We start from the raw sequence: 56,884 nt of genomic DNA, 5'->3' as shown, positions 1-56,884 counted from the left end.
TCAGGGGTCGATTGCATACAGTATAAGGAAGGCTAGCGGTTTGGGTAACGCTGAGTAACGGATTGATCTGAAATTAGGATAGACTTCAACCAAAAGACCCTCAAGGGAAAATCTCGACACCAAGCACGAGTAAACAACATGACCGACAGACCGCGCAAAACCCTGAGCATTAAGCCAAAGACTGTACCCACTACAGAACAAACCCATACACTTAATCAAGAAACTAAGACCGTTTCACGGGGCAATAAGCGCATCATCAAACGTGAGCAGGTGCAGGCCACTGCATTAGCTAAGCCTAAGGCTAAAGTTCCCACGAAAAAACCCAATAAACCGCGTAAACCTGCACCCAAGAAGCCTTTAGTTTCACCCTCGGATATTCGGATGGACAACCTCAATGCGGCACTGAATGCATTTGCCGTATGGCGGGAACGCAAACCCTTAGCACTAGGGATTGAACGGCAAATCTTCCAACGGATTGCAGACCAGCACTTAAGCGCTTCTAAGCGGGTGGTGCAGAAGTTGCTATATCAGCATACGCACCATCGAAGCTACTTGTTGCAAGTCGGGCAAGGTGGGACGCGGTTTAACTTGGACGGTTCAGCGGATGGGGTGATTTTGCCTGAAGAACGCGAACAGGCGGGGCGCTTATTGGCGACTTGAACGCAAGCGCCTACAATCAATGAAGACCCAAGCCAGAAGGAGGCCAATCATGGGCGCAGTAACTAAGTACGAAAGCGATTATTACGCATGGACACAAGAGCAGGCGGCACTGCTGCGGGCGGGTAAATTAGATCAAGTCGATATTAGTCATCTGATTGAGGAAATGGAGAATATGGGGGCATCAGAAAGGCGTGAGTTATTGAGCCGTTTAGGTATCCTGTTAGGCCATTTATTGAAGTGGCAGCATCAACCCGAATTTAGGGGGCAGAGCTGGATTAGAACGATTCGAGAGCAGCGGCGCATGGTGGCGCTTCACTTAAAACAAAATCCTAGTCTGAAAGCTAAATTAGCAGAATTCATGCTGGATGGTTATGCCTTGGGGCGCGGTTTGGCTTCTGATGAAACTGGATTTCCAGAAACTACCTTTCCCGTCGAATGCCCGTGGGGATTGGATGAAGTCTTGGCATTAGAGTTTTGGCCTGAGTAATTGAAATAATTTCAACTTAATTCAACATTCATTGAAAATATTTCAGCGCAAAAAAGCCTCAATCGGCGTATTTTAAAAATACAAATTAATTCGGGACTCAAATCCCACATACGGCGGCAAGACCGCCCCCAGCATGGCGGTTTTTTTATGCCTGTATCATGCCCACTTCGGCGGTTTTTGTCGGGTGGTGTGCAGCATACAAGACCGCAAGCAGCGGAAATAAGCACGTCGTTTCCGTATGGACGATTTGAGACACCTGACACTTTGTGCCAACTCAAAAAAACATACGAGGTTCAACACGATGCAAGCTGCATTCAGCACAGGCGTATTCACGCCCCCACTCTCACTAATTCCTACTCCATCCGGTTTGATGGTTCTGCAACAGCAGTACCCCGTTGCATGGCTGTTTTCGGGTATCTGCCAAACTCGACGCAAAACCGACCGCTTTGTCGATGTGGCCTATATCAAGCCAACGACTTCACCGATGGGCAACCCCAACGGCTTCATGCTCGACACCGAAACCTTCAACACCCAAGAGCAAGCCTTAGCCTTTGTACTCACCTTGGTTCAATCATCAGTGAATGAAGGGGTGCAGGTATGAATAGCTCTAATCATTTGCATGAAGCCATTTTATTGTTTAGCAAAGCCACCCCTGAGCAACAAGCAGCCGCCATAGAGCTACTACGCACAGAACAAAAAGCGAAGCGCTACCCCTTGCCCGAATCCGTCAGTGATCTCGTAGAGAATCATATTCGCGGTGAAGCCTTTGAGCTGGTGGCGATCACGAAAGCTATTTTTAGCTGGTCATTGGAACAAAAAGCGTTCCCGATGGGCGGTGGTATTTTAGATATGGATTCGGGTGACATTGTGTCCTTATCCGATATGGCGATTCGACGAGCGCAGCGGATTGTAGAGCTTAGCAATGAGTTTGAATTGAAAGTGACTTCAGTGGGGGGGGGGGGGTGAAAGCATGAGCGCGCATCTTTATACCTATACCGATCAAGACGGCAATCTGGTGGCTGTGCCTTGTCTAGATTGGCTAGAAGATGGGGCTTACTGGGCAGATAGTGAGGCTGATGAGACTGGGGAGTATTTACCCTGCTCACGTTACTGCATAGGTGAAGCCGATGGAGATAGTCAAAGTGTCTGGTTGAATGATGATCTGGTGGAGGTGCAAGCATGAATCGCACCACGATTTACAATACCGACCGCCCTTTAAAGACGGTGCCTGCCTATGCTCTTGCCACGGTGTTAGGCACAAAACCTACCCCGTACTGTAATACGGGGGGTTATGAAATTTCAAAGGAAAACAGCAAGCTAGAGAAATCCGCTTTTAACAATCAAGACAGCATCACCGCTATTGACTGGCTACGCCTCACCACGAACGACCTGAAAAGCTATCGTGAAACGATGGGCGAATTAACCACGAGTTTAGAGCCGGGCGTGGTGGCTCAAGATGACCAGTGCACCGGAATCTTAGAAGAAGCGGGTATGCAAGTACACTGGACAGAGAAAGGCTTGCACGGTTATGAAACCTCAGCGTCGATCAAAATCTGGCGTGACAATGATTATTTAACTGTGGGTCATATCGCCTATTCCGAAGGCGGCCGGAACAAAGGCGGCTTGTTTGAATTAACGGGGGTCGGCTGCAAAGTCCTGCAGCTTGAATACCCTGCACTGTGGTTAGAACTCTACAACGTCCTGATGCTCGCAGAATGGCGGATCAGTCGCGTGGATATAGCCCTAGACCTCAGCGGCGATTATGCCAAGGAACACGGCTACACCGTGCCACTGCTGTTTAAACAGGCCAAAAATGAAGGCTTGTTCAAGTCCGATGCCCAACGGAATCCCCTGATGAAACAAACCTTCAATACTGCGGGTGATTGGTCGGATTTAGCTTGTGGCAATATGAGTTCAGAAGCTTATGACCCGCTCAAGGATTGCCCGGCGGGACTCACCGCCTATATTGGCAACCGCAGAGGTTCCGATGACTTCTTCCGAATTTACGAGAAAGGTAAGCAGCTCTTGGGGGCGATGGCTGAACCGGAATCTATCGACCGTGGGTGGATTCGAATTGAGCATGAAATGAGCCGCAAGGCCACGGGTCGCACGATTCCCCTCGATGTGATGCTGAGGCCGGATGAATACTTCTGTGCAGGACGCTCTCGTGTTCGCTTCATCATGGAGCAACTGCGAGCGCACCGCGACCTACAGGCGATTCAAAGCTGGCAGCGTGCACAGTTTAAGCGTGAAAAGGGGTTACTCCTATCAAAAAAGGTTCATTGGGCGCGTCACACCTACGGGCGTTTACTCAGAACTCTACAAGACAAGGGCTTCAGTGATGCCGAGATTATCGAAAAACTCTCAAGAACGTGCGGGTTGAAAGAATTTGTCTTTGACCTCGTGGAAGAAGCCACCCCTGCAGAAATGATGCTCAAGGAGGCTGCTTAATGAACCTCACTTTATCCCGTGGCTTGCCTTATGCAGTGAAATTCACAGCTTTAGCGGCGTTTACTTTTGCACTGTTGAAAGTGGCGTTCATTGCTGAGCAATTCGGTTTCTTGTCGGCCTTGGTATTCGCAGGGTTACATCTCCCCTTGTGCCTATTCAGCCTGCTATTTGTGCTGTGGTTCTTTGACCTGCACCAAGGCTTCGGTTTCTTGGCACTCTTCAGTGCTTTGCTCAACGCGGTATTGATTTAGGAGGCACACCATGACCGTCAAAGACACACAATTAGACTTGATGCACCGCAAGCTTGAACAACACCAAGCGCATGAACAGCGCGGCTTGCTGCTGTTGAAGCTTGGCTTTGTTCTTACCTTCCTACTTTACCTGCTGTTCAACCAGCACCTCTATTTAGGCGATGCCCTCAGTTGGAGCGCTTACTTCAAAGATGCGGCCTCCCTCTTTGGCTTCACCTTCACCGTGGCGATTGTCGTTTTAATGGCACTGTTTCTGAGTTGGGTCAAACACCATGCCTATCTGCACTTCGGCTTCTTTGGTTCAGTCGCCTTAGTCGTGAGTACGGTGATTGGCTTTGCCCTCTTCGCTGAGTTCTTTTCCAGCTCAGCCAATCAGGACGTAAAGGCTAGCGTCCTGTTGGAGCGCAATAGCGCCTATCAAGCGACCCTCACCCATGAAGGGAGCAGCTCGAGCACGGTGAATAGTGGCTTGATTGCCTCTATTGCGACTGCTGAGCAGAAACTCGCACGCTGTGAAGCGAATTTGAAACTCGGCAAGGAAAAGCACTGTGACGGGGATCGGGCTAAAGTCAACGCCTTGAAAAGCTCAGAACAATCCGCGAATAAAGCCCAAGCTGAGGCCAACATTGAGCGCGATAAGCTTAAATATGCGCGTCAAGATGAACTCAAAGCACAGTCCTATAATCCTGTCATCCTCACCCTTGCCCGATTCTTAGCTGGCGACGGCGATTACAAGGACTACCTCAAGACCGCCGTGGTGCTCATCACGCTGTTTGTCGCGGTCTGCTTTGAAATCCTGCACCACTTCCTGAGTAAAACTCATGGCGCATCAATGGCCGCGATTGAGGATTTAGAGCTAGCCATTGCGAAATATGAGGGTAGTCCTGAACCTGACACGGCGGCTTCCTCTGCCCCCCTTGCCCCGCTCAAGCCCTTGGGTTTGGACAGGCCGCCGATCGGCTTTGGTATGCCCCAAACAGCTCCCAGTACCGCGCAACGTGACGATCAACCTGTGTTGTTCAAGTATCAGCTGCAGGCAGAGCCGAAACCGACTGAAAGCCGCGCCCGTTTTCCGATGGGCTTCACCTTTCCTCCTGTGGCCTCCACACCCCCTTCAGCTGAGCTAAGACCCAAGCACTTAGGGGCTCACGAAGAGCAGCTCTCCTTACCTGCTTTGGGTGGTTTTAAAGCCCATATCGAGGCTGAAACCGTTAGTAGACCGTTAGCTAACGGTTCTAAAACCGGATCGGTACAAACCCCTGAAATGACCGTTAGTAGACCGTTAGCTAACGGTTCAGAAGGACTCTATGGGGCATGGGTGAGTGCGGTCAAAGCAGGTGAATGCTTACCTTCGGTCAAACCAACGTGGAGCTGGATACAAAAGCGCATAGCACCCACTGAGACGGGGACACAAACGGACGATAGAACGCGCATTAGTCACATGCAGAAAGCCTTTTTTGCTAGAGCGATGAAAGAAGGCTTGATGATACTGAATCCCCACTACACCAACGGAGGTAAGAAATACTTATGGATAGCTTAATCACTCCAAACGCGGCACCCACTACCCAAACTATTTACTACTGGCTAGATGGTTATTGGATTACGGACAAGGAGGAAGCAGACTTGATGGACAGTATTAATGCCTTTGGCAGTGTGCACCAAGTCGCAGAACTGCCCTTGGGGGCGGATATTGAGGTAGAGGTGAGTCGGTTACTGAGTTAAAAACCTTGCCCCGTCAAGGCTGGCTAGGCTGTGAGTCAGTCTTGACGCTGAAAGGGCGCGGTTCTAGCCACGGTATCCATCCATAAAACCGATTTAAAGCAGTCTAGACACCGAAGGGTAGCCTTGTAGCCACCGATCTAGCCAGCGACCAACGGGAGTCTGCAGGGGGTTAGATTCACGGCAAACTAACTAAAACACGCTCAGCCAAGATGCTTGACCGCATACAGTGCGGGAAAGCGTCTGCAAGCTAAAAGCGCTTTTCTTAGGGTGGTGTAAGCAGGGAGTGTTTTTACAAACAGGTATATGAACGGGTATATAAAAATCAATATGATTAATTAAGTTATTGTTTTATAAGGTTGGTTCGAGTCTCGCCGTCGCACCAAATTAAAATCTAGCTTAGTCTAGTGCATCCATAAAGCCTTGAATCTTAACGGATTCAGGGCTTTTTTGTGTCCACCATTTTCCATGCTTGAGCACTGGCATCCACGCAAAACAGGGACATGAAGTAGGACATGCTAAACCAACTGTTCAGTTCGGGTCTTATAATTTTAGTTGGAGCTTGAAACGCTTTTTAGGCTTCACTAAGCAGTTTGTGGGGTTTGCGCGACCGGCAAGTTCAATGACACAAGACGCTCTTCTTGATTGGGTTTTGATTGCGTGAGCTGGTTTTACAGTCAAAAATTACTTTGACGCCATAAAGGAGTTTAACTGATTATATAAAACAATAAGTTAGTTACCAAATAAGCCGTAAAGCCCCTTCCTTGAGGTAGGGGATATAAGGCTATCAGCGGAACACCGATTAAAGCGGTCTATCCTATTGCTCAATATATTGTTTAAGGACTGATAGAGGCGCACCGCCGACACTCCCAGCAAAGTAAGAAAGCGACCACAGTGAACCTGATTGTTTGCAGATCCAGTGCTCACGAATAGAGTCAAATTCTTGTTTCAATTTTCGGCTGGATACCCCTTTGAGTGAGTTAATGAGTGTGGAGCGCTGAACTTTAGGCGGGTAATTAATTAGCAAATGCACATGCTGTACGAATAGCCATAGACTCACTCTTTAATAATTCATTAAGGCTAGTTATAATAAGCCTTATGACAGAAAAGACCAATCTCAAAACGCTCAAAGTTCGCATCAAGGATAAGCACAAGCTGATTCTTGAACGGATGGCATTTGAGGTGAATCAGGTCTGGAATGCGGTGAATGAAATCACTTCGCTCTATTCTTATGTTCCCGTGCCAGAAGTGGGTTGGTTAAGAACCTATTTCTCTGCGTTTGATCTGCAAAAAGACTTGAAGCGCCTTAAAGCGGAACGCGGATTTATCCTCCATTCGACCACGGTTCAAGAAGTCATTGCGGCTCACCATAAAGCCCGTCGTCAATTCAAAACGGATAAGCTGCGCTGGCGAGTATCGGGCGGTGCACGGCGGTCCTTGGGCTGGATTCCGTTTAAGGTCGGTGCTGCCAAGTGGAAAAGCGGACAAGTCTATTTTGCGGGGCATTTCTTCAAGGTATGGGATAGCTACGGGCTGGCTCAATTTGAGTTTCGTTCGGGTTCATTTTCTCAAGATGCTCGAGGTCGCTGGTATTTCAATATCGTCGTTGAAGCCGCGCAAGCCACCTCCTCAGCCACCGGAGAAGTAGGCATTGACTTAGGTTTAAAAACCACTGCTACCTGTAGCAATGGCTTAAAGCTCGAGTCCGAACAGTTTTATCGTGAATTAGAACCTAAACTAGCGGTTGCTCAACGTGCTAACAAGAAGCAGCGTGTTAAAGCCATTCATGCCCAGATTAAAAACCGTAGACTGAACCATCTTCATCAATTCAGCACGCAAATAGTAAAAAATAATGCGTTAATTGTCATAGGCAATGTCAGTAGTTCTAAATTAGCCAAAACCAAAATGGCTAAATCCGTACTGGATGCGGGTTGGTACACCCTCAAAACACAGCTTGATTATAAATCGAAAGCGATGCAAGCCGTGTTTATAGAAGTCAATGAATCGTACACCACCCAAGCTTGTTCGTATTGTGGCTGCATAAGCTCCAATAGTCCGAAAGGTAGAGCAGGTTTGCGAATAAGAGAATGGACTTGCCCTGAGTGTGGGGCTATGCATGATAGAGATGTCAATGCAGCAAAGAACATTCTCGCGCTCGGACATGAGCGTCTCGCTGGAGGAATTCCCGCTCTTTAGGGTGGGGAGGATGTCAATTAGATAAACAAAGCTGCTGCCAAGCCCCCAAATGAGACAATAATGGAAGCCATATACCAGCGAAAAATACGCTGATAATAAGATCCTGCATTCGCCGTGTCATAGCGATTAGTGAGCAGTTTAAATAACACAAAAATCATTAAGCCAATGCCAATTAACAAGGTTATGGCCACGATGCCATCGGCTAGAGTTTGAATCGCTGCCTCTTCATCATCTGCTATCGCCCATTGTGCTAAGAAATTCATCAAAAAACCAAGTATAATCCCGATCGAAGTCACCATCGGTTGGCGAAAGTCACGAATATCATGATTCATGGATAAATCTTTAGGATCGGACATACATTAATTTTCTCTATTTAAAAAGCTGTTATTCTAAAGCACTTTGAGTAGTTGTTTAGCAGCACGTATACCACTCAAATAAGCTCCATGTACTGTGCCGGGGTATTCACTATGGGTGGCTTCACCTGCCCAGTACAAACCTCCCAGGTTACGTGCCAAAATTTGGCGGTCTCGATTAGTGCTACCTACAGCATTAAATGAATACGAGCCATAAGCAAAGGGGTCTTGTGCCCAGCGGGTAATTTGTGCGCCAACAGGCTGTGGAATCGCATTCCCAAACATGGCTTTTAAGGCCTGCATGGCCTCGGCAATTAAAGCTTGATCGCTCCAACTCTCCAGTTCGCGAGCACGATCAGCGGCATGAAAGCCTAAGAGCACAGGTGCACCGATTTTGGCAAAGCTCACCCACTCGACCCAGCGACCCGCCTCCGGTGATAAGTATTCCAGCCAGTCAATCTCTTTTGGCCAGAATACCTTGTCAAATTTTAAATAAGCTTTATTGAGCAAGCCCATACCCAAGCGCTGAATTGCCACTTGTTTAGCAGCAGGTAAAGATGGTTGGAATTGAATCGCTTTACGTTTCAGAACCCCTAAAGGTACGGTGATAATGGCATAGTCCGCTTGATAGCTTTGATCTTGAGTGGTCACGGTGACGGCAGTTTCGGTGTAGGTAATTTTAGCAACTACTTTTCCTAACTGAATATCCAAATCTTGGGCTAGGTAATTAGGAATTTGCTGATAGCCTTGTGGAAATAAAACATCCGCACCAGAAAACTCCTCGTTATCCTCAACGGTCTGGGCGGATAATTCGTGAGCTGCCCCAGAGTATTCTTGCTCGTATTGGCTATTCAAATAAAAATTTAATTGGGCTTGATAAGCTGGAGTTAAAGGTTCTGTGAGCAAACGATTGACGGCAGCTTGCACTGAAATATCGTGATCTAAATGAGCAGCTTGGTTCAGTGCTGTTGTGACCAGCCTTTCAATCGCGGCTTCATTTGCGCCTTGAACGCCTAACTGTTTGAGCCGTGCATCCATATAAAGCTTAGAACTATCGTAACGGGTGGCTACTCGTTTTGCTTGAGCAGCATTAGCGAGTTGCGTGATTGGATTCTGTTTTTGCCCATGAATCCACGAAGCACCTAAATCCATCGGAAGGTTTGGCCAAATAGGGCTGGTATGAATGCGCCCGCCAATGCGTTCACGGCCTTCAAGAATCGTAACTTTAATGCCTTGATCAGTTAAAGCACGTGCTGCAGCAAGACCAGCGATGCCAGCGCCAATGATTAAGACGCGAACAGGATTAGGGTTAGCCTTAAGTTTGGTACTCATTGCTAATGGAGCGGTGGCTAAACCAGCTAAAAAGTGGCGGCGTGAAAGACTCATTGGGTTGCCTGAGTGGCTGCGGCTAAAGGGGTAGGAGCTGCTGGTTCAGGAGCATGTGCTCCATGTACTTCAGGTTTACCGCGCATGAAAATCCAGCGCAAACCACGTCGCAAGTCGTCAATAAAGGTAAATACAACGGGTATTACCAATAAGCTGAGTACCGTTGAGGCAAGCAAACCGCCGATCACCACAATTGCCATCGGTGAGCGGAAGCTCGGATCGACCCCTAAACCGAGGGCAGTCGGTAACATCCCTGCACCCATTGCTATGGTAGTCATCACAATTGGGCGGGCGCGCTTATGACAAGCATCGACTAAAGCATCAAAGCGATTCATGCCACGCTCATGAATATCAACGATGGCGTATTCCACTAAAAGAATCGAATTTTTAGTCACGATCCCCATCAGCATGACTAAGCCGATCATCGACGGCATCGAAAAGCTACTATGGGTTAACATTAAGGCGACAAAAGCTCCACCGAGGGACAAAGGCAGTGCCATTAAAATAGTAATCGGCTGCATAAAGTCATGGAATAGCAGCACGAGGACGACATAAATAACCAAGACGCCCACCCCCATTGCGGCACCAAAGCTACCGAATAGCTCTTGCATGCTTTCAACATCACCTGAAGGTGGACGGGTAACACTCGGTGGTAAGGTCTGCAAACTGGGTAGTTTTTCTACTTCTGCAGCAACATCGCCAAGGCTGCGACCATTTAATTCCACATCAATGGTCACATTGCGCTTACGCTCTAAACGTTGAATCTGTGTCGGTCCACTACTGATGTTGACATCTGCTACGGCTGATAGCGGGACTTCACCATTTCGCCCAGGTACCCGTAATTGTTGAATTGCTTGCAGGTCCGTGCGGATTTGTTTATCCAAACGGACACGGACTGGGATTTGGCGTTGGGGTAGATTCAGTTTAGGGAGGCGACTTTCAAAATCCCCTGAGGTGGCAATTTGCACCACATTAGCCAAAGAAACGGTGCTTATCCCTAATTCAGCCGCACGGGCAAAGTTGGGAACAATATGAATCTCAGGACGTTGCAAGCTGGCATTGGAGGTGATATTGCCTACCCCCGGCAATGTACGTAGATCTTTTTCTACGATTAAGACACTCGTGCGTAGCGCACTGGCATCATCACTGGCTAAGGCGACTTGCAATTGTTCACCATTGCCCCCTAAGCCGACTTTAATCCGTGCACCGGGTAAGCTGGCAATCTGTTTACGAATTTGGTTTTCAACTTCCTGCTGAGTCATTGCGCGCTCAGTACGATGGCTTAGAATCACGGTTAACGTAGCTTTGCGCGCATCTGTGCCACCACCACCACCAAACGGTCCTTGCTGGCTAGACTCATAGCCGACAATGGAGAAAACATTTTTAATTTCTGGAATCGAGCTAATCAGTTCGCGGGCTTGCTCAGCCACTACCCGAGTTTCTTCTAAGGTACTACCAGGTTGTAGCTCCACATTAACCGCTGTTAAGCCCTCATCACCCGGTGGAATAAAGCCGGTAGGTAATAAAGGGATCAGCATAATCGAACCAATAAAAAAGGCGATGGCTAAAAACAGGGTAATAAAGCGATGGCGTAAACACCCTTTCATAACACGCAGATAATTGCGCATGATCCAGCCATCTTTTTGCTGATGCACTTTAGGAGCTTTTAGCATATAAGCGGCCATCATCGGCGTGAGCAAGCGGGCAACCACTAAGGAGAAGAAGACCGCGATAGCCGCTGTAATCCCGAAAGGTTCAAAGAACTTACCCGGTACACCCCCCATAAAAGCAGTCGGCAGAAAGACTGCAATCAAGGTAGAGGTCGTGGCAATCACCGCTAAACCAATTTCATCGGCGGCTTCCATCGCTGCTTGATACGGTGTTTTGCCCATGTGTAAATGACGCACAATGTTTTCGACTTCAACAATCGCATCATCGACTAAGACCCCAACCACTAAAGCCAAGGCTAACAAGGTCAGTAAATTTAGGCTGTAGCCCAAGTAATAAATCAGGGCAAACGTGGGCAGGATAGCTAAAGGCAGTGCTACGGCGGAAACAATGGTTGAGCGAAAATCACGTAAGAAAATCCAAACGACCAGAATGGCTAAAAAAGCCCCTTCAATCATTAAGAGCATTGAGCCTTCATAGTTCTCTTGAACTGAGGTAACTGTGTCATAGGCTTCGCTGATAGTGACTTGTGGGTGCTCAGCCGCTAGCTTTTGGACAGCTTCCCGTACTCGCTGTGCGGTGTCTACTTCACCTGCCCCTTTAGTCCGGGTGATTTGAAAGCCCACCACCTGTTTACCATTCCATAGCGCATACATAGCACGCTCAGAATAGGTATCCTCAACCTTAGCAATTTGATCAAGACGTACATAACGGCCGCCCGCTAAAGGAATGGGTAAAGAGGCTAAATCCTCTGCGGTTTCGACTGCACCTAAAGTACGAACGGATTGTACTCCACCGCCAATGTCACCGCGTCCACCCGAAGCATCTTTTTGCACTTGACCTAAAGCTTGTGAGATAGCATCAGCAGTCACCCCCAAACCGGCCATCAGGGCTGGATTCAGATTGACCTGAACTTCACGATTTACCCCGCCAATTCGTGAGCTTCTGCCAACACCAGGCACTGCCATCATGGCTTTAGACACTTCATTATCGACAAACCAAGATAAAGTCTCTTCATCCATACGCTCAGAGGAGACGGTGAAAGTAATAATCGGATTACCTGTCGTCGTTACCTTAGATACCACTGGATCACTCATACTCCCCGGTAACTCAGCACGAATTCCGTCAACCGCATTGCGTACTTCACTCAAGGCGATCTCAGTATCTTTATCAATGGTAAACTCAATGGCCGTGACGGAAGAGCCATCGGTTAAGGTGGATTGAATATGTTTGATACCGCCTAAGGAGGCTACAGCATCCTCCACTTTACGGGTGACTTCGGTCTCTAATTGGGAGGGCGAAGCGCCTTCTAAGCCCGCACTAACGGTAATCACTGGCAGTTCAATATCGGGGAACTGCTGGATCAATAAGGACTTAAAACCATGAATGCCAAGAAAGCTCAGCACCACAAATAGCAAAATAGACGGGACAGGATTACGGATCGACCATGCGGAAATATTCATGGTTTTTTCTCAGCAACAGGGGCCAGTTGCACTAAGTCACCATCATTTAAAAAAGCCCCTCCGGTTGCTACCAACTTAATCTCGGCAGGGAGTTCACTCAGAATTTCAACGCGATCCAATAACCGCCGTCCAATTTTAACTTCACGCTGCACGACACGATTATCCGCGCCGATTTCAAAGACTATATGCTTGCCATCCCGCAAAATAACCGTGGTCTGTGGTACGGTCAGGGCATCGGTTGTGCCTTGACGAATCGTACCTTGCACAAACATGCCTGCACGGGCGGTGCTACCAGTAGGCAAACTCACATACACTAAGGCACGCCGAGTATTGGCATCTAACTGTGGTGAAATTAAGCGTACTTGACCTTCAATGACTTCACCCGTATTTAAATTGACACTCGCAGTTTGTGCTTCACGAATTTGCCCTAGGTCATTACTGGAGACTTCAGCCCGCCATTCGAGTTTGTTTTGGCGAATTAAACGAAATAATTCAGCACCAGTTTGTACCACACTGCCTAAAGCTGCTGTACGCGAGCTAATCACCCCATCATCGGCTGCAACAATAGTGGTTTGGTTTAAGCGAATTTCTTGGCTTTTTAAGGCAGCTTGTTGAACTTTCAAAGCGGCATTTTGCGCCTCTAAGACCGCTTCTTGAGCTTTCACTGCTAAGCGACTCGATTCAACGGCAATTTGTTGGGATTGAACTTCAGCTTGTTTGGCCGCTAGACCCGCTTTTTGGGCAGTTACGCCTGCTTTTTGGGCCTCTAAAGCAGCTTTTTGAGAGGAAATAGTCGCTTTTTGGCTGTCGATGCCTGCCCGAGCGGTTGCTTCAGCTGTGATATATTGATCGACTTGCTGCAGGGGTAAAGCGCCACTGGTTTTTAATTGGCGCGCACGATTGGCATTCGCTTTGGCTTCTGTATAGCTAGCATTGGCTTGTACTAAACCCGCATTGGCTTGGGCTACACCCGCATCGGCTTGGCCTAAAGCTGCTTGAGCTTGGCTAATATTCGCATTGGCTTGTACCAAGCCTGCTTCGGCTTGAGTAACTCCCGATTGTGCTTGCACCACGCTGGCTTCCGATTGCTTCACCCCCGCTTGTGCTTTTAAAACTTCAGCCTTAGCTTGGTTAATGACGGCTTGTTGCTGAGCAATATCCGCCGCGACGGTTTCTTGGGAGAGTTTGACCAAAGGCTGGCCTTTTTTAACGACTTCACCCACATCAGCTAGGACTTCAGTAATCCGTAAACCACCAATCTCAGCCGCAATAATGGCTTCTTGCCAAGCGCTAATCACTCCATCGGCTTGAATGGTGGTATCCCAAGACTCTTGCTGTGGGCTAACACTAGTCACCGTTAAAGCCGGTTTAGCAGCTCCCGCACTTGGTTTGTTAGGTGCACCTGCACCTTGAGCTGTTGCCCCTTTAGTTTCGGTGGCCGGGGTGGGACTAGTCGGAGTCTGTGGAGCTGTGGTTTGTGCCTGACTGATCAGGATCGGATTGACTGCGACAGCTAGCCCAAGGAGGGTACCGATGCTGATCCGAAGTGTGCGACTGACTGATTTCATCATAATGCGTACTGGCTCAAAATTTAATTAATTTAGTCATTTCTAGGATCAAGTTTGATCAACTGTACTATCAAAATGACTAGTGGTCAGTAGGATAACGGAAGCCCCTACTGATCGGTAGCCTCCTTACAAAAATTTACACAAGCCACCACTGAGATTGGATAGTAGGTGCACTAAGTTTAGAACACGGTTGTTAGTTAAAGTCGTTCGTTGCACAGCAGCATTAGCAATTAAAAAAGGTTATACTATCAAAATTAATACATGACACTAAAACCATTGCTTTTTAGCAAGGATTTAATAGCCAAAGTTGATGGCTCACAGGTTTCACTTGCTAAACATCAAGGTAGGCCTTGGCTTAATTAGGCTAAACTTCTGCGAATAAGCCGTGCGAGAACATAAGGCTTGGGTCAGTTAAAGTGTGTACATCCGAGGAGGAAAGGATGGAGGCTGAAAAGCGTGTAGCTGATTATTCTTTATTAACGCTGCCAGTGCGTGAGTTAGTGCGCTCTGCGGTCACGGTTAATGAAGAGACGAGTATTCAAGCAACGGCTGCGCAAATGACGCTAGCCAATAGTCATACCGCCTTGGTCGTTCAAGACCAGCACTTAGTCGGCATTGTGACCGATCAAAACTTTCGGGTACGGGTCGTGGCCAGCCAACATGATCCGCAAGATCGAATCGCTAGTATCATGACTCCCCAGCCGATGACTCTGCCCCCTAATGCGCCGGCTAGTGAAGCGATGCTGATAATGGCTAACCATAATATTCGGCATATCCCAATCGTTGATCCACACAATCAAGCGATTTTAGGTGTGGTCGGTGGCACAGATTTATTACGCAGCCATAGCCATAATGCGATTTATTTAATTGGTGATATTTATCTCGCTCAAGAAGTCGAGACGCTCAAAGAGTTGAGTTTACACCGCCCTAAAGCTTTGGTTAGTATGGTCAAAAGCCTCACTAGCTATCATGTATCGCATGCCATTAGCTCGATTGGGCAAGCCATCACGCGCAGACTTTTGCAGTTAGGCGAGCAAAAGCTTGGACCTCCTCCAGTGCCTTATGCTTTTTTAGTGGCGGGTTCTTTAGCACGCTTTGAGCAAACTGCATATTCTGATCAAGATAATGGTTTAATTCTCTCTGATGCTTATCAAGAAGCTGAGCATGGTGAGTATTTTAAACAGCTGGCTGATTTTGTTTGCGATGGCCTAGATGCTTGCGGTTATGAATATTGTCAAGGTGGTATTATGGCATCTAATCCACAATGGCGGCAGCCTTTATCCGTGTGGCGTAAGTATTTCGCGAAATGGATTGAAACACCCGATCCACAAGCCTTGTTATATTCAACTATTTTCTTTGACCTGCGTTGTCTGTATGGTGAAACAGCCTTATTTGATGATTTGCATCACAGTATTTTGGCACGCACTAAAACAGGTAATTTATTTTTAACGCATATGGCGGCCAATGCTTTGAATTTCCGTCCGCCTTTGGGATTCTTTAAAGGTTTTGTGTTAGAAAAGCAGGCTAATGGCGAAAAGACCTTGGATATGAAAAAGCGTGGTGTTGTACCTGTGACAGATGTAGCACGGGTTTATACCTTAGCAGCGGGTTTACCTGTGACCAATACACGCGAGCGCTTACAAGCTTTGGGTGAGGCTAAATCGGTGGGAGCGGATCGACTGGCGAATGTCTTAGATGCTTTTGAGTTCATTAGCCTGACGCGCTTACGCCATCAAGCCCGGCAAATTGAAGCAGGGCAAGCGGCTGATAATCAAGTCGCCCCCAATGAGTTATCAGAGTTTGAGCAACGTCACTTAAAGCATGCCTTTGAAGTGGTGACTGATTTTCAAGATAACTTAGCCCAGCGTTATCAGGCGACTAGCTTACGTTAGCCTGATGGTGATTAGCCTGATGGATGAAGGGAGGAGTTTTTATGTTACGCGGGATGACCTCAGCACGCTTAGTCGCTTTGTTCTTGTTGGGGGGTGCACTCTTAAATTTCCCCTTACTGGCTTTATGGGATAAAGATCTGACGATCTTCGGTGTGCCTTTATTTCCGGCGGCCTTATTTATTATTTGGGCCGGTTTGATTGCTAGCCTCGCTTGGTTAATGGAATACGATGAACATTAGGGGGGAGCGATGATTTCTAGTAGCCTCGTTATTGCCGTTTCCTTTTTATATCTATTAGTCCTGTTTGCGGTGGCTTGGTTTGGCGATAAGCGAGCTGCAGAAGGCCGCTCAATTATCGCCAGTCCTTGGGTCTATGCTTTGTCAATGGCAGTTTACTGCACAGCTTGGACTTATTTTGGCAGTGTGGGGCGGGCTGCGAACACAGGTTTATGGTTTTTGCCAATTTATTTAGGGCCGATGCTGGCGATGATTTTAGCTTGGATCGTGCTGCGCAAAATGATTCGCATTGCAAAAACTTATCGGATTACTTCTATTGCCGATTTTATTGCCAGTCGCTATGGCAAAAGCCGTAGTTTAGCAAGTTTAGTTACCCTCATTACCATTGTCGGTATCCTGCCTTATATTGCTTTACAGTTGAAAGCAATTTCCAGTGGCTATGCGATGTTGACCACGCCTTTAGGTGAGCCGCGCCAAGAAATAGGGCTATGGTTAGGGGATAGTACTCTGTATATCGCGCTGGCTTTGGCAGGTTTTACGATTATATTTGGTACACGGCATTTAGATTCCACTGAACGCCATGAAGGGATGGTGGCTGCCATTGCTTTTGAGTCGATTGTGAAATTAGTCGCTTTTTTGGCGGTTGGGCTGTTCGTGGTCTACGGTGTGTTTAATGGTATGGGGGATTTGTTTGCCCAAGCTTTGGCAAACGACCAGCTCAAACCTTTATTGATGCTAGGGCAAGGGACTCAAGAGTTTGCTTATCCGCAGTGGTTTGCTTTGATTATTCTCGCCATGCTATCGGTAATTTTTTTACCACGTCAATTTCAAGTGATGGTGGTCGAAAATGTGGATGAGCGCCATCTTAAGCGGGCGAGTTGGGTATTTCCGCTGTATTTATTGCTGATTAATATTTTTGTATTACCGATTGCCTTGGGTGGTCTGTTATTTTTCGGGCAAGGCGCAGCGGATCCTGATTATTTCGTGCTGTCCTTGCCTTTAGCGCATGGCTATGAATGGTTGGCTTTGTTTGTGTTTGTCGGTGGCTTATCGGCTGCGACTGGTATGGTCATTGTTGAGGCGATTGCAGTGTCGACGATGGTGTGTAATGACTTAGTGATGCCCTTTTTATTACGGACTGAGCGGTTTGGTAGTCGGGCGAGCGGTGATTTAACTGGATTACTGCTGATGATTCGGCGGGTCGCAATTCTAGGGATTTTATTGCTGGGTTATTTATATTTCCGCGTAGCAGGTGAGGCTTATGCGTTAGTTAGTATTGGTTTGATTAGCTTTGCAGCGGTTGCTCAATTTGCCCCAGCAATGCTCGGGGGGATGTATTGGAAGGTCGGTAACCGCCAAGGTGCACTAGCAGGCTTATTATTGGGTTTTGCCTTGTGGATTTATACCCTACTGCTCCCGTCTTTAGTCAAGTCAGGTTGGCTGGATGCAGGCTTAGTTACGGATGGTCTATTGGGTTTAGCGTGGTTAAAGCCAGAGCAACTGTTTGGTTTGCAAGGTTTAGACAATCTCACCCATGCTTTATTTTGGAGTTTATTCGCCAATATTAGCGCTTATGTTCTAGTCTCTTTGTGGACACGCCCGGAAGCGCGTGAAGCCAGCCAAGCTTTATTATTTGTCGATGTGTTTGAGCGGACTGCGAGCACCCATCCGGTATTTTGGCAAGGGCGCGCTAAATTATCGGATTTGCGCAATCTGACGGAGCGGTTTTTAGGTGTAGATAAGGCTGAGCGCTTATTCACCGAGTATGCGCGGCGCTTAGGTTTGGCGCAGACTAAAGATATTCCGGCGAATGCTCAATTAGTCCAATATGTTGAAACCCAATTGGCGGGCGCGATTGGGACGGGTTCGGCGCGGATGATGGTTGCTTCTGTGGTAGAGGAGGAGCAGCTCGATCTCGATGATGTGATGCGTATTTTGGAAGAAGCCTCGCAACTTCGGGCTTATTCCAAAGCTTTGGAAGAAAAGTCGCTATCCTTAGAAAAGGCAACGAGTGAATTGCGCGCTGCGAATGAGCAATTGAAGAGCTTGGATAAGCTCAAAGACGATTTTATGTCTTCGGTCACTCATGAGTTGAGAACTCCGCTGACCTCCATCCGTGCTTTCACTGAAATGATGCTAGATGATGATGAAATGGATCTTGAGCAGCGGCGACAGTTCTTAGAAATTGTAGTCGGTGAGGCTGAGCGCTTAGGCCGCTTAGTCAATCAAGTTTTGGATATGGCTAAGATTGAAGCAGGGCATGCAGAGTGGCATAACAGTGATGTTGATATTCAGTCGGTGGTTAAACAAGCAATCAATAGTATTTCGGGTATGTATTTAGAAAATGGCTTGAGCTTGAACTTGCACGGGGAACATGAAGAGATTGCACCTATTCGGGCTGATCCTGATCGTTTAATGCAAGTCATGCTGAATCTGTTATCGAATGCGGCTAAGTTTGTACCCCATCCGGGGGGGATCGTGGATGTCTATATCACGGATACCACTGAGGGTGTGACTGTGGGGGTACAAGATAATGGCAAAGGTATTGCCAGTAATGAGCAAGAACAAGTTTTCGAAAAGTTCCGGCAAGCGGGTGAATTTTCAGATCGTCCACAAGGTACAGGTTTAGGTTTACCCATTAGTCGCCAAATTGTGGAGCATTTTGGTGGGCGGATGTGGTTGGAGTCGGAGTTAGGTGCAGGTGCGCGGTTTAGCTTTTTCTTACCGCGCCTAAAGGATGCTCAGCAATTAGAGCGAACAGAGGAGGAGAGCGCATGAGTGCAAAGGTATTAATTGCCGATGATGAACAGAATATTTTAATTTCCCTTGAGTTTTTAATGAAGCGTGAAGGTTATCAAGTGAGTGTTGCCCATGATGGCCAAGAAGCGATTGATGCAGTTGCTAAAGATAAGCCTAATTTAATGCTCTTAGATGCGATGATGCCTAAGAAAACGGGTTTTGAAGTTTGCCAAGAAATTCGCTCCAATCCTGATAATGCCGATATTATTATTCTTATGCTGACTGCCAAAGGACGTGATACTGATATGGCAAAAGGCTTGGCTTTGGGCGCGGATGCTTATATGGTAAAACCATTTTCGACTAAGGAATTAGCGCAAAAAGTCCGAGAGCTATTAGGTGCTGCGGGATGAAAAAAACAGATTGGCGAATCATTGCCGGTACAACCATTGTTGGCGTGGTGTGCTTAATTTGGTTATTTGTTTCGGGTGGCTTGATTTGGCTTGCGTTAGAGGAAAGTGAGCGTGCGGCTGCTGCGGTGGCTATTGGTCCGCGCATCGCGCTGTTATTTTTAATGTGGGCGGTGTCTTTGGTTGCCGTCTGGATGGTACTCGGCTATTTGGTGCGCTATTTCATGACAGCACCCGCACGGTTACTAGAAAATGCTCAGGTTTTATTAGGCACGGATGTGAAGCGGAGCTTAGTGCCTGATGGGAGTCCAGAAAATAAAAAACTCACAGAATTGATTAATCAGTTAGTCGAGCAACGCGAAGCCTTACGTGAAGAAATGGATCAGCGGGTGCAAGAAGCCAGCCGGAATACAGAATTAGAAAAAAATCGCTTAGCGGCCTTAATGTCTGAACTCACCCAAAGTGTGGTGGTCTGCAATTTAGATGGGCGAATTTTGCTCTATAATAATCGGGCACGCACCCAGTTTCGCGCTTTATCCAAAGCCCCTTCGGTGGCGGGCGGGGTAGAGTTAATTGGTTTAGGGCGTTCGATTTATAGTGTATTTGATCGCAAACTAGTGGCTCATGCTTTAGAAAATATTCAGCACCGTTTGCAACGGGGTGCGGCGATGCCTTCTGCACAATTCGTCACGACGACTCAGGCTGGACAATTACTGCGCGTGCAAATGACTCCTGTCCGTGCTGTGAAAATACCAGAAGAAGGCTCAGATGATGCCCCACTTCAAACCAATGAGGTAACGGGTTTTGTTTTGATGTTGGATAATATTACCCGTGATTTTGAAGAGGATTCTGAAAAAGATCGGGTTTTATACTCACTGACTGAAGGGAGTCGGGCTGCTATTGCCAATGCACAAGCCGCAGTGGAGGTCTTAGAATATCCCGACTTAGAGCCAGAAATGCGTGAGCGCCTATTGTGTGTAGTACGCGATGAAATTCATAGCCTCGGTAAGCGCATTGAGGAAATGCAAACTTCTTCAGCCAATAGCCTGCGTTCACGTTGGCCTTTGGAGGAAATGCTTGGGGCAGACTTAATTGAAGCGGCGATTCGCCGGATTGAGGCCAGCTTACCAGTCAAGGCGAGCACGGATCAGGTTGATACCAGCCTCTGGCTGAAGGTAGAAAGCTTTTCCTTGCTGCAAGCGTTAATTCATTTAGCAGGTAAACTCCAGGTCGAATGCCAAGTGCAAACCATACAATTGCGTTTACAGAGTAATGGTCAGCGTGCTTGTTTGGATATGCTTTGGTCACCCTTGGAGGAGGGGACTAAAGCGGTAATTGGCTGGGAAATGGAGCAGATTAAAGTTGGCACGGAAACCATGTCACTAACGGTGCAAGATGTGCTCACTCGGCATAGTGGTGATTCATGGGTAGAGCGTGAAGCAGAGACTGGGCGCGCTTTCTTCCGGCTCTTGTTACCCTTAGCAACGCCACAAGAAGAATTAGCCGCAGGTACTTTCCTGCGCAGTGAAAGTCGGCCCGAGTATTATGATTTTGATTTGTTTAAAAGCTCTGAATTATCGCGCTCTTTGGATGATAGTTTGCTGACTGAATTGACCTATACGGTCTTTGACACAGAAGCGACGGGATTGAATCCTGCTGGAGGGGATGAAACGATTCAAATCGGTGCGGTGCGTATTGTGAATAATAAACTCTTGTATCATGAGTTTTTTGAACAGTTGATTGACCCAAAGCGCACGATTCCACCAGAGACCATCCCGATTCATGGGATTACCCCTGAGATGGTGAAAGGGCAGCCGACGATTGAATCGGTACTCCCTGCTTTCCATACCTTTGCCCAAGAAACAATTTTGGTGGCGCATAATGCGGCTTTTGATCTGCGCTGCTTTCAAGTTAAAGAAAAAGCAACAGGAGTCGTATTCGACCATCCAGTTTTAGATACTTTATTGCTTTCAGCGGTGGTGCATCCTAATCAAGAATCACATCGTTTAGAGGCGATTGCTGAGCGTTTTAATGTCACTATTATTGGTCGACATACTGCGATGGGGGATGCAATGGTCACAGCAGAAATTTTTATGAAAATGATTCCCCTATTAGCAGAAAAAGGCATTCATACTTTAGGTGAGGCGCGGGCAGCCGCTCAAAAAACCTTCTATGCACGGTTAAAATATTAAAAATAGGTGCTGGTGCGAATTGGCGCAGTGATTCTGTTGTTTAACAGTCAGTGAAATACAATCCAGCTAGCGGGTTTTTATTGATTGAAAATCAGCGGCTTGCTGCACACTCTACTGCTGATCAAGCAAATTCTGTCAAGGTGAAAACTAATTTCCTTTCATCCTGTATTTACTGCTTTTTACCCGAAAAAGCCCCAGTATTCTAGGTTTATCCATCTATGCTTAAAAGGATAAGGAAGCTTTTTAAGCAGAATAAGTTGAGAAAATAGGGTTTGATAATGATGCCGTCTATACGTTCTGTATTTTTGCTCTTATTGGTTTTATCCGAACCTAGTTTCCCGCAGACCAGCTCTGAGGATCAACGTGGGCGCGAAGAGGCTTTTATCAAAACCGTATTAGCAGACCAACCTGAGCCGATTCTAGAAGCCTTAAAACAAGGTGCGAATGTCAATCAAATTACTGGTACAGGGCAAACCATACTCTGTGCAGCGAGTATGTTGGGTAAAACCAAGGCAGTGAAGGTCTTGATTGATCATGGTGCTCAACTCTTAGATAGTTGTGTGGTCAGTGCCGTCGCGAATGGTCATGCCGAGATTGTGGCTTTATTTTTAGATCGAGGTAAAAGCCCTGATATTCTTACTGGCGAGTCACAAGATACTTTATTGCATTTGGCCGTGCGTTCAGGTTATGTCGATGTTACGGAGTTATTGGTCGCACGCGGGGCTGATTCGAAAATTAAAAATGAAGATGGGCAAACTCCACGTGATCTAGCCCAACAAGGTATCCAGCTTTTAGAAGCGATTAGTGAGGTATTGCAACAGGCCGAAGAAGATTAAATCTTTAAGCCTGCGGAGGCTTTCAACCCCGCAGTTCTCGCCTTTGAAGGCTAGATTCTAAGTTCCTAGGTGGGTCTTTAAGAACTCCAGAGTACGCTCCCAAGCTAATTTAGCATTGGCCTCGTCATAGCGTGCACCTGTAGGATTAGCAAATGCATGATCAGCGTCATACCAATACACGGTTAAGCGATCTTTTTTGCCAGCCTTGTCCATTTCCTGCTCAAAGCCACTGACCATTTCTTGGTTAATACTTTTATCAAGTTTACCGAATTGACCCAAGACTGGGCCATTTAAGGCTTTTAAGTCATTTGCAGTTTTGGTGACATTGCCATAATAGATAATGGTTGCATCGACAGGGGTTGCAATTGAGGTATTAAGTGACCAGCCACCGCCAAAGCACCAGCCTAAAGTAGCGACTTTACCATTCACCCGTGGATGTTTTTTTAAATAATCGACCCAGCCAACCATCGTTTCTTTGGCAATTTTAGGATCTAAATCGCCCATTAAGGCTTTGGCTTCATCGGGTGTACTCGCAACTTTACCGCCGTATAAATCCACCGCTAAAGCCACATAACCGAGATTGGCCAATTCAGCGGCGACGGCTTTAATTTGATCGTTCAAGCCCCACCATTCATGAATTAAAATCACGGCAGGTGCTTTTTCTGCAGCGGGCAAAGCAAGGGAGGCTTGAACCTTGGTATCCATTTCTAAACTAATCGACACTTCTTCAGTGCTGGCTGCTGCGGCTTTCGCTAGCTCTGGATAGGCCAATACTGTGGCTAAAGGTAGGCAAGCTAAACCTTGTAAAAATAAGCGCCGTTGGGTTGAGTCCAGTTTAATCGGGGCTAATTGGGTTTGAGTACCGCAACCGTGTAAATCACACATGTATTTCTCCTCGACTGACTATTAAACAATGCAAGCAATAAACCCCATAAAACAACAAAAGTTTTGATGGGGTTAAGCGTTTTTTTAAACATTTAGCGAGTAGCTTGCCGATAATTAGCGAGTACAATCCCCGCAGCAACCAGCACTATACCCAATAAATGATAAAGATGAAGTTTCTCGCCAAGCAAGACGACCGCAATTAAAATCCCTGAAATCGGCACAACATGGGCAAATTGTCCAGCACGATTGGCACCAATGCGTTGTGTGCCATGATTCCAGAATAAATAAGAAAGTACGGAAGGGAAAATCGCCACATAAAGCACGCTACTAATACTGATGCCATTCAAAGGCATGCTTCGAGTGGTCATGATAATTTCATACAGATACAAGGGTAGGATTCCCAAGATACCAATCGCTACAGTATAACCTAAGATCGGTAAACCCTTGAGTTCATTCGGTAGCTTGCGTAGCAGGACGGTATATAAAGCCCAATCGAGGACAGCGACTAAAATGATCAAATCACCGGTATGAAAATCCAGCTGAACCAGCTGCTTAAGCTGACCTTGAATCAGGATGACCAAGACACCTACGAGGGAAATAAGAATGCCTAACCATTGACGCGGACTTGCAAACTCACCTAGTAAGAGGCTGGATAAGGCAATAATAAAAATCGGATTCACTGATTGGAGCAATACGCCATTAGTCGCAGTAGTGGTCTGTAAGCCTAAATACACTAAGGTATTAAAGCCACTCACTCCCAATAAGCCTAGGGCAAGTACCAAAGGGAAATGCTGTTTAAAAGCCGTCCATTGTGCCCGCATAGGCCGCCATACCAAAGGCAATAAAATTAAACCCGCCACTGCCCAACGCCAGAACGATAAGCCCATCGGCGGTATTTCTACATTAAAGGCACGGGCTACATTGAAATTACCTCCCCAGAAGCTTGCAGCCAAGACCAATAAGAGATAAGGCGAAAAGCGGTCAAGAAAACTGTTATTCATGAGTGAGGTATTCTGTGTGGCTAGGAATTTCAGCTATGATAGCCGAATAAATAAAATTGCAGGAGTGATTAAGGACATGAGTAAAGGCAAACTGCTCATTGCAGGGATTATTTTTGGTGTACTGGCGATCTTTGCTTTCATTGGCGTGAAGAGCATGATGAGTGACCATAAACTGGTGACTCAAGACACTGGGTATGCACCGATTTTACCGGAAGGCTCAGGTTCAGCAGGCTCAAACTCAAGCTCAGTGATAGTCGGCGGAGAAGGTACAGAACTAGGCACTGGTACGCTCCCTACGACTACCTCACCCGCCACCGAGCCTAATCTTGCGAACCAAGATCGCCCGTTACCCGGCAATACGCCTAATCCCTCCGATGTGATTAGCTTAGAAGGTGAACCACAAGAATCGGTTGGGCAAGTCAATGCAGGTACTAATCCGCTGCCCAGTGATCCGAACACAACAACCGTGACCGCAGCGCCAGCCGGAGCAGGTACGACAACTTCCACGCCGGCCTTGCCCACAACGACTGATCCTAATGCGCAAACAACGCCGCTGAATACTAATCCTACTGAGCTAGCACAAGGACCGATGGGGAAATTAGGTTTAACGATTCTAGATAATGCTAGCCCGAGTGGTGCATTGAATGGGGAGTTTTTGGTATACGACACAGAAGGTGTACAGGTTGCTTCTTTCTCAGGCAGTGATACCACGAATTTTTCTTTGCCCCCCGGCAAATACTTAGCCAAAGTGAGGGCGAATGGTAAAGAAGCTTCCCGCTTGTTAGAGGTATATGCCGATAAACTCACCAATGCCCGTTTTGAAATGCCAAGTACCGCCGTAGCAGGCACGAGCACGGCTGGGACGAGTCCTGCTCAACCCATGGCTCCTAGCCCCCCCGCTGCTACCAATACCAATGGCCAGGTCTATATTTCTGTGCGTGCCGCTGAAAATAATCGAGCACTTCGTTCGAATATTTATGTGCAAAAGCAAAATGGTCAGCATGTAGCGAAAAGTAATTATGCGGAGGGTGCAGAATTCTCCTTAGAACCAGGTGCTTATAAAGTGACAGTGAAGGTGGATGGGCGGCAAGATGTGGTACGCACACTTCAAGTCTCGGCTAATGGGATTGCCCGTGAGACGATTATGGTTCCACCGGCAGGGAAGACTGCTCCTGCTCAGCAAGTGCAACAAACTATTCAACAGCCTGCTCAGGCTACTGTGCAACAGACTAGCCCTCCTCCTGTTGCTGTGCAGCCGGAAGGCTTGTTACGCTTACGCTTAAATACGGGGCAAGGTTTACCGGAGCAAGCCCGCTTTGTGATTCGTAATAAACAAGGTGAGCGAGTAGCGACTGTTGGTCCTGCACCTCAGGGTGAAATTAATTTGCCTGCAGGGACCTATGAGATTACGGCAGGTATTCAAGGTCTACGGCAAAGCCGCATTATTGAAATTGGCAATGGGCGGGTGAGTGAGCTTGCCTTTGAAGCGGCTGAAATCATTGGTCAAAAACCCGTACCTGCTGTACCTGTGCCACCCCAAGTTGCACCCGCACAAGTGGGGATAACCTCCCCCACGCAGACACCTGCCCAGCAAAATGGTGGACGTTTGCATTTATATGCAATTTCGGGCGTGGATCGTCAGCCGTTACGGGTCAATTTCACAGTGATGACACTGCAAGGCCAACCCCTTCAATCCTTTAATAATGTCACCTCGGCCGAGCTGCGTGTACCCCCACAGCCTGTACAGGTCAGGATTAATTATCAAACGATGAGTGGTACGGAAGTGATTAATGTCTTGCCAGACCAACCTACGGAATACACCTTTACTATTTCACCGTCTAACTAATTTTAGGTACAAGGGCGCTGAAACGAGCGCTCTTAGTTTTTAAGTCGCTCATTACCATCGGGAATCTGTTATGGGTAAGCTCACCACTCATGTTTTAGACACCGCCAATGGCTGCCCCGCCGCTGGTGTAAAGATTCACTTATATCGCTGTGCGAATGATGGCACACGGACTCTCATCAAAACCGCGACAACCAATCATGATGGCCGCTGTGATCAGCCCTTACTCACAGATGTGGAGCTGGAAGTGGGAAGTTGGGAGCTGGTCTTCCACATGGGTGCTTATTTCTGGTCTAAAGGCAATCCTAATACCGTCAGCGAACCCCCTTTTTTAGATTTGATCCCTATCCTCTTCGGAGTCGCTGATCCCCATGCACATTACCATGTGCCTTTGTTGGCTTCACCTTGGAGCTATTCGACCTATCGCGGGAGTTAACTGATGCAAGCTGCCACACGCAATAAGCTAAGTTTTATGCTGGATGGTAAGCGCATTGACCTGAATACGCTTAAGCCTACCACGACGGTTTTGAGCTTTTTGCGGGAATACTTGAATCGTACTGGTACGAAAGAGGGCTGTGCAGAAGGTGATTGTGGAGCTTGCACGGTCGTTGTCGCTGATCTGCATCGAGGTGGATTGCGCTATCGAGCTATTAATGCTTGTATTCAATTTTTACCGATCTTGGATGGGAAATGTCTCTATACCGTTGAAAGCTTGAAAAGACAGCAAACTCTACATCCGGTACAACAAGCCTTGCTCGATTGCCATGCTTCGCAATGCGGTTTTTGTACACCGGGTTTCGTGATGTCGCTGTTTGCCCTGTATAAAACGCAAGCTCAACCAAGCCGTGAGCGCATTGCTTCGGCTTTATCAGGGAATTTATGTCGTTGTACGGGCTATCGTCCGATTCTCGAAGCTGGGCAGCGCATGTATCACTATGCTGAATCCTTGCCCGCGACGCAGCGTGATCTGGTTTCAGCACCCGTTGGGGATAGCACAGGGCAGGCTGAATTAATCGCCCAACTCCAAGCCCTAGCTTCGAATTCAAGTCTCTATTTGCAGCACGAAGACGCTAGTTTTTTTGCCCCTCAAACGCTGAATAAATTGGCAGATTATTTAATAGCTGAGCCAGATGCACGCAAATTAGCAGGGGGGACAGATCTAGGTTTATGGGTGACTAAACAGCATCGCGATTTAAATAAACTGGTTTATCTCGGCGCAGTGGCTGAGTTAACGCTGATCAAGAAGACCTCGGAGGCGTTAGAAATCGGTGCAGCCGTCAGCCTTGAGGAGGCTTATCAAGCTTTGACCGCTGAGTATCCAGAGCTAGACGATTTATATGAGCGCTTTGCTTCGCTACCAATTCGGAATTCCGGTACGCTGGTGGGGAATCTTGCGAATGGCTCACCGATTGGCGATTCAATGCCTGCTTTAATCGCCTTGGGTGCCAAGCTAGTCTTACAGCAAGGTCAGCACATACGCCATTTAGCCTTAGAGGCTTTTTATTTAGGTTATCAACAGCAGGACTTGAGAGAGGGTGAATTTATCCGTGCTGTGTTAATACCTTTACCTAAACCCGCTCAAATCTTTCGTACTTGGAAAATCGCTAAGCGCTTTGGTCAGGATATTTCAGCGGTGTGTGCAGCATTTGCACTTGAGCGAGAGGCGGGGCAGGTCACTGCCATTCGTATCGCGTTTGGCGGGATGGCGGCTATTCCTAAGCGTGCTACTCACACTGAACAGGCTCTGTTGGGGCAAGTCTGGAATGCTGACTGCTTAGAGCAAGCTATCCCAGCACTAAGGCAAGATTTCCAACCGCTCACCGATCTGCGTGCTAGTGCGGATTATCGCGCATTAGTGGCTGCGAATTTATTGCGTAAATTTTTTATGCAGGTGGAGGGTCAGCTATGAGTCATCTACAGGTGGGGCAAGCGTTTCCCCATGAAAGTGCTGCTCTGCATGTGAGTGGTGAGGCGCGTTATATTGATGATTTGCCTGAGCCGAAAGGTATTTTATATGCTGCTGTCGGTATGAGCAGTCAAGCCCATGCAGGTTTGAAGCGTGTTGATTTAACTCGAGTACGTGAAGCGGCTGGCGTGATTGCCGTGATGACGGCAGCCGATATTCCGGGTGAGAATCATTTAGGGGGAGCTTTAAAAGATGAGCCAGTATTGGCTGTAGATAAGGTCGAGTATTTAGGTCAGTCAATCTTTGCGGTCGCTGCCACTTCAGTCGAAGCCGCTCGGCGAGCAGTATTATTGGCAGAGATTGACTATGAGGTTTTGCCGCATAATCTCGATATTCGTGCAGCGGTAGCGGCACAGCAATTTGTATTACCGACGAAAACTTTAGAGCGTGGTGCGGCCAAGCCAGCGATTGAGCAAGCTGAATACCAATTAGCGGGTCGCTTTCAACTCGGTGGGCAGGAGCAGTTTTATCTAGAAGGGCAAATTGCTTTGGCCTTACCCCAAGAGGATGGGCAGTTCCTCATTCACAGTAGTACTCAACATCCGCATCATGTGCAAGAAGTTGTCGCCACGGTGCTCAATCGCAGGCAAAAAGATATTGTTGTTGAATGTCGGCGCATGGGCGGTGGCTTTGGCGGTAAAGAAAGTCAGCCGAGTTTTTTTGCTTGTGTCGCTGGATTATTAGCTCAGCAAACTGGGCAGGCAGTTAAATATCGGGTGGATCGAGATGATGACATCCTTTTGACGGGCAAGCGGCATTGTTTTGATATTTGTTATCGCGTGGGTTTTGATGCCCAAGGCCTGATTCAGGGTATTGAATTGGATTATGCCGCCCGCTGTGGGATTTCGGCGGATTTATCTGGACCGGTGAATGATCGCAGTATGTTTCATGCGGATAATGCTTATTTCTTAGAAAATGTCGCCATCGTTTCTTATCGTTGTAAAACCAATTCACAATCGAATACTGCCTTTCGGGGTTTTGGTGGTCCGCAAGGCATGATGGGGATTGAATATGTCATAGATGAAATAGCCCGTTATTTGCAGCGCGATGCTTTAGAAGTGCGGCAAGCTAATTTCTACGGCAAAGCGGGAGTCCGTGATCTCACTCAATATGGGATGCAAGTTGAGGATAATATTATCCCTGAGTTAGTGGACGAGTTAGTTGAGCGCTCTCAATATCGTGCGCGGCGTGCTGCGATTCGTCGTTTTAACCAAAGCCATCAATGGGTGAAAAAGGGGATCGCGCTCACGCCCGTTAAATTTGGAATTTCTTTCACTGCGACTTTTTTGAATCAAGCGGGTGCACTGATTCATATTTACAATGATGGTACCGTGCAGCTTAATCATGGCGGTACTGAAATGGGGCAGGGCTTATTCACCAAGGTCGCGCAAGTAGTCGCAGAGGAATTACAGATTCCGATGGAGCTGATCCGCTGCACCGCTTCGAGCACTGAAAAAGTCCCGAATGCTTCTGCAACAGCAGCTTCTTCTGGTTCGGACCTGAATGGAATGGCCGCCCAAGCCGCTGCACGTACTTTAAAGCAGCGCTTGCTTGATTTCTTAGCGGCGCATTATCAACTCCCCGTGAGTGAAATTGAATTCAAAGTCGGTCGGATCGTGGTAGGTAAAAAAGCCGAGCTGAGTTTTGCGGAATTGGCGCATTTGGCTTGGTTTAATCGGGTATCTTTATCCGCGACGGGGTTTTATAAAACGCCAAAAATCCACTATGACCCCCTCACCATGAGTGGCCGCCCCTTTTATTATTTTGCTTATGGAGCAGCAGTATCAGAAGTCGAAGTCGATACCCTAACCGGCGAATATCGGGTGCAGCAAGTGGATATTCTGCATGATGTCGGTGAGTCTTTGAATCCCGCCTTGGATCTTGGGCAGATTGAAGGTGGCTTTGTACAAGGTATGGGCTGGCTGACCACTGAGGAATTGTGGTGGGATCAACAGGGACGGTTACGTACACATGCACCCTCTACTTATAAAATCCCAGTTGCTAGCGATGTACCGGAGCGTTTTAATATTCATTTAGTGGATAAAAAACCTAATCGCGAAGCCACTATTTATCGCTCCAAAGCTGTCGGCGAGCCGCCTTTAATGTTGGCAATGTCAGTGTTTTTTGCCCTCAAAGAGGCGGTAGAGAGTGTGGGCAATTATCAGCATAGTAGCGGTTTACGTGCACCTGCTACCCCTGAGGCGGTGTTAATGGCGATTGAAGCTTTACGAGCAAAGGTTAAGTCATGAAAAATTTATCTGTTCTTAGTTTAATTCTCTTACCCTGCTTAGCGGTTGCCGAAGGGCCGTCCAAACAATGGGATTTAGGCTTAGCAGTCACTGCACGCCAATCTCCTTTTGTCGGTGGGGACGCACAACTGGGGGTTAAGCCGGTGATTTTAGATAGCTCAGGCTTTGCCATTGATGGCCCAGCGCTGGCTTTGATTAAAACCCCACGTGCTCAGTATTATGTAGGGGTGGGTTTAGATGAATGGGATCATGAGCGCGGTGATAGTGCCGATTTAAGTGATATGCATGAACTAGATCGTGCGATTAATCTGCGAGTCGGAGGGGCGTGGAAGCTTTTGAGTGGGGTGACTTTATTTGATCTTGCCCAAGATATGACTGCACATAAAGGAACGCAATTAAAAGCCCGCTATACTTTTAATCCTGAACCCTATCAAGCTAATTTCCGCCCTTATGCTGAGCTTCAATGGCTGTCCGATAAAGTTACTGATTATTATGTCGGCGTGCAGGCGGATGAAGCCAAACTTGGTCGACCCGCTTATCAAGCGGATGCGGCTTTTGCCTTTAGAGCAGGTTTGGCAATCGAGCAGCCTTTAAGCCCCAGACTCACTTTAGTCGGTGATGCCGCTATTACGGCTTATGACTCACAAATTAGCGATAGCCCGATTATTGAACGCAGTCAGATTTGGAGCGGGGCAATAGGGCTAAGGTATAATTGGTGAGAATAGATCAGTCGTATCTTAAGTGTTATCTGGCACTAGATTCTAATGCTTGTGCCTGTTTTTTAAAAAACTTAAAGCACTCAGGGTTTTTTAACGGGTTGATTGCGTTTAGCTTGTTTATTGCTGTCTAAGAAGAACGGTAACTCTTTTTTTCTTTGGGTGATGCTTAATTTCAACAATATCTTTTACAGGTACTTGACGTAAAATTTTACCTGTAGCAGACGCTGCTATTAAGATAGAAATGACTAGTATAGCCAAGATCCATAAAGGATCAAGATGAGGGTGGGTAGGCTGGGCGGGGGCATAAATAATGTAAGCAAAATAACTAATAGAAAGACTGAGAAAAACAAAAGAAAAAGTAGGCAGTTTTTGTGAGTAGGTTTCGATAATTAAATAGTCACCCTCGATTTTCGCTTTATTGGCAATGATTTTTCGAACACTCATCAACGACACTCCTGAACTATGAGTGATTTAATTGCTGTAGAGAGTTTTTCAAAAGTGTTTTTTATTAAATGTAGCGATTAATTAAGAAACAATCAACACAAAAAATAAATTAAATCAGGTATGATGATTAATTTTCAATCTCATTATGTAAATAAATGATAATATTATTTTATACCATTAAATTTTATTTAATGGTATCAGTCTTGTTAGTGCGGCTTGAGCTAAACAAGGATTTCCCCAACCGATAAGCGCGTTTAAACTGCTCCTGTACTGAAAAACTATCACTCGCTTCAAGACGACGGCGATTCAGTTGCACTTGCATGCCTTGCTCATAGCATTGATCCAATAGCTTTTCTAGCGCCTCTAAATTATACGGCGGTTTATCTTCGCTCACCGATAGTGGAGTTATCGACTGAAAGCCCAGCAGGTTTTGGTTGTAATCCAAGGCATCACGGATATTGCGTGCTTTTTGAGTGGTCGGATTTTGCAAATCATAAGGCGGTTGCCACTCCTGCTGTGGGGCAAGGCGATCAATTTGATTGAGCACTCCAAGCAGCAGAGGTTGGCGGCGGGCGCGTTGTTTAGGATCATCCAGCCAAGCTTGCCAGCGTGCTTTGAAATGGGTATCCAAGGAGCGAGCCGGTTGGTTGGCTTTTAACACCCACAAGACCACATCACTTTGCAACATTTGTTCTAATAGATAATTATCCTTGTCTGGCTTACCCTCTAAACCGGGTAAATCCACTAAATGCATGGCCTCTAAATCCGGCTCTAATTTGGCTTGATACACTGTTGCGGTTTGCGTCGAAGGCAGTTGATTGACTTCTGCCACCATCGAACCAAGCAAGGCATTAATAATTGAGGATTTACCGGCACTCACCTGCCCAATCAGACAGACTCGCAAGGGTTCAAGTGGTACAGCTAAGCGCTGTTGGTCGGCTTTTAAGGTTTCACTTGCACTGAGTTCTTCATCACTGACTTTAAAACGCCCGCTGTAGAGATCAATCACTACGCTGGCGACTTCTTGTAACAATGTTTGTTTAAGTTTGGCTTGAACTTCATCTTTTAAACCCGTGAATACATGATCCAACAGCTGCCCGCGTGCTTCAGCGAGCCAACCTGCGGGTGTAAAAATTCGCAGAATCCGATAAATATTCCAGACACGCTGTAGGGTTTCCTGCTTATCACGATGATCATAAACCATGCGCACCATTGATAAATTTAGCTTTTCTACCAAAGGTACATGTTGCATCAGCAAAAGCCGATAGCGCCGACTCACCTCCTCAGTCATGCGCAAGGCTTCAGGAATAGTAAAGGCGAGTTCACGGCGTGAACGGGTAGGGTGATATTGCGTGGCCGCGAGTGTGGCTAAATCTAAACTGTAGTTACGCAGCATGTACCAATCCGCATTGGCGGCAAGTTGCTCCTCAATACGGGTATTTAGCAGTAACCAGACTTGCAAATCGAACGGTGTCCAGTTTTTCGAGGCTGTTACCCAAGCTTCGCTCGTTAAGTCCTGTGTATCCATCCTTTTTTTGACTTGGCGGCGCAGGAAGAGTAAGGGAATAGCAGCAAGAAAGGTGAGGAGGGTAATTAATAAGACTAAGGCCAGCAGATAGCCCTCACGATAAATTGATACGATGCCAAAGCCCACCACGACTAAAATTGGAATGCCAATCAAGAGCGCAATAAAGGGCGCAATTTGCTCAGAAAGGCGTAAAAAACTACTAAGACTGGTCTGAGTTTGGCGCATCTTGAGGGGTATCGTGAGCGTGGTTAGTTGGCTTAGGCAACAGGGCGCTTAAGGCTTGTTCATACAGGCTTTGTAGCTCGGAGGCATCCACAGTTTCACCTTGGGTTTGATGATATAAATATTTACTGGCCGCCCGTCCTAAGGCGTAGGTGGTTGCGAAGCTTAAACTAGCCGCTGTCGCCGTGCCAATCGTTTGCCCATAGACTGGAATTAATTTGGCCAATTGGCGAAGGCCTAAGCGGGTGAGATATTGCACCCCAAAACTTGCGCCTAAAGCGGCTGCAAATTCAGTGAGGCGCTGTTTATCCCAAGCCACTGCGTATTGATTTGCTAAGCTATGCAGCATTTTGCCTTGAATACTCGGTACAGCCACCAAGCCCACAGCAGGCAACATGTCACTCGCGGCAGCAGCCCCTGCATACCAAAGAACTTCTTTTTTTAGATGCTCAAAATTCTTTTCTTCCTGATTAGCATTTAGCAAGGATTCACTGAATTGAGCAAGGATGGGTAAGAGTGCCATTAAAGCTTGTTTTAAAGCAACAACGCCTGAGATGGTGGGATCATCCGCCATAAAATCGACAGCAACTTGAGGCCGTGGTTTAGCTAAGACCGCTTCCACTTGCGCTTGATTATGAGCCAGTGCTTGTTGACGCTGAATCGGGTCAGGTACTTGCAAAATACCCGTATGCACCACGAGATAATTATTGATTCGACCGGAGGCACGAATTTGCTTGAGGGCTTTGAGCACATCGCTTTGCTCGGGATCATCCGCTTTCATCACGATCAGCAAGGCATGGCTACGATCTTCGCAAGCGGCTATATCGTCACGGGCATCATAATCCGCTTCAGACAAACCTCGCGTATCTAAAAAGCGTAACAGGGCTTTATCTTGTGGATAATCATAAACCTTAGCGGTTTTAGTACAGGGCTGAAAGCCATTGCCAATATCAATCTTGCTATCGCCCGTAAGTGCCTGAATTAATGAGGACTTACCCGCCCCAGTTTTACCTAAGAGCCATAGGGTTGGTAAATACTGTGCCTGCTGAGCAAACACATGGGCTAGCTCTGGATTTTTACTCGGATTCGCCCAAGCACTAACACGTTCAGACCAATTCATACACAAGCCTTATCCTAGATATATGTACTAATTTAGGGCCTAACTCAGACAAAGCAAGTAGTTTGAATGCGGTTTGGTTATTCTGTTAGCTTGGTAGGCAGATTAAAGCAGCTATACCCTGAACAAGCGAAGCAAGTTAGAAATCCATTGAATACATCGCTAGGCTGTAATACTGTAACAATCTGCCAGCAACCTTCCGCTGTATAAGGCCACGCTCTACGATGCCAGCACTAAGCACATATTCTATTAAAGGCTTGCCTGATTGGCTTCGAGGCTTGCAAGCCGCTATGCAGGCGCAACAAGCCTGCATTTTAGTGACTTTGGTGAAAGCTCAAGGCTCGGTTCCCCGCGAAGTAGGGGCTAGAATGTTAGTGAGCGAGCAAGGCAGTATCGGCACGATTGGGGGGGGGCATTTAGAATGGCAAGCGATTCAGCGTGCTCAAACCTTGTTAGGCCAGCACCAAGCCATGAATTGTCTTGAGAGCTTTAGCCTCGGGCCGCAATTAGATCAATGTTGTGGGGGGGTGGCCACCCTGTATTATGAATCCTATCCCACAACACAGGTGACTTGGCTTAAGACCGTTTTGCAGCGTTGGCAGCAGGGCTTAACGACAACATTAAGCGCTTATCCGCACCGTTGGCCGCATAATGGGCGTGGACGAACGGTGTTGACAGTAACACCTCGCCAAGCTGCTATTGAACTGATCGAGCAAACTCCGGGTGAATTCTATTTAGTGGAGTGTTTAGGTCCTCCACAGTTTAAGCTCGTCTTATTTGGCGCTGGGCATGTTGCCCAAGCCTTAGTGCAAATCCTCCGCTTGTTAGCCTGCCACATTATTTGGGTAGATAGTCGCGCTGCTTTATTTCCAGAATTGGCGAGTGAGCAAGAAGCTAGTATTGATTGTCGGGTTACACCACCGGCCGCTTTTGCAGCAACTCAAGTTCCCGCCCACAGTTTTTGCCTGATTATGACCCATGAACATAGTCTGGATCTGGAGATTTGCGCTCACTTATTGGCGCGTTCTGATCTGGCTTATGTCGGTTTGATTGGCTCTGCTACCAAGGCCGCCCGTTTTCGGAAGCGCTTAAGCGAGCAGGGTTTGAGTGCTGAGCAAGTAGCCAATTTAGTCTGCCCTATCGGTGTCTCTGGGATCCAAGCTAAACAGCCCGCTGCCATTGCCATTGGTGTTGCGGCACAGCTATTGCAGTTACATGCAGCAGGCTGTGCTGCCTTAGGAGAACACGCTTATGCATCATAATGAAACGCCCCCTCGCTTAGAATTACGCGGCATTACCAAGCATTATCCTGCGGTAGTAGCGAATCAAGCGATTGATTTGGTGGTTCAGCCCGGTGAGATTCATGCGGTACTGGGTGAGAATGGTGCAGGTAAAAGCACCTTAATGAAGATTGTGTATGGTGTAGTTAAGCCTGATGCGGGTCAGATTATCTGGAATGGGCAGACCGTGCATATTCGTAGCCCTGCCCAAGCACGTGCTTTAGGGATTGGCATGGTCTTTCAGCATTTCTCGCTGTTTGATACTTTGACCGTAGCACAGAATATCGCCCTAGCCCTCGAACCGGGGCAAGCTATTCAGGAATTATCTGCTCGTATTCTAGAGGTGTCGACACGCTACGGTTTGCCGCTAGAGCCAGATCGGTTAGTGCATTTATTATCTGTTGGCGAGCGCCAGCGCGTGGAGATTGTGCGTTGTTTATTGCAAGCACCACAATTGCTGATCATGGATGAACCCACTTCAGTCCTGACGCCACAAGCTGTCCGCAAACTGTTTGAGACCTTGCGGCGTTTGGCGGCAGAAGGCTGTAGTATTTTATATATCAGCCATAAACTGGACGAAATTCGTGAGCTTTGCCATACCGCGACGGTTTTACGAGGGGGGCAAGTCACCGGTACCGCCAATCCTCAGCTTGAAACCTCGAAAAGCCTTGCTGAGCTAATGATTGGTAAAGAATTACCAGCTTATAAACGTAGCCAAGTGCGTCAAGTCGGTGAGCCACGTTTAGTGATCAATGATTTGAGTCGCCCTAGTGATGATCCGTTTGGGACTGCACTGGCACATATTCAATTAACCGTGCATGCGGGTGAAATTGTGGGGATCGCAGGGGTTTCTGGTAATGGTCAGCAAGAGCTGTTGTATGCTTTAAGTGGTGAAAAGCCCGGTCAAAGTGAGGCTGTACTGATTAAGGGGCAAGCTGCTGGGCAATTAGATGCGGCGGGGCGTCGCAGTTTAGGTTTACGCTTCGTACCTGAAGAGCGCTTAGGGCGGGGGGCTGTGCCTGAAATGTCGTTAGAGATGAATGCACTGCTGACAGGTTATGCCAATGGCCTAAGTAAACACGGTTTTATCCAATACCCTAAGCTTCGAGCCTTTTCCAATGCGTGTATTGAGCGCTTTAAGGTCAAAGCAGGCGGGGCTACGGCTGCTGCAAAAAGTCTATCTGGTGGCAATGTGCAGAAGTATATCGTTGGGCGTGAGCTCATGCTCAACCCCGAGGTACTGGTGATTGCGCAGCCCACTTGGGGCGTGGATGTGGGGGCGGCGAGTTTTATTCGCCAAACCCTATTGGATTTAAGCCAAGAGGGTGTCGCGGTCTTAGTGGTTTCAGAGGAGTTAGAGGAACTATTTGAGATTTGTGATCGGATTGCGGTGATCGCAGGAGGGCAGTTATCCGCTGCTAAGCCGGTCGCACAGACGAGTATCGAGGAAATTGGCTTATTAATGGGCGGTGCACGACTCATGGCAAATACGGCAGATACGCATGAACAACAAGGGGTTGGTTTATGATTCGTTTAGAGCCACGTCCTGAACCTTCACAGGTGATGATTTATCTTTCTCCTGTGCTGGCGATGGCTTTAATGCTAGTGGTTGGCATGATTGTATTTACGCTGTTAGGTCAGCCGCCGTTGAAAGCGTTTCATGCTTTCTTTATTGAGCCGATCAACGATTGGTATGGCTTTGGTGAGTTATTAATCAAAGCCTCACCCTTGGCCTTGATTGCTTTAGGTTTAGCGGTGGGTTTTCGTGCCAATATTTGGAATATCGGTGCAGAAGGGCAGTTGATAATGGGCGCGATTGCTGCTGGTGGTGTCGCTTTATGGCTACAAGCCAGTACGAGTATTTGGATTTTATTGCCCTTGATGTTGGTCGCGGGTGCGCTAGGTGGGATGTTTTGGGCGAGTATTCCGGCTTTATTGCGTACCCGCTTTAATACCAGTGAAATTCTGGTGAGTTTAATGTTGGTCTATGTGGCTAATTTAATTTTAAGTTGGTTAATTCATGGACCTTGGCGTGATCCTGATGGTTATGGTTTTCCACAATCGCAGATGTTTGAATCCAACGCTTTATTGCCGATTTTGATTGAAGGGACAAGAGTACATGCGGGAGTGCTGATCACCTTAGTTGCCTTGCTGGTGGCTACGGTGTTTTTTCGCTGGAGCTTAACGGCGTTTCAAATGCGTGTGTCTGGTTTAGCGCCAAAAGCGGCTTTGTATGCAGGTTTTAAGCAGAAAAAAATGGTGTGGCTCGGTTTATTAGCAGGGGGTGCAGCGGCGGGCTTGGCAGGTACAGCGGAGGTGGCAGGACCGATTGGGCAACTCTTGATGCCGATTTCGCCTAATTATGGGTTTGCAGCCATTATTGTAGCTTTTGTGGGGCGGTTGCATCCGCTAGGAATTGCCTTAGCCAGCTTATTAATGGCTTTGCTGTATTTAGGTGGGGAGTCTGCACAAATGCAATTAGCACTACCAGCGGCCGTCAGTGGTGTCTTTCAAGGGATGTTATTGTTTTTCTTATTAGCAACCGATGTCCTGATTCAGTTTCGGCTGCGTTGGACGCATAAGTCTGCCGTCGGAGTTACACCGTAATGGATACGAATACCCTGATTTTAATCCTAGTTGCCACCGTAGCCGCCGCTGTGCCATTGATTTTTGCCGGTTTAGGCGAGCTGGTTGTCGAAAAGTCAGGCGTACTCAATCTTGGGGTTGAGGGCATGATGATTGTGGGTGCCTTGTGTGCTTTTATTGTTGCCACAGAAACAGGTTATTTATGGTTAGCGACGATTGTTGGTGCGGCAGCAGGGGCGTTAATGGCGCTGATTTTTGGCTTTATCACCTTGAGTTTAATGGCAAATCAAGTCGCAACCGGTTTGGCTTTGACAATTTTTGGAGTGGGGTTAAGTGCATTCGTTGGGCAAGCTTATACCAGTGTGGCCTTGGATGGGATTAAAAACTTAAGTCTTCCGGGATTAAGCTCAATACCTATACTGGGCAAACTATTATTTTCTTATAATATTTTAGTGTATTTAGCGTTAGTGGCTTTTATGGTGATTGCTTGGTTTTTATATAAAACCCGGGCGGGTTTGATTCTGCGTGCCGTGGGCGAGTCGCCTGCTTCTGCCCATGCTTTAGGTTATCGTGTGATTCGGATTCGTTATTTTGCGGTATTATTCGGGGGAGCAATGGCGGGTTTGGCGGGTGCTTATTTATCACTTGCGTATACGCCACTTTGGGCAGAAGGTATGACGGCAGGACGGGGCTGGATTGCCTTAGCTTTGGTGGTCTTCGCTACTTGGCGACCTGGGAGGGTTTTAATCGGCGCCTTATTATTTGGCGGAGTGACAATTGCACAATTCCATGCTCAGGGTTTGGGCGTGGAGCTGCCTTCACAGTTTTTATCTATGTTGCCTTATCTGGCAACCATTGTTGTGCTGGTGTTGATTTCGCGGGATGCGGGGGTGATTCGTTTGAATGCGCCCGCCTCCTTAGGTCAGCCTTGGCATAACGAACTTCACTGAAGCTTTTGGGAGCGTTAATGGTATGAATAAAGCGGTATTTGCGCAGCGTTTTAAAGCGTTTGCGAGTAGTTTTCTATTAGCAAGCTGCGTGGTAACGGGGACTGCGATGGCGGAAGAACCCTTAAAGCTGGGTTTTATTTATGTTAGCCCGATTGGGGATGCGGGCTGGACTTATCAACATGATTTGGGCCGCAAAGCCATTGAAGAAAAGTTCGGCGATAAAATCCAAGTGAAATACGTGGAGAGTGTGCCTGAAGGAGCAGAAGCTGAGCGGGTTACTCGTGAAATGGCAGCGGGTGGGAATAAATTGATTTTCGGGACTTCTTTCGGTTTTATGAATCCGATGTTGAAAGTTGCCAAAACCTTTCCTGAGACCCATTTTGAGCATGCCACCGGTTATAAAACCGAAGCCAATTTAGGCAATTATAATGCGCGTTTTTATGAGGGGCGCTATTTGTCAGGGATCGTTGCAGGTTCGATGACTAAGAGCAATACCCTCGGTTATGTCGCCGCTTTCCCTATTCCTGAAGTAGTGATGGGGATCAATGCCTTTACGCGGGGTGCACAAACAGTCAATCCGAATATTGAGGTTAAAGTAGTTTGGGTAAACTCATGGTTTGACCCTGGTCGTGAGCGTGAAGCAGCCGTGGCGTTGATGGATCAAGGGGCTGATGTGGTGACACATCATACCGATTCGACAGCAGTCGTGGTGGCGGCCGAAGAGAAGGGTAAATATGCGATTGCGTATCACTCGGATATGTCGAAATATGGCCCCAAGGCACAATTAACCGCTGTCACGCACCACTGGGAAAAGTTTTATACTGATCAAGTGCAACAAGTCTTAGATAAAACTTGGAAGCCTACTTCGATTTGGGGCGGTGTCAAAGAGGGAATGATCAATTTAGCGCCCCTAAATGCCGCAGTACCTAAAGAGGTCGCGGATAAAGTGGAACAAGCTAAAGCCGCTCTTGCAGCAGGTAGCTTACATCCCTTTGCAGGCCCAGTAGTTGATCAAGACGGTAAAGAAACCGTCGCTGCGGGTAGTACAATCACGGATGAAGTTTTAGCAAAAATGGATTATTACGTGAAAGGCGTACAAGGTAAATTACCGAAATAGTTGAAGTTTAAACGGCAAGCTCTTAGCAGTTAAGAGCTTGCTAATTCGCCATTAGGCCTAGAGCGTTTCTGCTTGGCTACTTGCTTCAATATGGGCGCTGGTGTTTTGGTGTGTACCATTAAAGAATAAATTCAATAAAACAGCACTAAATGAAGTTAAAAGAATCCCCGATTCGATTAAGGGGTGAATGCTGTGTGGCAGCCATTGCTTAAAATTAGGTGCAACCAGTGGAATCATGCCAATACCAATTGAAATGGCGACGACTAGCGCATTATAGCGATTCGTTTTGAAGTCGACGCTGGCCAGAATCCGAATCCCCGTCGCGGCTACCATCCCAAACATAACTAAGCCTGCACCACCTAAGACCATCGTGGGTAAAGACTCCACTAAAGCCGCCATTTTAGGGATTAAACCGAGTGCAATTAAAATTAAGCCTCCGGCTACACAGACAAAACGGCTACGAATACCTGTGACTGCCACTAAACCGACGTTCTGCGAGAAACTGGTATAAGGAAAGGTATTGAAAATCCCACCGAGTAAAGTGCCAACCCCATCGGTTCTTAATCCACGAGTGAGTGCTGCTTGATCCACTTTTTTGCCCGTCATTTCACCTAAGGCTAAAAACATCCCCGTCGATTCAATCATCACTACGATCATAACTAGGGTCATGGTGAGAATTAACAGCGGATCAAAAATGGGCATACCAAACTGAAAGGGCGTGACTAAAGCAAACCACGGTGCATTCGCAACTTTATCAAAATGCATAATGCCTAAAGCCGCAGTGACAATACCCCCGAGGATAATGCCTAAGAGTACAGCGATATTAGAAAAAAAACCTTTTACAAATTTAGTAATTAAGAGAATGCTAATCAGTACGAAGGCTGCAATGCCAATATTTAATAAGGGAGCATAGAGTGGGTTGGGCAGAGATGGAGCGATATTTAAACCCGCTGGAGGTGCAGTGCCTGCAGCTTGAGTGGTGGCTAACCAAGCGCTGTGTTCAGGGTTGATAACTAAAGGTGCAGTGGGGCCTACTGGATTACCAAAAATCCAGTTGATACCAATCCGCATCAGGCTAATCCCAATGATAGTAATAATCGTGCCCGTGACCACCGGAGGGAAAAAGCGCAGCATACGGCTGACCAGTGGTGCAATAAGTATTGAAATGATGCCTGCACCAATCACTGCTCCAAAGATCTGTTGCGCACCTTCAAGGCCGGGTGTGGCTTTGGCAATGGCTAACATGGGGGCTACAGCGGCAAAGGTTACGCCCATCATCACCGGTAGGCGAATCCCTAGCCACGTGGTCGCTCCAAAAGATTGAATCAGCGTGACAACACCGCAGACAAATAAATCGGCTGAAATTAAGAGCGCAATTTGTTCGGGTGAGAGTTGTAGTGCTTTGCCGATAATGAGTGGCACGGCAATGGCCCCAGCATACATGACTAAGACATGCTGCAAGCCTAAAGTAGCCAGTCGGCTAATAGGCAGAATCTCGTCAACAGGATGAATAGACTCGGACATGATAATACCTTCTGTGGTGAGTAAGTAGAGGTAAGAGTGCAAGCCCCGTGCCCCCACTAACCGAACCGAGGCTTGGGGTGATTTGCACGGTTAGAGTATGCACTTTTATAATTTTGTATACAATTTTTAAAAAGATTGAGTACAAAAATAGAAGAAGGCGTGTTAAATTTAAGGCATCTGCCAGCACGACATGAGGTGAGTGATGGAAACAATTTTAGTAGAGTGGCTCAGTCTCGCAGTACGTTGGATACATATCATTACCGCTTTTGCTTGGATTGGCGCTTCGTTTTATTTTAATTGGCTGCTTAATCATTTACTCAAATCCGATGACCCTAAAGTGGCGGGTCAGCTTTGGGCTTTACATGCAGGTGGTTTTTTCAATGTTGAAAAGCGTAATATTGAGCCGGGGCGTTTACCTTCACCGCTGCATTGGTTTAAGTGGGAATCTTATTGGACTTGGTTGAGTGGTTTCAGTTTATTAGTCATTACTTATTATTTAAGCGCAGATGCTTATTTAATTGATCCAAGCGTGTTGGCCTTACAACCGTGGCAAGCGATTCTGATTAGCTTAGGGTTTTTAGTGGGGAGTTGGCTGGTGTATCACACCCTATGGAAAACTGAATTTGCCCGTCAAAATACGCCCTTAGCTATGCTGATCACGATTGCTTTTATTGTATTACTAGCGATAGCGCTGACGCATATCTTTAGTGGGCGAGGTGCTTTCTTGCAATTGGGTGCAATGTTAGCAACTTGGATGACGGCGAATGTATTTTTCGTGATCATGCCCGGTCAGCGCAAATTAGTCAAAGCCACGTTAGAAGGTCAGCCCCAAGATAAGCGTTTAAGCGCAGAGGCTGGTTGGCGTTCATTGCACAATAATTATCTGACGCTGCCAGTAATGTTTTGCATGATCAGCAATCACTACCCCGCTAGTTTCGGTAGCACTTGGAATGGGTTAGTGTTGATGGGCTTATTTGTGGTTGGGGTCTTAGTCCGCCATTATTTTAATGCCCGTACTAAAGTCGGTAATTGGAAGCCTTTATGGTTATTAATCCTTGCGTTCATTATTTTTGTGGGGACAGCTATTTTTGCAAGCTATCCGCAAATCAAGCTAAGCTTGGAAAAAGCTTCAGCCATTAGCTATGACCAAGTGCAAGCCATTTTGGTGCAGCGTTGTGTGGCTTGCCATGCTGCTCAGACTACGCATCCGGCTTTTCCAGTAGCACAAAAAGGTGTGCTGTTAGAAACCGAAGACCAAGTACGTAAACAAGCCGCGTTGATTGCGGTACAAGTAGCTTCCAAAGCGATGCCTTTAGGGAATCTGACACAAATGACGGATGAGGAGCGCCGCTTAATCGTGAAATGGGTACAACAAGTACAACAGCCATGATCCAGCTAGCAGATGACTTAGATCGTGATCAACCTACTCGTGATGAGGTCATTTATGAGCGCGTATTTGATGCGATTCTTGAACAGCGCTTAGCGCCCGGGACTCGCTTATCAGAAGATAAATTAGGCCAAGTATTTGGCGTGAGCCGCACGATTATCCGTAAGGTTTTGCAACGCTTAGAACATGAAGGTGTGGTGGAGATTCATCGCAATCGCGGGGCGAGTGTAGCGAATACGACAGCGGAGCAAGCTCGCCAAGTCTTAGTTGCACGCCAAGCGATTGAGCGAGCGATTGTGCTGAGTGCTTGTGAGCATATTCAGGTTGAGGATCTGCAGCGGCTGCAGTTGCTGATTCAAGCAGAGCAAGCGGCGATTCAAGCACAGGATCGTGGGCGTGCCTTACGTTTGTCTGGTGAGTTGCATCTACAGCTGGCTGAAGCCTGCGGTAATGAGTTTCTAGCTAACTTTGCCCGGATGATGGTATCGCGTTGCTCGCTGATTATTGCTCAATACGAAACCCATGCGCATCCATTATGTTCAACGGATGAACATGCCGCGATTCTTAAAGCGATTGCTGAAAAAGATAGCGAATTAGCGGTAGGCCTCATGCATGAGCATATTCAACATATTGAAGCTAAGTTGGTACTGAGTGAGCCGTCCGCTAATCAGGACTTAGCTGCTATTTTTGCAGAGGACTAAAGAAACATGACTGCAAGCTCATTTTATCCGCGTGATTTAATCGGTTATGCCAACCAACTACCGCAAGCGAATTGGCCGGGGGGAGCACGCATTGCAGTGCAATTTGTCTTGAATTATGAAGAGGGTGGTGAGAATTGCGTGCTCCACGGTGATCCGGCCTCGGAAACTTTTCTCTCGGAGATTATTGGCGCACGAGCCTATGAGGGGGTGCGCCACCCGAGTATGGAATCAATTTATGAATATGGCAGTCGAGCAGGGTTTTGGCGGATTTATAAACTCTTTCACGAGCGCCACATTCCGATCACCATCTTTGGAGTAGCAATGGCTTTGGAGCGCAATCCATTGGCGGTCGAGGCGATGCTGGAAGCTGGTTTTGAAATTTGTAGTCATGGTTGGCGCTGGATTGATTATCAATTCATGGATAAAGAGCTAGAGCGCGAACACATGCAACGAGCGATTGAGATTATCCAAGGCCTGACCGGGGAACGGCCTAAAGGCTGGTATACAGGGCGTAATAGCCCCAATACCCGTGAGTTGCTGATTGAGCAAGGTGGCTTTGTCTATGATTCAGATGATTATAGCGATGACCTGCCCTTTTGGGTGAGGGTGCAAGGTCAAGATCATCTTGTCGTCCCCTACACCTTAGATACCAATGATATGCGCTTTGCCAGCTTTCAGGGATTTAATAGTGGTGAGCAATATTTTCACTACCTCAAAGATGCCTTTGATGTGCTGTATGCGGAAGGTCTAACGACACCGAAAATGCTGTCGATTGGTCTGCACTGTCGAATTGTAGGGCGGCCTGCACGGTTTGCGGCTTTGCAGCGTTTTGTTGATTATGTTCAGCAGCATGAAGATGTCTGGTTATGTCGGCGGATTGATCTTGCCGAGCATTGGCGGAGGCAGCACCCTGCACCTAGTGGAGATCCTGCATGAAAAAAACACTGATAGAATTAAATGCACTCAGCCAAGCTGAGTTTGTTCAGCTGCTTGGTGGGGTTTATGAGCATTCACCGTGGGTGGCGGAACGGAGTTGGGCGGCAAGACCGTTTGCGGATCATGAAAGCTTATTAACGGCCTTGCGCCAAACCCTAGACCAAGCCAAACCCGCTGAGCAATTGGCTCTGATTCGAGCGCATCCTGATTTAGCGGGTAAAGCGGCGTTAGCAGGTGAACTGACCACAGCCTCCACCCGTGAGCAGGCAAGTGCTGGCTTAGACCACTGTTCGCCTGAAGAGCTAAGCCGCTTTCATGAGTTGAATGCTGCGTATCAAGCGCGCTTTGGGTTTCCGTTTATTATGGCGGTGAAGAATGCGACGCGGCAGCAGATTTTGGCAGGTTTTGAAACTCGCCTTGAGCACTCAATTGAGCAAGAGTTTACGACCGCTTTAGCGCAGATCAACCGGATTGCCGCGTTTCGTGTGCAGGATTTAATTCATTAGGAGCAGGATCAGTATGAGCACTCTATTAGAACAGTTACAAGCTGAGTCGATCGACCTTGCCCAACCTCGGTTAGGTGGCCAAGCTATTGCCGCCACGGATGAGTTTTTTGCTCCTCTAGAACGGATGCTCAATCCAGAGCCAGCGGTCTTTATTCCGGGCAAGTATGATGACAATGGCAAATGGATGGATGGCTGGGAAACCCGCCGCAAGCGTGGCAACGGTTATGATCATGCCGTGATTCGAATTTGCTCGGGTGTGATTCAGGGCTTTGATATTGATACCTCGCATTTTACGGGGAATTATGCACCCTCTGCCAGCATTGAAGCTTGCTATAGCCCCACACCACCGGATGAACATACTGCTTGGACACAGATTCTTAGTGCTCAGGCTTTGCAGGGGAATAGCCATAATGCGTTTAGGATTAGTTCAGGCGAGACTTGGAATTATCTACGTTTGAATATTTATCCTGATGGGGGGGTGGCGCGTTTGCGTGTTTATGGTCAGGTGAGTCGAGATTTATCAACTATAAACCAAGGTGAAGAGCTCGATTTAGCAGCCTTGCTGAATGGAGGGCGGGCTTTGTGCGCGAGCGATATGCATTACGGGCATATCAGCAATCTGCTGGCACCGGGGCGCGGTGTGAATATGGGCGATGGTTGGGAAACCCGCCGCCGTCGTGAGCCGGGATTTGATTGGGCGATTATTCGCTTGGCAGGTGTGGGTGAGATTTCACGGCTTGTCTTGGATACAGCGCATTTTAAGGGCAATTATCCGTATGAATGTTCGGTATATGGCACGTTGTATACCGGAGGCAATGAAGCCAGTATTGCCGCGCAAAGTTTATATTGGCAGGAGTTATTGCCTCCACAAAAAATGGCGGCGGATACCGAATTTAGTTTTGTCGATGAGTTGAAAAAGATCGGTGCGGTTTCGCATCTGCGCCTGAATATCTACCCTGATGGCGGCGTGAGTCGATTGCGTGCTTTTGGGCAATTAAAGGCTGAATAGAATGACGATTATTTTAAAACCTGAACCCCTTACGGCTGAAGCCTTTGCCCCGTTTGGGGAGGTGATCGAAACAACTGGGCGCGAATTTTATCAAATTAATTATGGTAAAACCGAGCGCTATAGCGATTTAGCCGACTTGGATACTTTGCAACAAGGTGGCAAACCGACCGTGAGTATCTTTCGCTCACAGCCCGTCCAATTTCCTTTTCGCATTGAAGTGATGGAGCGCCATCCGCAAAGCAGCCAAGCCTTTATTTCTTTAGAGCGCCAAGCCTTTTTCACGCTGGTCGCGCCTGCTGGAGAGCAGCCATTGGTGGAGCAAATCCGTTTGTTTAGAGTGGGTGCACAGCAAGGGATTAATTATCGGCGCGGGGTCTGGCATCATTATTTATTTAGTCCAGCAGGGGTGAGGGATTTTATTTGCCTCGATCGCACCGGTGGCACCGGTAGTAATTGTGATGAATACCATTTTACTCAGGACATTATTATCGAAGGCTGCTAATCTCAAACTTCGTAACGTCTTAACTCAGGAGCAGTGTAATGATCGTCTTAACTAATAAAGATACTGGCATTGAGCTAGGCAAGATCACCGAAGCACAACTTCAGTTTTTAGTGGATCAACTTGAGGAAGAAAGCCCAACGGATACCGATTATTGGTTGAACCGTGCTGAGCTAGAGATTCTCAAGGAAAATGGCGCTGATCCTGAGCTGCTCGCTTTGTTGGAGCAAGGTATGGGGGAAGCCGAGGATATGGAAGTGAGTTGGGCGCGGCGTTAGGCCAAGGTGGGGACTGTAAAAACCTAGTATGCTGCCTTTAGCTCGGTGCAAGTTTTGCTTGCCATCTAGGTAAAAATCGCCAATAGTCAAATCATCCCCTGATGAGTGGCGCATTGCCTTATCAGTTGCGCTGTAAAACCCCTTGCTTTAGCTGGGGGATATAAGGCGCATCGGTGTTAGCCGATCTATTCATTGGGCGTTGGATTTGCTATAATAAGCCTATGAAAACCTTGAAGTTACGGATTAAGGACAAGCATACTCAGACGCTAAACCACTTAGCGACTGAAGTGAATTTCGTCTGGAACTACGTGAACGACTTGTGTTTTACCCACCTAAAAAGAACAGGTCAATTTTTCTCGGCTTATGACGTAGCACGCTATACAGCCGGTGCATCCAAAGAATTAAACCTACATAGCCAAACGATTCAAGCGGTGACGGAAGAACTGATGACCCGCCGTAAGCAATTCAAGAAAGCTAAGCTGAATTGGCGGGTGTCTAATAAACAATCATCCCGTCGTTCTCTAGGTTGGATACCGTTTAAAAAATCAGCCGTGAGATATGGCAACGGTTTTGTTCAATACGCCAAAACCGCGTTCAAACTCTGGGACAGCTACGGCTTAGATCAATATCACGTTAAGACGGGCTGTTTTGTCGAGGATGCCAGAGGTCGCTGGTATGTCTGCTTAGTGGTAGATAATGCCCCTAAGCTGGAATCGAAAGGTACTGAATCCATCAGTGTTGATCTAGGCTTGAAAGACCTCGCTACCTTGTCCAACGGTCAAAAACTTAAATCTTCTAAGTACTATCGGCGCGATGAACAGAAGCTGGGTATTGCGCAGCGTGCTAGAAAGAAAAAGCGTGTGAGAGCGATTCACGCCAAGATTAAAAATACTCGACAGAATCAGCTTCACCAATTTTCCACTGAATTAGTCAAAGCCTACGCTGCAATTGTCGTAGGCGATGTCAGTTCAAAGGCCTTAGCCAAAACGAAACTAGCCAAATCCGTCTTAGATGCGGGTTGGTCAAGTTTTAAAACCCTACTCTGTTACAAATGCGAGAACGCAGGGGTATGGTTTGAAGAAGTATCTGAACGATACACCACCCAAACTTGCTCGTGTTGCGGAAATACTTCCGCAAACAGTCCGAAAGGTAGAGCAGGACTTGGAATAAGAGAATGGACTTGCCCTGAGTGTGGGGCTGTGCATGATAGAGATATCAATGCAGCACGGAACATTCTCGCGCTCGGACATGAGCGTCTGGCAGCAGGAATCCTCGCCATTTAGGGCAAGGAGGATGTCAACACGCTTACTTGGCAATAAGCACCTTTCTGGGCAGGTGATCGCTGAATGTTCCATCCAAACTCCAGAAGGGACGAAGGTCGCTGATGTGGCTTGGGCCTCAGAGGCTTTTATACAGGAATGGGGAACAGTCACTCCCTTCCCGCGTGCGCCTGAGCTAGGTGTTGAAATTGTCTCTCCCTCTAATTCCCGTGAGGAAATGCAGATTAAAACCCAGCTGTATCTAGAGGCAGGTGCTCAAGAAGTATGGATTGTGTATATCGACACGCGGCTGGAAATTTTTACAGCAGCAGGGCGCATGGAAAGCACCCAGTTCTCGGCAGGGATAAAAGAGCAGCTATTTAACCGTAGCTAAGCCAGAGGGTCGCTATCGCCCCTCTAAAAAATTCTGCAGCATCGCATGTCCATGTTCCGTCAAAATTGACTCAGGATGAAATTGCACACCCTCGACAGGCAAAGTTTTGTGGCGCACGCCCATAATTTCATCCAGTTCACCGTCGGCAGTTTCAGTCCACGCGGTGATTTCTAAACAATCCGGTAGGCTGGCTTGCTCGATCACTAACGAATGATAGCGAGTGGCTTCAAAGGGGCTGGGCAGATCAGTGAAGACACCAATGCCTTTATGATGAATCATCGAGGTTTTGCCATGCATGATTGCTTTGGCACGCACGACTTTGCCCCCAAAGGCCTGACCAATCGACTGATGCCCTAAGCACACGCCCAAGATTGGCCATTTACCTGCATAGTGTTCTAAGGTAGGCACAGAAATACCTGCTTCAGTCGGTGTACAAGGACCTGGTGATAAAACGATTTTTTCGGGGGCGATGGTAGCAATCGCAGTGACCGGAATCTCGTCATTGCGTACAACTTGAACATCCGCGCCTAATTCCCCTAGATATTGAACTAGGTTATAGGTAAACGAGTCATAATTGTCGATCATTAGTATCTTTTGCATCGCGATCTTCAGTTAGAATTTCAAAGCTAAAGAGTATCCTAATCTAAACGGAATCGCACTTTTATCTAGGCTTTCGCCTGTGCTGCAAACTTAGGCAGACAGTGAAAGCTTCTCATTTTGCTAACGGCGAGGTTGATATGCAGGGTAAGTTAATGACTACGTGTTTGAAGGTTTTGGCCTTAAGTCTAGCGATAGGCTTAAGTGCAGCAGTCGGCGCGGTAGAAGCCGCTGTCAAAGCTGAGGGTTCGGGCTTAAAGGTCGTTGGCAATAAGATCGTTGATGCTCAGGGGCAGACACTGGTTTTAAAAGGTGTGAACATGCATACCTATTATTATCAGTATGCTTGGGACAAAACCGCTCCCCTCAAATATGCCACAGAAGCTGATATTAAATACCTCAAATCCTTAGGCGTGAACAGCATTCGCTTGGGTTTACATTGGCAATATTTCCGAACTCAATTAGGTTATCAACTGATTGATAACTATGTGCGCTGGTGTGAAAACGCGGGGATTTATTTAATTCTAGATATGCATGTCGCGCTACCCGATTCGACGGCCGGACAAGGGAAAATTTGGAATAGTCCTGTTGCTCAGCAGAAGTTTATTAAGCTTTGGAAGAACATCGCAACGCGCTATGCAGATAAAAAAATCATTGCAGGTTATGATATTTTTAATGAACCTGCACCTAGCGAGGCTAAAAAATGGTGGGATTTAGCGGCTGCTACACTGAGTGCAATTCGACAGGTGGACCCTGGGCATATCATTTTTATTCAAGCGCCTTTGGGGAGTGATACTCGCTTTCAGCGCATGAACGATACAAATGTGGTTTATTCTTTTCACAACTATAAGCCATTTGTGGTGAGCTATTCTGGTTATGCAGGGGCTTATGATTCTAAAATCCCCAGTAACTCTTATCCCGGCTTAGTCTTAAACGACGTGTATATGGCAGGTTGGGCGAAGGGGAAAAATGTGGTGAGTAAAATCAGCGAATGGACACAGCTAGATAGTGGCGAGATTACCGTGCCTGCTGGCGTTGAATTTGCTGCGTTAAGATTAGGTGCGGCGGGGCGCATTGGTGAGGTTTGGTTTGATGATTTTTCCATTACGCATAATGGCGTGAAATTCAATATGTCGAATCCAAGCCTAGAGCAAGCATCCGTGGTGAATGCTCAATTGCCAGCGAGTTGGCGCTTCAGTGGCTCAGGTGATTTTAGCGGAACTTGGGATCGCACGGTGAATCGGCCAGCCACTTCTGCGAATGGTATCGCTAGCTTAAAAATTAGCGGTAACTCAGGTGGGGGGAGTTGGAGTCAAGTGAATCAGTTTTATACTGAGCCTTTAGTGAAGATAAAAGCTGGCGACAAAATCCGTTTCCAAACTTGGGTATATGCACCCGAAATGGAGCACGGGGAATTTGGAATCCGCTTTGATTATTATAATGGTAGCCGAGAGTATTATGATAAGGCACGTTTAGCAAAGGATTTGCAGCCCTATCTGACTTGGGCGAGCACGAATAATCTGCCTTTATATGTCGGCGAGTTTGGGGCTTTATCCACAGCACCGGGGGCTTCACGTTATAATTTAGTACGTGACACCATGAGCGTAATGAATGCAGCCGGTTTGAGTTGGTCATTATGGTCTTATAGAGACCTCGGCCAACCTTATTTCGGTCTCTATTTAGATCAAAAGCTGGATAAGCGCTTAGCCACTGAGCTAAAAAAAGGCTTAGAATAAGCTGGCTTGATCAGGATACTTATTGATGTTTGCCGTCTAAGCCCGATAAAGCAGCACTCGCTGCCCGAAAAACGGCTCGACCTTTGTTCATGGTTTCATCCCACTCCATTAGTGGGATGGAGTCATAGACAACGCCAGCCCCCGCTTGAATATGCAAGGTATTATCTTTCAAAATCGCTGTGCGAATGGCAATGGCCGTATCCATATTGCCGCTCCAGGATAAATAACCGACTGCGCCGGAATAGATACCGCGTTTGACAGGTTCTAATTCATCAATGATTTCCATCGCACGAATTTTAGGAGCACCGCTGACTGTGCCAGCGGGGAAAGTTGCTCGTAGCACATCCATCGCAGTTAAATTAGGCAATAGTTTACCTGTGACATTCGAGACGATGTGCATTACATGCGAATAACGCTCGACAATCATTTTTTCAGTCAAATTCACTGAGCCAATTTCACTCACCCGTCCAGCATCATTGCGCCCTAAATCAATCAGCATTAAATGCTCAGCGAGTTCTTTGGGGTCATGTAATAATTCTTGTTCGAGTTCCTGATCACGTTGTTCAGTATCACCTCGTCGGCGCGTACCGGCGATAGGGCGAACGGTCAGGGTGTCGTCTTCTAAACGCACCAAAATTTCAGGCGAAGATCCCACAATATGAAATTCGTCTAAATTTAAGAAATACATATAAGGCGAAGGATTCAAGCGGCGCAGAGCGCGATAGAGATCTAAAGGGGGAGCCGTAAATGGAATGCTCATGCGTTGCGAAAGCACCACTTGCATAATATCCCCTGCCTTGATGTATTCCTTGGCAGTGAGAACTGCATCCTTAAAGCCTTGTTCGGTGAAGCCAGAAATAAAATCACTTTCTTCCACTTGGCGAGTTGCAGCAGCGGCACGATATAAGCGCCGAGCTGTTTGTAATTGCACCTCTAAACTATCGAGTTTTTTTTGCGCTAGTTGATAACCATCCGCTTCGGCATGCACGATTAAATGCAATTCACCGCGCAGACTATCAAAGACCACCACTTCATCCGACACCATCAATAGAATATCCGGTGTGCCAATGGGGTCGGGTTTGTCTTTGCCTTGAGCGAGTTTCTTTTCAATATAACGAATGGTTTCATAACCGAAATAGCCGACTAAACCACCCGTAAAACGTGGTAAGGCCTGTAAATCGGGGACTTTAAACTGTGCTTGAAACTCACTAATCCAAGCTAAAGGATCAGCGACCTCAAAGCGTTCAATGGCTTGATTAGCCCGATGGATTTCAACTGCTAAGCCATATACTTTAATGATGGTTTTAGCTGGTAAACCCAGCATAGAATAGCGACCCCATTTCTCTCCACCTTGCACGGATTCGAATAGATAGGAATAGGGGGCATCTGCAAGCTTTAGATAGGCGCTCAACGGCGTGTCAAGATCAGCCAAAATAGTACGACTGATCGGAACACGGTTAAAACCTTGGGTAAAATAACTAGCGAATGTATCTTGATTCATGACAAGTTCCAAACAAAAGGATGAAAAAAGGGTCGAGTCTAAGTAGAACTCAAGGACGCCATCGCCATAGCTTGTTTGGAAACATAAACATTATGCACACTGAATGAGAGTAGTTAATTCTTGGAAGGAGTCTATCACTGCATCTGGATGATAGTCACGTATATCTTCACCATGATTGTAACCATAACTCACCGTAATGATTTTAAAGCCCGCTGCTCGGGCTGCTTTCACATCGGATTTTGAATCACCTAACATTAATGAATCAGTCGGCTCGACGCCGAGTTGCTCGGCGGCATATAGCAGTGGCAGCGGATGAGGTTTTTTCTCCGACAAGGTGTCACCGCTTACAATCAGAGCAAAACGCTCAAAAATTCCTAAATCACGCAGCAGCTTATGGGTGAATTGGGCTGCTTTGTTAGTCACACAAGCGACTTTAAGCGCTTTGCAGCTTTGCAAAAAATCTAAACCCTCCACAACGCCGGGGTAGAGACGACTGCGTTGTGAGGTGTTTTCAGCATAAATCGCCATAAAAATGGCTAAGGCTTGTTCAAATGCAGCAGGATCAGCAGGCTGATCTAAGGTATTGGTTAAGGCCCGTTCGACTAAAGTCTGTACACCATTACCAACCCAAGTCCGCACAGCGGCTTCACCCCGTAGGGGCAAACCGAGAGCCAGCATGGTTTGATCCACTGAATAGCTGAGATCTGGAACGCTATCGACAAGCGTTCCGTCTAAATCAATTAAGACAAGTTTGGGTTGAAATTGAGCCATTAAACCTTCGCTTCTGCTAGTTGGGCACGGAATTGGGTCAGTATGCTGTTATAATGCTGAGGATCATTCAGATTAGCCGCCCCAAAGATTGCAGAGCCTGCGACAAAGGTATCTGCCCCCGCTTCTTTAATTTCACGAATATTGCTGGCCTTTACGCCGCCGTCGATTTCTAACCGAATATCGAAGCCGGAGGCATCAATCAGTTTGCGTGCTTCGCGTAATTTAGTCAGGGCAGAGGGAATAAAACTTTGTCCTCCAAACCCCGGATTCACCGACATGATCAGAATCATATCAATCTTATCCATGACATATTCGAGGATACTTAAAGGGGTGGCAGGATTGAAAACTAAGCCCGCCTTACAACCTTCAGCGCGAATCAATTGCAAGCTGCGGTCAATGTGCTCAGAAGCTTCTGGGTGGAAGGTGATATAAGTTGCCCCTGCTTTAGCAAAGTCGGGAATGATCCGATCCACAGGTTTTACCATTAAATGCACATCAATAGGGGCAGTCACACCATGTTTGCGTAAGGCTTCACATACTAACGGGCCAATGGTGAGATTGGGTACATAGTGATTATCCATCACATCAAAATGCACGATGTCTGCACCGGAGGCTAATACCCGATCTACCTCTTCGCCTAAGCGGGCGAAATCTGCAGAAAGAATCGACGGTGCAATAAAATCCGATTGTCTAGACATGAAGGTCTTCCTCAAGGCAAGGCTGAAATAATCACACTCTAACCTATCATTTAGAAATGTGCAGCCTTACTCTTGAGGTAGATGGTGGTGGTTTTAAAGGGTTGAATACATAAAACCTAGGCTGTAGTTATCTGCATCTGTTTCATGGTCAGACCCAGAACCGGTATTAAATACATGCTCCCATTCGCCGCGTAGATGGAGGTTTGGATTCAATTGATATTGTGCGCCTAGCCCGACTAACGGCGAAATCCCTTGATCAGTGCTGTGTTTACTGTTGGTACTAAGGGTTTCTTGGGTCGTGCGTTCCCAAAACATCGCGCCCCCTTTACCCATCAGTTCTAGATTAGGTACTACATTGATCGGTAAATAGGCAACACCGCTGAGTTGATACCCTGCAAGCTCATTGCTAACTTGTGCTGTTTGGGTTGCAATCACGCCCTTTTTCTCGGCTGTACCCAATTGGGCATAAGCAAGTTCAGCTCCAAACATTGGATTCAGGCGTGCTCCCCCGAAGACCTTCCAGCTCATTGCACCGTCTTCACAGCTACCTTCAAAAAATGGCAGATTGCAAGTATTGCCTTGCATGGCATAGCCTGCACTGGCACCCGCATACATTTTTAAGCCATTATTAAAACTAAAATTGGAATTGGCAGGTGCAGTATTAAAGCCAAACAGTCCCTCGGCCTGTACGGTTTCTGCAGCGCTAAATAAGCCTAGTACTAGGCTTAAGATCATGAGTTTTTTCATCAATAACCCCCGGTATTTTTCTTCTTGTAAAGCACTAGCTCAGTTATATAGTTTTATAAGGTTGAAAAAGTCACGCCTAAAGTGAATAAATCCACATCTGTTTCGAATTCAGTATCAGCCGCGCCTGCACTAAAGGCACGCTCCCATTCACCGCGTAGATGCATATTTTGTCCGACTCGATATTGTGCACCCACGCCGAGCAACGGGCTGATACCGGTTTCACTTTGAGAAGAGCGTTCTTCAATGAGGGGGATTTCTTTACTACTGTCTTGTGACCAACTGATGGCGCCAAGCTTACCCATCAGTTCTAAGTTAGGCGCTACTGGTAGATAGCCTAAGCCTGCTGCATAGAAAGCGCTGGTATCACTCTTTAAATTGGTGCTTAAGCGACCTTCTAATGCGGTGCTTTCTACCTCACCTAATTTCATATAACCAAACTCAGCTCCGAATAGGCGATTGAGTTTGACACCGCCATAGAGTTTGCCGGCGGCGGTTGTACCTTCCTCAAATTCACCTTGATTAGCTAAACCTAAACTGGCACCGCCATAGAAGTGTGTAGGTTGGGCAATGCCCCAGTTTTGTTTTTGGTAACTCCCTCCGGCTTCTAGGTTAGCTGAAATAACTAAACCCAAGCCCAATAGCATAGAAGCAGCGATTGCTGACTTTGTGAACATGATCAAACCCCTAAATTTTAGTTTATTATTTTTATTCTTAATATTTTTTATTGCTTATTTCTTACTTATTTCTTACTTATTTTCTTACTTGCTTTCTGACTGAATCTAATTTTATTAAAGCTAATTTGATGAAATCTATAAAGAAGAGAAAGTAACACCCACGGACAATAAATCGAGTGCTTGTTTAGCTGCACTGCCCTGTGAACGTTGATAGCGCTCCCATTCAGCCCGTACACCCATATTATTACCTAGATTATAATTTGCCCCGACACCTAATAAGATGTCACTGCCGTCAGTGGCTTGAGTACCTGCAGTGGATTTTTGTTCACTCTCCCACCACCACATACCGGCTTTGCCAAACAGTTCAATTTGCGCATTGAGTGGATAAGTCACAACGCCAGCGGTGCTATAGCCTTTAGCATTCGAGCTGATTTTTGTACTACCGTCGAGGCCTTGTTGCTCACCGAATTTCACATAGGCCGCTTCAATGAAGATTTTATCGGACATCCTTACCCCAGAATAAGCTTTCCAGGTGTTGCTGGTTTCGCCGCAATTATTTAAGCCAGTACAAAATTCAGAGGAGGCTGTACCTAGGCTCGCTCCAAGATAATTAGTTGCAGGTGTGGTGTTAGTGGGCATATCGTCATCAGCTTGCACTGATTGAAAACAGCATAGACACCCAGCCAACACCAAAACTCGCCACAAAAGTGTGTGGTTCATGTTGCCCCTTAATTTTTATTTTTGATTATTTTTATTTGGGTTCTTAGGCTTAGAGCCTAAAGCAAGCAGGGCGAAGGGTAAAAAAATTCAGATAAACGTAGTGAAAGCCGCTCTGCCAACGCAGAAGTGTGACAGAGCTAGGCTTTTGAAAATTAGCGTTCTGCCATTAGCGACCTGCTTTGAGGCGGGCTGCACGCTCGGGGAAATTGACCTCTAAAACTCGCAAACTATCTGCAGCTAAATCCGCTTTGCCCAGTTGCTGGGCAGCGCGTACTTTAATCTCTAAGGCATCTATGATCACGGGCGAGCCTTGATAATGCTTGATGGCGTATTCAGCACGATTAAATGCCGCTAGCCAAGCGCCACGCTCCATATAGTATTTAGCGACATTGACTTCAGATTCTGCCAAGGTATTACGCAAATATTGCACCCGTAATTGGGCATCTTTAGCATAAGAACTCTCAGGGTAGCGGTTGATAACCCTAGAAAAATCATGGAAAGCTTCTTTTTGACGGACAATATCCAGATCAGCAATC

Annotated in this window: 55 protein-coding genes and 1 pseudogene (2 of these 56 only partly in view); 37 read left to right on the top strand and 19 right to left on the bottom strand. The window is 47.1% G+C overall.

The genetic code is table 11. The features are described from left to right. The 10 genes from B5D50_RS12035 to B5D50_RS11990 form a co-directional block, all read left to right on the top strand. Positions 1–36, top strand: the 3' portion of a protein-coding gene (locus B5D50_RS12035; protein ID WP_078922886.1) for a hypothetical protein. It extends 309 nt beyond the left edge of the window; 36 of the gene's 345 nt are visible here — the last part of the coding sequence; its start codon lies beyond the left edge, outside the window; its stop codon occupies positions 34–36. Between the two features lie 102 nt (positions 37–138). After that, a complete protein-coding gene (locus B5D50_RS12030; protein WP_078922885.1) occupies positions 139–660 on the top strand; it encodes a ProQ/FINO family protein in 522 nt (173 codons plus the stop codon). A 49-nt stretch (positions 661–709) separates the two neighbouring features. Next, positions 710–1,147, top strand: coding sequence for a DUF29 domain-containing protein (locus tag B5D50_RS12025; RefSeq protein WP_078922884.1), 438 nt, complete (start codon positions 710–712; stop codon positions 1,145–1,147). 301 nt (positions 1,148–1,448) lie between these two features. Then, positions 1,449–1,748 carry a hypothetical protein gene (locus B5D50_RS12020; RefSeq protein WP_078922883.1) on the top strand — a complete coding sequence of 100 codons (300 nt, stop codon included), beginning with the start codon at positions 1,449–1,451 and terminating at the stop codon, positions 1,746–1,748. After that, entirely contained in the window at positions 1,745–2,113 is a 369-nt protein-coding gene (locus B5D50_RS12015; RefSeq protein ID WP_078922882.1) for a hypothetical protein, read from the top strand. Before B5D50_RS12020 ends, B5D50_RS12015 begins: the two co-directional genes overlap by 4 nt. A 4-nt stretch (positions 2,114–2,117) precedes the next feature. Then, positions 2,118–2,330, top strand: coding sequence for a hypothetical protein (locus B5D50_RS12010; RefSeq protein WP_078922881.1), 213 nt, complete (start codon positions 2,118–2,120; stop codon positions 2,328–2,330). Then, complete coding sequence (locus tag B5D50_RS12005; protein ID WP_078922880.1) at positions 2,327–3,598, top strand: replication initiation factor domain-containing protein; 1,272 nt, start codon at positions 2,327–2,329, stop codon at positions 3,596–3,598. The genes B5D50_RS12010 and B5D50_RS12005 overlap by 4 nt, the downstream gene beginning before the upstream one ends. Further along, positions 3,598–3,849 carry a hypothetical protein gene (locus B5D50_RS12000; protein ID WP_078922879.1) on the top strand — a complete coding sequence of 84 codons (252 nt, stop codon included), beginning with the start codon at positions 3,598–3,600 and terminating at the stop codon, positions 3,847–3,849. Before B5D50_RS12005 ends, B5D50_RS12000 begins: the two co-directional genes overlap by 1 nt. Positions 3,850–3,859: 10 nt before the next feature. After that, entirely contained in the window at positions 3,860–5,389 is a 1,530-nt protein-coding gene (locus B5D50_RS11995; RefSeq protein WP_078922878.1) for a hypothetical protein, read from the top strand. Further along, positions 5,377–5,571 (top strand): hypothetical protein, encoded by a 195-nt coding sequence (locus B5D50_RS11990; RefSeq protein ID WP_078922877.1) that lies wholly within the window; start codon positions 5,377–5,379, stop codon positions 5,569–5,571. The genes B5D50_RS11995 and B5D50_RS11990 overlap by 13 nt, the downstream gene beginning before the upstream one ends. Positions 5,572–6,385: 814 nt before the next feature. On the opposite strand, the pseudogene tnpA reads toward B5D50_RS11990, so the two are convergent. After that, positions 6,386–6,604 (bottom strand): annotated as a pseudogene (tnpA, locus tag B5D50_RS11985) (IS200/IS605 family transposase); the annotation flags it as partial. A 62-nt stretch (positions 6,605–6,666) separates the two neighbouring features. Here tnpA and B5D50_RS11980 point away from each other — a divergent pair. Further along, positions 6,667–7,764, top strand: coding sequence for an RNA-guided endonuclease InsQ/TnpB family protein (locus tag B5D50_RS11980; RefSeq protein ID WP_078922876.1), 1,098 nt, complete (start codon positions 6,667–6,669; stop codon positions 7,762–7,764). Positions 7,765–7,781: 17 nt separating this feature from the next. Here the strand turns inward: B5D50_RS11980 and B5D50_RS11975 are convergent, their stop codons facing one another. From B5D50_RS11975 to B5D50_RS11960, 4 genes are read right to left on the bottom strand one after another with little or no spacing between them, the layout of a single operon-like run. Continuing rightward, positions 7,782–8,120 (bottom strand): hypothetical protein, encoded by a 339-nt coding sequence (locus tag B5D50_RS11975; RefSeq protein ID WP_234975868.1) that lies wholly within the window; start codon positions 8,118–8,120, stop codon positions 7,782–7,784. Positions 8,121–8,153: 33 nt separating this feature from the next. Further along, positions 8,154–9,503, bottom strand: a complete 1,350-nt coding sequence (locus B5D50_RS11970; protein WP_078922874.1) for a flavin monoamine oxidase family protein — start codon at positions 9,501–9,503, stop codon at positions 8,154–8,156. Next, the gene (locus tag B5D50_RS11965; RefSeq protein ID WP_078922873.1) at positions 9,500–12,634 is read right to left on the bottom strand and encodes an efflux RND transporter permease subunit; all 3,135 of its coding nucleotides are present in this window, start codon (positions 12,632–12,634) and stop codon (positions 9,500–9,502) included. The genes B5D50_RS11970 and B5D50_RS11965 overlap by 4 nt, the downstream gene beginning before the upstream one ends. Continuing rightward, entirely contained in the window at positions 12,631–14,205 is a 1,575-nt protein-coding gene (locus B5D50_RS11960) for an efflux RND transporter periplasmic adaptor subunit (protein WP_234975867.1), read from the bottom strand. Before B5D50_RS11960 ends, B5D50_RS11965 begins: the two co-directional genes overlap by 4 nt. A 437-nt stretch (positions 14,206–14,642) precedes the next feature. Between B5D50_RS11960 and B5D50_RS11955 the strand changes: the two genes are divergently transcribed. The 6 genes from B5D50_RS11955 (at position 14,643) to B5D50_RS11930 (ending at position 22,504) form a co-directional block, all read left to right on the top strand. After that, the gene (locus B5D50_RS11955) at positions 14,643–16,094 is read left to right on the top strand and encodes a putative nucleotidyltransferase substrate binding domain-containing protein (protein WP_078922872.1); all 1,452 of its coding nucleotides are present in this window, start codon (positions 14,643–14,645) and stop codon (positions 16,092–16,094) included. 41 nt (positions 16,095–16,135) lie between these two features. Beyond that, positions 16,136–16,333: a hypothetical protein gene (locus tag B5D50_RS11950; RefSeq protein ID WP_078922871.1), complete on the top strand. Its 198-nt coding sequence runs from the start codon at positions 16,136–16,138 to the stop codon at positions 16,331–16,333. 9 nt (positions 16,334–16,342) lie between these two features. Further along, positions 16,343–19,108 carry a sensor histidine kinase gene (locus tag B5D50_RS11945; protein WP_078922870.1) on the top strand — a complete coding sequence of 922 codons (2,766 nt, stop codon included), beginning with the start codon at positions 16,343–16,345 and terminating at the stop codon, positions 19,106–19,108. Next, positions 19,105–19,479: a response regulator transcription factor gene (locus tag B5D50_RS11940; protein WP_078922869.1), complete on the top strand. Its 375-nt coding sequence runs from the start codon at positions 19,105–19,107 to the stop codon at positions 19,477–19,479. The genes B5D50_RS11945 and B5D50_RS11940 overlap by 4 nt, the downstream gene beginning before the upstream one ends. After that, positions 19,476–21,668: a 3'-5' exonuclease gene (locus tag B5D50_RS11935; protein ID WP_078922868.1), complete on the top strand. Its 2,193-nt coding sequence runs from the start codon at positions 19,476–19,478 to the stop codon at positions 21,666–21,668. Before B5D50_RS11940 ends, B5D50_RS11935 begins: the two co-directional genes overlap by 4 nt. A 278-nt stretch (positions 21,669–21,946) precedes the next feature. Continuing rightward, the gene (locus B5D50_RS11930) at positions 21,947–22,504 is read left to right on the top strand and encodes an ankyrin repeat domain-containing protein (RefSeq protein ID WP_078922867.1); all 558 of its coding nucleotides are present in this window, start codon (positions 21,947–21,949) and stop codon (positions 22,502–22,504) included. Between the two features lie 57 nt (positions 22,505–22,561). Here the strand turns inward: B5D50_RS11930 and B5D50_RS11925 are convergent, their stop codons facing one another. Together B5D50_RS11925 and B5D50_RS11920 are read right to left on the bottom strand one after the other, a co-directional pair. Continuing rightward, positions 22,562–23,389, bottom strand: a complete 828-nt coding sequence (locus B5D50_RS11925) for a dienelactone hydrolase family protein (RefSeq protein WP_078922866.1) — start codon at positions 23,387–23,389, stop codon at positions 22,562–22,564. A 92-nt stretch (positions 23,390–23,481) separates the two neighbouring features. After that, positions 23,482–24,390 (bottom strand): DMT family transporter, encoded by a 909-nt coding sequence (locus B5D50_RS11920; RefSeq protein ID WP_078922865.1) that lies wholly within the window; start codon positions 24,388–24,390, stop codon positions 23,482–23,484. Between the two features lie 76 nt (positions 24,391–24,466). On the opposite strand from B5D50_RS11920, the gene B5D50_RS11915 reads away from it, so the two are divergent. The 5 genes from B5D50_RS11915 to B5D50_RS11895 all read left to right on the top strand — a co-directional run bounded on the left by B5D50_RS11915 (position 24,467) and on the right by B5D50_RS11895 (position 31,167). Then, positions 24,467–26,236 (top strand): hypothetical protein, encoded by a 1,770-nt coding sequence (locus B5D50_RS11915; RefSeq protein ID WP_078922864.1) that lies wholly within the window; start codon positions 24,467–24,469, stop codon positions 26,234–26,236. A gap of 70 nt (positions 26,237–26,306) precedes the next feature. Next, positions 26,307–26,669 (top strand): hydroxyisourate hydrolase, encoded by a 363-nt coding sequence (uraH, locus tag B5D50_RS11910; RefSeq protein ID WP_078922863.1) that lies wholly within the window; start codon positions 26,307–26,309, stop codon positions 26,667–26,669. A 3-nt stretch (positions 26,670–26,672) separates the two neighbouring features. After that, positions 26,673–28,142, top strand: a complete 1,470-nt coding sequence (gene xdhA / locus B5D50_RS11905) for a xanthine dehydrogenase small subunit (protein ID WP_078922862.1) — start codon at positions 26,673–26,675, stop codon at positions 28,140–28,142. Further along, positions 28,139–30,448, top strand: a complete 2,310-nt coding sequence (gene xdhB, locus B5D50_RS11900; protein ID WP_078922861.1) for a xanthine dehydrogenase molybdopterin binding subunit — start codon at positions 28,139–28,141, stop codon at positions 30,446–30,448. Before xdhA ends, xdhB begins: the two co-directional genes overlap by 4 nt. Next, positions 30,445–31,167 carry a MipA/OmpV family protein gene (locus tag B5D50_RS11895; protein WP_078922860.1) on the top strand — a complete coding sequence of 241 codons (723 nt, stop codon included), beginning with the start codon at positions 30,445–30,447 and terminating at the stop codon, positions 31,165–31,167. The genes xdhB and B5D50_RS11895 overlap by 4 nt, the downstream gene beginning before the upstream one ends. Before the next feature lie 117 nt (positions 31,168–31,284). Here B5D50_RS11895 and B5D50_RS11890 read toward each other — a convergent pair whose 3' ends face one another. The 3 genes from B5D50_RS11890 to B5D50_RS11880 all read right to left on the bottom strand — a co-directional run bounded on the left by B5D50_RS11890 (position 31,285) and on the right by B5D50_RS11880 (position 34,481). Beyond that, positions 31,285–31,611: a hypothetical protein gene (locus B5D50_RS11890; protein ID WP_078922859.1), complete on the bottom strand. Its 327-nt coding sequence runs from the start codon at positions 31,609–31,611 to the stop codon at positions 31,285–31,287. A 184-nt stretch (positions 31,612–31,795) separates the two neighbouring features. After that, the gene (locus tag B5D50_RS11885; protein WP_078922858.1) at positions 31,796–33,364 is read right to left on the bottom strand and encodes a GTPase family protein; all 1,569 of its coding nucleotides are present in this window, start codon (positions 33,362–33,364) and stop codon (positions 31,796–31,798) included. After that, the gene (locus B5D50_RS11880) at positions 33,339–34,481 is read right to left on the bottom strand and encodes a YcjF family protein (RefSeq protein WP_078922857.1); all 1,143 of its coding nucleotides are present in this window, start codon (positions 34,479–34,481) and stop codon (positions 33,339–33,341) included. The genes B5D50_RS11885 and B5D50_RS11880 overlap by 26 nt, the downstream gene beginning before the upstream one ends. A 221-nt stretch (positions 34,482–34,702) precedes the next feature. Between B5D50_RS11880 and xdhC the strand changes: the two genes are divergently transcribed. Genes xdhC through B5D50_RS11855 form a run of 5 tightly spaced genes read left to right on the top strand, consistent with a single transcriptional unit; the run spans position 34,703 to position 40,411 of the window. Then, positions 34,703–35,740 carry a xanthine dehydrogenase accessory protein XdhC gene (gene xdhC / locus B5D50_RS11875; RefSeq protein ID WP_078922856.1) on the top strand — a complete coding sequence of 346 codons (1,038 nt, stop codon included), beginning with the start codon at positions 34,703–34,705 and terminating at the stop codon, positions 35,738–35,740. After that, positions 35,730–37,286 carry an ABC transporter ATP-binding protein gene (locus tag B5D50_RS11870; RefSeq protein WP_078922855.1) on the top strand — a complete coding sequence of 519 codons (1,557 nt, stop codon included), beginning with the start codon at positions 35,730–35,732 and terminating at the stop codon, positions 37,284–37,286. The genes xdhC and B5D50_RS11870 overlap by 11 nt, the downstream gene beginning before the upstream one ends. Further along, positions 37,283–38,365 (top strand): ABC transporter permease, encoded by a 1,083-nt coding sequence (locus tag B5D50_RS11865; protein WP_078922854.1) that lies wholly within the window; start codon positions 37,283–37,285, stop codon positions 38,363–38,365. The genes B5D50_RS11870 and B5D50_RS11865 overlap by 4 nt, the downstream gene beginning before the upstream one ends. Next, the gene (locus tag B5D50_RS11860; RefSeq protein ID WP_078922853.1) at positions 38,365–39,294 is read left to right on the top strand and encodes an ABC transporter permease; all 930 of its coding nucleotides are present in this window, start codon (positions 38,365–38,367) and stop codon (positions 39,292–39,294) included. Before B5D50_RS11865 ends, B5D50_RS11860 begins: the two co-directional genes overlap by 1 nt. Before the next feature lie 22 nt (positions 39,295–39,316). Beyond that, on the top strand, positions 39,317–40,411 hold the full coding sequence (locus B5D50_RS11855) for a BMP family ABC transporter substrate-binding protein (RefSeq protein WP_078922852.1): 1,095 nt from the start codon (positions 39,317–39,319) through the stop codon (positions 40,409–40,411). A 57-nt stretch (positions 40,412–40,468) separates the two neighbouring features. Here B5D50_RS11855 and B5D50_RS11850 read toward each other — a convergent pair whose 3' ends face one another. Further along, positions 40,469–41,935 carry a nucleobase:cation symporter-2 family protein gene (locus B5D50_RS11850; protein WP_078922851.1) on the bottom strand — a complete coding sequence of 489 codons (1,467 nt, stop codon included), beginning with the start codon at positions 41,933–41,935 and terminating at the stop codon, positions 40,469–40,471. A gap of 202 nt (positions 41,936–42,137) precedes the next feature. Here B5D50_RS11850 and B5D50_RS11845 point away from each other — a divergent pair, with 202 nt between their 5' ends. The 9 genes from B5D50_RS11845 (at position 42,138) to B5D50_RS11805 (ending at position 48,904) form a co-directional block, all read left to right on the top strand. Further along, positions 42,138–43,325 (top strand): urate hydroxylase PuuD, encoded by a 1,188-nt coding sequence (locus B5D50_RS11845; protein ID WP_078922850.1) that lies wholly within the window; start codon positions 42,138–42,140, stop codon positions 43,323–43,325. After that, positions 43,322–44,023 (top strand): GntR family transcriptional regulator, encoded by a 702-nt coding sequence (locus tag B5D50_RS11840; RefSeq protein ID WP_159448626.1) that lies wholly within the window; start codon positions 43,322–43,324, stop codon positions 44,021–44,023. Before B5D50_RS11845 ends, B5D50_RS11840 begins: the two co-directional genes overlap by 4 nt. 6 nt (positions 44,024–44,029) lie before the next feature. Further along, entirely contained in the window at positions 44,030–44,959 is a 930-nt protein-coding gene (gene puuE / locus B5D50_RS11835) for an allantoinase PuuE (RefSeq protein WP_078922848.1), read from the top strand. Beyond that, the gene (gene uraD, locus B5D50_RS11830) at positions 44,956–45,465 is read left to right on the top strand and encodes a 2-oxo-4-hydroxy-4-carboxy-5-ureidoimidazoline decarboxylase (protein WP_078922847.1); all 510 of its coding nucleotides are present in this window, start codon (positions 44,956–44,958) and stop codon (positions 45,463–45,465) included. Before puuE ends, uraD begins: the two co-directional genes overlap by 4 nt. Before the next feature lie 13 nt (positions 45,466–45,478). Continuing rightward, on the top strand, positions 45,479–46,474 hold the full coding sequence (gene alc, locus B5D50_RS11825; protein ID WP_078922846.1) for an allantoicase: 996 nt from the start codon (positions 45,479–45,481) through the stop codon (positions 46,472–46,474). 1 nt (position 46,475) lies between these two features. After that, a complete protein-coding gene (locus B5D50_RS11820; RefSeq protein ID WP_078922845.1) occupies positions 46,476–46,976 on the top strand; it encodes an ureidoglycolate lyase in 501 nt (166 codons plus the stop codon). Between the two features lie 38 nt (positions 46,977–47,014). Continuing rightward, on the top strand, positions 47,015–47,251 hold the full coding sequence (locus tag B5D50_RS11815; RefSeq protein ID WP_078922844.1) for a galactosyldiacylglycerol synthase: 237 nt from the start codon (positions 47,015–47,017) through the stop codon (positions 47,249–47,251). 221 nt (positions 47,252–47,472) lie between these two features. Next, complete coding sequence (locus B5D50_RS11810) at positions 47,473–48,534, top strand: RNA-guided endonuclease InsQ/TnpB family protein (RefSeq protein ID WP_078922893.1); 1,062 nt, start codon at positions 47,473–47,475, stop codon at positions 48,532–48,534. Between the two features lie 10 nt (positions 48,535–48,544). After that, positions 48,545–48,904, top strand: a complete 360-nt coding sequence (locus tag B5D50_RS11805) for a Uma2 family endonuclease (protein WP_234975866.1) — start codon at positions 48,545–48,547, stop codon at positions 48,902–48,904. A 12-nt stretch (positions 48,905–48,916) separates the two neighbouring features. Here B5D50_RS11805 and B5D50_RS11800 read toward each other — a convergent pair whose 3' ends face one another. Continuing rightward, positions 48,917–49,504, bottom strand: a complete 588-nt coding sequence (locus B5D50_RS11800; protein WP_078922842.1) for an anthranilate synthase component II — start codon at positions 49,502–49,504, stop codon at positions 48,917–48,919. 152 nt (positions 49,505–49,656) lie between these two features. Between B5D50_RS11800 and B5D50_RS11795 the strand changes: the two genes are divergently transcribed. Beyond that, positions 49,657–51,237, top strand: a complete 1,581-nt coding sequence (locus B5D50_RS11795; protein ID WP_159448625.1) for a glycoside hydrolase family 5 protein — start codon at positions 49,657–49,659, stop codon at positions 51,235–51,237. A 19-nt stretch (positions 51,238–51,256) separates the two neighbouring features. Here B5D50_RS11795 and trpE read toward each other — a convergent pair whose 3' ends face one another. From trpE to B5D50_RS11760, 7 genes are all read right to left on the bottom strand, one after another. Further along, the gene (gene trpE / locus B5D50_RS11790; protein WP_078922840.1) at positions 51,257–52,738 is read right to left on the bottom strand and encodes an anthranilate synthase component I; all 1,482 of its coding nucleotides are present in this window, start codon (positions 52,736–52,738) and stop codon (positions 51,257–51,259) included. A gap of 90 nt (positions 52,739–52,828) precedes the next feature. Continuing rightward, entirely contained in the window at positions 52,829–53,509 is a 681-nt protein-coding gene (locus B5D50_RS11785) for a phosphoglycolate phosphatase (protein ID WP_078922839.1), read from the bottom strand. Further along, positions 53,509–54,207 (bottom strand): ribulose-phosphate 3-epimerase, encoded by a 699-nt coding sequence (gene rpe / locus B5D50_RS11780; protein WP_078922838.1) that lies wholly within the window; start codon positions 54,205–54,207, stop codon positions 53,509–53,511. Before rpe ends, B5D50_RS11785 begins: the two co-directional genes overlap by 1 nt. Positions 54,208–54,300: 93 nt before the next feature. Next, a complete protein-coding gene (locus B5D50_RS11775) occupies positions 54,301–54,954 on the bottom strand; it encodes an outer membrane beta-barrel protein (RefSeq protein ID WP_078922837.1) in 654 nt (217 codons plus the stop codon). Between the two features lie 53 nt (positions 54,955–55,007). Beyond that, positions 55,008–55,628, bottom strand: a complete 621-nt coding sequence (locus tag B5D50_RS11770; protein ID WP_078922836.1) for an outer membrane beta-barrel protein — start codon at positions 55,626–55,628, stop codon at positions 55,008–55,010. Between the two features lie 135 nt (positions 55,629–55,763). Continuing rightward, positions 55,764–56,348 carry an outer membrane beta-barrel protein gene (locus B5D50_RS11765; protein ID WP_078922835.1) on the bottom strand — a complete coding sequence of 195 codons (585 nt, stop codon included), beginning with the start codon at positions 56,346–56,348 and terminating at the stop codon, positions 55,764–55,766. Between the two features lie 166 nt (positions 56,349–56,514). Next, positions 56,515–56,884 carry the 3' portion of an outer membrane protein assembly factor BamD gene (locus B5D50_RS11760; protein WP_078922834.1) on the bottom strand. The gene runs 431 nt beyond the window's last position, so 370 of the gene's 801 nt are visible here — the last part of the coding sequence; its start codon lies beyond the right edge, outside the window; it ends in the stop codon at positions 56,515–56,517.

The organism is Thiothrix eikelboomii, from assembly GCF_900167255.1.
Classification (GTDB): domain Bacteria; phylum Pseudomonadota; class Gammaproteobacteria; order Thiotrichales; family Thiotrichaceae; genus Thiolinea; species Thiolinea eikelboomii.
This window is presented reverse-complemented; position numbering and strand designations above follow the sequence as displayed.

Bases quoted from the DNA above. Each gene is read 5' to 3' on its own strand.
- B5D50_RS11860 (WP_078922853.1), top strand. From the start codon at position 38,365: ATGGATACGAATACCCTGATTTTAATCCTAGTTGCCACCGTAGCCGCC.
- xdhB (WP_078922861.1), top strand. From the start codon at position 28,139: ATGAGTCATCTACAGGTGGGGCAAGCGTTTCCCCATGAAAGTGCTGCT.
- B5D50_RS11805 (WP_234975866.1), top strand. From the start codon at position 48,545: ATGTCAACACGCTTACTTGGCAATAAGCACCTTTCTGGGCAGGTGATC.
- B5D50_RS12030 (WP_078922885.1), top strand. From the start codon at position 139: ATGACCGACAGACCGCGCAAAACCCTGAGCATTAAGCCAAAGACTGTA.
- B5D50_RS11795 (WP_159448625.1), top strand. From the start codon at position 49,657: ATGACTACGTGTTTGAAGGTTTTGGCCTTAAGTCTAGCGATAGGCTTA.
- B5D50_RS11880 (WP_078922857.1), bottom strand. From the start codon at position 34,481: ATGAATTGGTCTGAACGTGTTAGTGCTTGGGCGAATCCGAGTAAAAAT.
- B5D50_RS12005 (WP_078922880.1), top strand. From the start codon at position 2,327: ATGAATCGCACCACGATTTACAATACCGACCGCCCTTTAAAGACGGTG.
- B5D50_RS11820 (WP_078922845.1), top strand. From the start codon at position 46,476: ATGACGATTATTTTAAAACCTGAACCCCTTACGGCTGAAGCCTTTGCC.
- alc (WP_078922846.1), top strand. From the start codon at position 45,479: ATGAGCACTCTATTAGAACAGTTACAAGCTGAGTCGATCGACCTTGCC.
- B5D50_RS11970 (WP_078922874.1), bottom strand. From the start codon at position 9,503: ATGAGTCTTTCACGCCGCCACTTTTTAGCTGGTTTAGCCACCGCTCCA.
- B5D50_RS11975 (WP_234975868.1), bottom strand. From the start codon at position 8,120: ATGTCCGATCCTAAAGATTTATCCATGAATCATGATATTCGTGACTTT.
- B5D50_RS11950 (WP_078922871.1), top strand. From the start codon at position 16,136: ATGTTACGCGGGATGACCTCAGCACGCTTAGTCGCTTTGTTCTTGTTG.
- B5D50_RS12020 (WP_078922883.1), top strand. From the start codon at position 1,449: ATGCAAGCTGCATTCAGCACAGGCGTATTCACGCCCCCACTCTCACTA.
- B5D50_RS11770 (WP_078922836.1), bottom strand. From the start codon at position 55,628: ATGTTCACAAAGTCAGCAATCGCTGCTTCTATGCTATTGGGCTTGGGT.
- B5D50_RS11940 (WP_078922869.1), top strand. From the start codon at position 19,105: ATGAGTGCAAAGGTATTAATTGCCGATGATGAACAGAATATTTTAATT.
- B5D50_RS11915 (WP_078922864.1), top strand. From the start codon at position 24,467: ATGAGTAAAGGCAAACTGCTCATTGCAGGGATTATTTTTGGTGTACTG.
- B5D50_RS11925 (WP_078922866.1), bottom strand. From the start codon at position 23,389: ATGTGTGATTTACACGGTTGCGGTACTCAAACCCAATTAGCCCCGATT.
- rpe (WP_078922838.1), bottom strand. From the start codon at position 54,207: ATGTCTAGACAATCGGATTTTATTGCACCGTCGATTCTTTCTGCAGAT.
- B5D50_RS11890 (WP_078922859.1), bottom strand. From the start codon at position 31,611: ATGAGTGTTCGAAAAATCATTGCCAATAAAGCGAAAATCGAGGGTGAC.
- B5D50_RS11930 (WP_078922867.1), top strand. From the start codon at position 21,947: ATGATGCCGTCTATACGTTCTGTATTTTTGCTCTTATTGGTTTTATCC.
- B5D50_RS12025 (WP_078922884.1), top strand. From the start codon at position 710: ATGGGCGCAGTAACTAAGTACGAAAGCGATTATTACGCATGGACACAA.
- B5D50_RS11845 (WP_078922850.1), top strand. From the start codon at position 42,138: ATGGAAACAATTTTAGTAGAGTGGCTCAGTCTCGCAGTACGTTGGATA.
- B5D50_RS11840 (WP_159448626.1), top strand. From the start codon at position 43,322: ATGATCCAGCTAGCAGATGACTTAGATCGTGATCAACCTACTCGTGAT.
- B5D50_RS12000 (WP_078922879.1), top strand. From the start codon at position 3,598: ATGAACCTCACTTTATCCCGTGGCTTGCCTTATGCAGTGAAATTCACA.
- B5D50_RS11895 (WP_078922860.1), top strand. From the start codon at position 30,445: ATGAAAAATTTATCTGTTCTTAGTTTAATTCTCTTACCCTGCTTAGCG.
- B5D50_RS11785 (WP_078922839.1), bottom strand. From the start codon at position 53,509: ATGGCTCAATTTCAACCCAAACTTGTCTTAATTGATTTAGACGGAACG.
- trpE (WP_078922840.1), bottom strand. From the start codon at position 52,738: ATGAATCAAGATACATTCGCTAGTTATTTTACCCAAGGTTTTAACCGT.
- B5D50_RS11995 (WP_078922878.1), top strand. From the start codon at position 3,860: ATGACCGTCAAAGACACACAATTAGACTTGATGCACCGCAAGCTTGAA.
- uraH (WP_078922863.1), top strand. From the start codon at position 26,307: ATGGGTAAGCTCACCACTCATGTTTTAGACACCGCCAATGGCTGCCCC.
- xdhA (WP_078922862.1), top strand. From the start codon at position 26,673: ATGCAAGCTGCCACACGCAATAAGCTAAGTTTTATGCTGGATGGTAAG.
- B5D50_RS11980 (WP_078922876.1), top strand. From the start codon at position 6,667: ATGACAGAAAAGACCAATCTCAAAACGCTCAAAGTTCGCATCAAGGAT.
- B5D50_RS11775 (WP_078922837.1), bottom strand. From the start codon at position 54,954: ATGAAAAAACTCATGATCTTAAGCCTAGTACTAGGCTTATTTAGCGCT.
- B5D50_RS11965 (WP_078922873.1), bottom strand. From the start codon at position 12,634: ATGAATATTTCCGCATGGTCGATCCGTAATCCTGTCCCGTCTATTTTG.
- B5D50_RS11800 (WP_078922842.1), bottom strand. From the start codon at position 49,504: ATGCAAAAGATACTAATGATCGACAATTATGACTCGTTTACCTATAAC.
- puuE (WP_078922848.1), top strand. From the start codon at position 44,030: ATGACTGCAAGCTCATTTTATCCGCGTGATTTAATCGGTTATGCCAAC.
- B5D50_RS11885 (WP_078922858.1), bottom strand. From the start codon at position 33,364: ATGCGCCAAACTCAGACCAGTCTTAGTAGTTTTTTACGCCTTTCTGAG.
- B5D50_RS11855 (WP_078922852.1), top strand. From the start codon at position 39,317: ATGAATAAAGCGGTATTTGCGCAGCGTTTTAAAGCGTTTGCGAGTAGT.
- B5D50_RS11960 (WP_234975867.1), bottom strand. From the start codon at position 14,205: ATGATGAAATCAGTCAGTCGCACACTTCGGATCAGCATCGGTACCCTC.
- B5D50_RS12010 (WP_078922881.1), top strand. From the start codon at position 2,118: ATGAGCGCGCATCTTTATACCTATACCGATCAAGACGGCAATCTGGTG.
- B5D50_RS11765 (WP_078922835.1), bottom strand. From the start codon at position 56,348: ATGAACCACACACTTTTGTGGCGAGTTTTGGTGTTGGCTGGGTGTCTA.
- B5D50_RS11865 (WP_078922854.1), top strand. From the start codon at position 37,283: ATGATTCGTTTAGAGCCACGTCCTGAACCTTCACAGGTGATGATTTAT.
- uraD (WP_078922847.1), top strand. From the start codon at position 44,956: ATGAAAAAAACACTGATAGAATTAAATGCACTCAGCCAAGCTGAGTTT.
- B5D50_RS11810 (WP_078922893.1), top strand. From the start codon at position 47,473: ATGAAAACCTTGAAGTTACGGATTAAGGACAAGCATACTCAGACGCTA.
- B5D50_RS11920 (WP_078922865.1), bottom strand. From the start codon at position 24,390: ATGAATAACAGTTTTCTTGACCGCTTTTCGCCTTATCTCTTATTGGTC.
- B5D50_RS11945 (WP_078922870.1), top strand. From the start codon at position 16,343: ATGATTTCTAGTAGCCTCGTTATTGCCGTTTCCTTTTTATATCTATTA.
- xdhC (WP_078922856.1), top strand. From the start codon at position 34,703: ATGCCAGCACTAAGCACATATTCTATTAAAGGCTTGCCTGATTGGCTT.
- B5D50_RS11850 (WP_078922851.1), bottom strand. From the start codon at position 41,935: ATGTCCGAGTCTATTCATCCTGTTGACGAGATTCTGCCTATTAGCCGA.
- B5D50_RS11955 (WP_078922872.1), top strand. From the start codon at position 14,643: ATGGAGGCTGAAAAGCGTGTAGCTGATTATTCTTTATTAACGCTGCCA.
- B5D50_RS11990 (WP_078922877.1), top strand. From the start codon at position 5,377: ATGGATAGCTTAATCACTCCAAACGCGGCACCCACTACCCAAACTATT.
- B5D50_RS11815 (WP_078922844.1), top strand. From the start codon at position 47,015: ATGATCGTCTTAACTAATAAAGATACTGGCATTGAGCTAGGCAAGATC.
- B5D50_RS11870 (WP_078922855.1), top strand. From the start codon at position 35,730: ATGCATCATAATGAAACGCCCCCTCGCTTAGAATTACGCGGCATTACC.
- B5D50_RS11935 (WP_078922868.1), top strand. From the start codon at position 19,476: ATGAAAAAAACAGATTGGCGAATCATTGCCGGTACAACCATTGTTGGC.
- B5D50_RS12015 (WP_078922882.1), top strand. From the start codon at position 1,745: ATGAATAGCTCTAATCATTTGCATGAAGCCATTTTATTGTTTAGCAAA.